Below are 56,949 nucleotides of genomic sequence, written 5' to 3' on the forward strand. Positions count from 1 at the left end.
GGGGGGCGCGGGGTGGCCGCTCCCCCCCCCCCCCCGCGGCGGGGCGGGGGGCCCCCCGGGGCCAACCCCCGGGGCGCCCCGGGGGGGGCCCCCCCCGGGGCCGCGACGGCGCGGTGACTACTGGAGCCGCCACTTCTGGTTGGCGGCGCCGGTGCAGGACCAGATCTGGGCCCGTGCCCCGTTCGCCGACGAGTTGTCCGTGACGTCCAGACACCTGTTCGCCGCCGTGTTCACCACGTCACCGGTCGAGGCGTTGTACGACCACTGCTGGGCGCCCGAACCGTTGCAGTCGTAGAGCTGGACCTTGGCGCCGTCGGAGGTCGACCCCGACGTGACGTCGAGGCACTTGCCGAGCGCGCGCACGGATCCGTCGCCCTGCACGGTCCAGGTCTGCGCGGCGGTCCCGTTGCAGTCGTAGAGCTGTACCGCGGCGCCGTTGGCGCTCGACGCGCCCGCCACGTCGAGGCACTTGCCCGCCAGCCCGACGAACGCCCCCGACCGGCTGCCCCCGCCCGACTGCGTGCCGGACCAGGTGAAGGTCGCCGACGTCTTGCCGGGCAGTGCGTACGTCGCGTGCTGGCCGCCCCAGTCGACGGTGACCGTCCTCGCCGCCGAGCCGTCGTTGTAGGCGATCAGCGCCTTCGACCCGTCCGGATTGCGCCAGGCGACGTTCGGGACGGCCGACGAGGCCGTGGAGGCGATCCGCTGCGCCCCGGGCCGGACGAACTTGGTCAGATGCCCCATCGTGTAGTACTCGATCGTGTAGTCGACCGTGCCGCTCGCCCCGTCCCCGTTGTGCACGGTGACCAGCCCGGTGCAGGTGCCGCAGCCGCCGTTGTGCGGGCCCATGTTCTGGTCCACCGCGAGCGACCACTTGGTCACCGACTTCGCCCAGTTGCGGGTGTAGTCGACGATGTCGAGCATGTCCTCGCGCTGCTGGTTCGCGATCCAGGTGCCGCCGGAGTGCTCGGTGCCGAACGCGTCGAGCTGCGGGTACTGGTTGTGCACGGACGTCTGCTTCGTGACGTCACCGCCGTAGCCGTGCCAGGCGACGCCGCCGAAGTTCGGGTGGGAGCGGACCGCCGCGTCGTCCACCGTCTGCGCCGCGTACCCGTCGTACACGTCCCAGTTCCAGTCGTGCGCCAGCACCTTCGTGGGCAGTCCGGCAGCGGCCAGCTTCGGCAGCAGCTCGCTCTTGGTGAAGTAGGCCAGCCCCGAGGCGTTCCAGCTCATCGACGGATAGCCGGAGCAGCACGTCGGCTCGTTCTGTGCGGTCACGTACGAGACCGGCACGCCCTGGTCCCGGTACGCCTGGAGGTACTTCACGAAGTACGACGCGTACGCCCCGTAGTCCTCGGCCTTCAGCCAGCCCCCGTTGAGCTGCCCGCTGTCCTTCATCCAGGCCGGCGCGGTCCACGGCGAGGCCATCACCGTCAGGGACGGGTTCAGCCGGAGGGCCTGCTTCGTCAGCGGCACGACGTCCGCGAGGTCGTGCGCGATCGAGAACCTGGACAGCGAGGCGTCCGTCTGCCCGGCCGGCACGTCGTCGTACGTGTATCCGTACCGGGCCAGGTCCGAGGCGCCCATGGGGTTGCGCAGGAACGACAGCCCGATCCCGTCCGTCGGCGAGAACAGCTTGCGCATGGTCGCGTCCCGGGTCGCCTGCGACAGCGCCCCGCTGCCGTTCATCAGCCAGGCGGCGGTGTCGGTGAAGGACGCGCCGCCGCCGGTGAAGGTCTGGTAGCGGGTGTTCTCGTCGACGGTGATGTTCTCGCCGCCGCCGCCCGCCCCGGCCTGGAAGGCGAACGGGGCCTGCGCCTGGAGGCCGCGGACCACATGCCGGCCGCCGCTGTCGTCGGTGGTGGTGAGCCAGACCGTGACCTGCTCACCGGCCGCGTGCGCCGGTACGGCCGCGGTGAAGCCGGCCGTGGTGAGCAACCCGGCGATCAGCAGCCGGATGGCCCGAGTCGATCTCCTCATGGAGCGCCGCCCTTCTGGAGGTGGGGGTGGGGAGGCGTACGAGCCGTGAGTAAATGACGGCTTCGGATGGGCGTCAAGGGGTTGGGCGTTCACAACCTGAAGGATCAACATGCCAGATCCGGCCGGGAGTTGAGTGCGTACCGGTTCCGGTGTGAACTCTTGACGGCGTCCGGTGCCCCCAGTTAACTCACGCCGTGATCTAAGTCGTGAGTTGGACTGGGTCACGAGTTGGGCCGGCCGCGTCCCGGCCGGCCGTCCGAGGACTCACGAGAGCCAAAGGGAAGGTCCATGCGAAGAACCGCCCTGATCGCCTCCGCCGCCCTGCTCACCGCCCTGCTCCCGCTGACCGCCGTCGGCGCCGCGTCCGGCGCCGCCGACCCGCCACCGGTCCCGGTCGACCGCTTCGAGGGCGAGGTCCCCTTCGCCGGCCAGCCCGCCGAGGGCATCTTCACCTGGGGCGGCGACGCAGACGACCCGCCGGCCCTCCAGCTCACCGAACGCGCCGACGCCCCCGAGGGCGCCAAGGTCCTCACCGGCACCTACGACATCAGCGGCTACGGCGGCTTCACCCACGACTTCGCCGCGACCGAACCCGCCCACGACTGGTCCGCCCACCGGGGCATCCGCTTCTGGTGGGACGGCCGCGACACCACCAGGAAGATCTCCTTCGAGATCAAGGACGGCGGCGCGAACGGCGAGGCGTCCGAGCTGTGGACGACCTCCTTCGCCGACGACTTCACCGGCTGGAAACAGATCGAGATCCCCTTCGCCGACTTCGTCTACCGTACGGACTACCAGCCCGTCGGCGGGATCGACCACGTCCTCGGCCTGACGCAGATGTGGGGTTACGCCCTCACCCTCCCGGTCGGTCTCCGGGGGCAGTTCGCCATGGACGACGTCGAGCTGTACGGCAGGGCCGACCAGTCCCTGCGGGCCTCCGTCACCACCGACGCCGCGGTCCACCCGGTACGGGAGGGCGGCACGGCCGCCGTGAAGGTCTCCGTCGCCACCACCGGCGCCGCCCCGATCGACGAGCCCGTGACCGTCGCCTACGAGAGCGCGGGCGGCACCGCCACCCCCGGCCGGGACTACACCCCGGTCCGGGGCGAGATCACCTTCCCGGCGGGCACGACGTCCGGCACCAGTCGCGTCATCAAGGTCCCGACCCTGCGCGACAGGTCCGCGGAGGCCGCCGAGACCATCCCGCTCAAGCTCACGGTGACCGGCGCCAAGGCCCCCGCCGAGACCCCGCAGGTCGTGATCGACGCCCACGGACTGCCGTACCTGGACCCGAAACTGCCCGTGCAGAAGCGGGTCGCCGACCTGCTGTCCCGGATGTCCCTGGCGGAGAAGGCCGGCCAGATGACCCAGGCCGAGCGCGGCGCGGTGGGCGACGGCGGTGACGTCGCCGCCTACGACCTCGGCTCGCTGCTCTCCGGCGGCGGCTCCACGCCGACCCCCAACACCCCCGAGGCCTGGGCGAAGATGATCGACGGCTTCCAGCTCCGGGCGCAGGCGACCCGGTTCCAGATCCCGCTGATCTACGGCGTGGACGCCGTGCACGGCCACAACAACCTCGCCGGCGCCACGGTCATGCCCCACAACATCGGCATCGGCGCCACCCGTGACCCCGCCCTCGCCGAGCGGACGGGCGCGGTGACCGCGGCCGAGGTCCGCGCCACCGGCATCCCCTGGGACTTCGCCCCCTGCCTGTGCGTGTCGCGCGACGAACGCTGGGGCCGCTCCTACGAGTCCTTCGGCGAGGACCCGGCGCTCGTCGAGTCCATGGAGACGGTGGTCCAGGGCCTCCAGGGCGCCCGCAGCGGCAAGGACCTCAAGCGCGGCGACAAGGTCCTCGCCACCGCCAAGCACTTCGTCGGCGATGGCGGCACCGGGTACGGCACGTCCACGACGGGCTCGTACACCCTCGACCAGGGCGTCACCGAGGTCACCCGGCAGGAGCTGGAGGCCGTCCACCTGGCCCCCTTCGAGACCGCGGTCGACCGGGGCGTCGGCACGGTCATGCCGTCCTACTCCTCGCTCGACATCGTCGGCGACGGCCTGGGCCCGGTGAAGATGCACGCCCGCGCCGACATGATCAACGGCGTGCTCAAGGGCCGCATGGGCTTCGACGGCTTCGTGATCAGCGACTGGAACGCCATCGACCAGCTCCCCGGCGACTACGCCGCGCACGTGCGCACCTCGGTCAACGCGGGCGTGGACATGATGATGGTGCCGTACTCGTACAAGGACTTCCGTACGGCGCTCGTCGCCGAGGTGACCGCCGGCCGGGTCGGCGAGCGGCGGATCGACGACGCCGTCTCCCGCGTCCTCACCCAGAAGTTCCGACTGGGCCTCTTCGAGAAGCCCTACGCGGACACGGGCGGCGCCTCGCGGATCGGCTCGGCCGCGCACCGGGCCGTGGCGCGGCAGGCCGCGGCCGAGTCCCAGGTCCTGCTGAAGAACGCGGACGGCGTACTGCCGCTGAAGAAGTCCCAGAAGGTGTACGTCGCCGGTTCGAACGCCGACGACCTCGGCAACCAGACCGGCGGCTGGACCCTCACCTGGCAGGGCTCGTCCGGCCCGATCACCAAGGGCACGACGATCCTCCAGGGCATGCGTGACGCGGGCGGCGACGTCACCTACTCCAAGGACGCCTCGGCGCCGACCACCGGTTACGACGTGGGCGTGGTCGTGGTCGGCGAGACCCCGTACGCCGAGGGCGTCGGCGACGTCGGCAACGGCAACGACCTGGAGCTGACCGCGGCCGACAAGGCGGCCGTGGACAAGGTGTGCGCGGCCATGAGGTGCGCGGTGCTGATCGTCTCCGGCCGCCCGCAGCTCGTCGGCGACCGGCTCGGTGTCATCGACGCCCTGGTGGCCTCCTGGCTGCCGGGCACCGAGGGCGCGGGCGTGGCGGACGTGCTGTACGGAAGGCGCCCGTTCACCGGACAGCTCCCCGTCACCTGGCCCAGGTCCGAGGCCCAGCTGCCGGTCAACGTCGGCGACACGGCGTACGACCCGCAGTTCCCGTACGGCTGGGGCCTGACGACGCTCGGCAAGGCGCCCGCGGGCGGTCTGCCGACGCTGAAGGCGCTCGGGATCGCAGCCGGCGCCGCCGAACGGGCGCACGCCGGGACGGCGGGGCGCGCGCTCGTCACGAAGGCGCGGCTGCTCGTCCAGCAGAAGGCGGGGCAGCACATCACCGCGGCGCTGGCGAAGCCCTTCGCCGACGCCGACCATCTGCTCCTGACCGGACGCTACGGCGCGGCCGTGCGGAAGCTGACGGAGGCGTACCGGGCGGCCTGACACGGGCACCGCGTCTCCCGTACGAGTGAATGTCACCTTTTGGGAGGCTTCGGGTAACTTCGAACCATGATGGACGTGGTACGGACCCGAAGCCTCCCCCGACTGGTGCCGGCCCTCCTGCTCGCCGCCCTCGCCGGGGTGTGGGCGGGTCCGGCACCCGCTTCGGGCACCCCCGGTGGCGCCGCCGCCCCCGCCGCCCCCGCCGTCCCGTCCGTCACGAGTGTCAGCGCCGTCGCGGACGCTCTGCGCGCGAGTCCGGTGTACGTCGATCCGGCGGCTGCCGACCAGCTCTCGCCGTCCGACGCGGACGCCCTGCGCGAGCAGATCAGGAAGGCCGACAAGCCCCTGTTCATCGCGGTCCTCCCGGCCGGCTACCCGACCGGGAACCTCTTCGCCGACCTGCGCACCGCCACCGGCGTCACCGGCCTGTACGCGATCCGCCTAGGCGATCGCTTCGACGCGCGCGCCGACGCCTCCGTGCTGCCCCGCACCGCGGTGCGGAACCTCGTCACCAGCGTCCGGGGCGAGAGCGACGCGAAGACCCAGCTGAGCGACTTCACCAGCCGTGCGTTGACCAACATGGGCGGTTCGGCGCCCGCGACCTGGGGCTCCTCCGGCGGGGCCGCCGGGGTGCCGACCGCCGCGCTGATCACCGCGGGCGTCGTCCTGGTGGCGGGCGGCGCGGGCGCCATCGGGCTGGCCCGCCGCAACCGCCGCCGTCGCGAGGCGGAACGGCGGGCCGCCCTCGACCGGCTGCGCGTCGTGGTGGACGAGGACATCACCGCCTTCGGCGAGGAACTGGACCGGCTGGACTTCCACCCGGCGGAGGCCGGGGCCGACGACGCCATGCGAGCGGACTACGAGCGCGCGCTGGACGCCTACGACCAGGCGAAGACGCTGATGGCGCAGGCGGCCGGACCGGAGGACGTCCGCGCGGTCACCGAGGCCGTCGAGGACGGCCGCTTCAGCCTGGCCCAGCTCGCCGCCCGCCGGACGGGCGGCGAGCTGCCCGAACGCCGGCCGCCGTGCTTCTTCGACCCCCGCCACGGCCCCTCGGTCGCCGACGCCGCCTGGACCCCCGTCGGCGGCGCCCCGCGCGAGGTGCCCGTGTGCGCGGCCGACCGGACCCGGCTGGCCGACGGCCGCGACCCGATGATCCGGCAGGTCGACACCGAGTACGGCCGCCGCCCCTACTGGGACGCGGGCCCCGCCTACGGCCCCTGGGCCGGCGGCTACTTCGGCGGCGGCATCCTGCCCGGCCTGCTGCTGGGCACCGCGCTCGGCGGGGTGATGGCCTCCCCGTCCTACGCGTCCGACTACGGCACCGGCTACGGCGACTTCGGCGCCGGCGGCTACCAGGGCGGCGACGTCTCGGGGGCGGACTTCGACCCGGGCGACTTCGGCGGCGGGTTCGGGGACGGCGGGGGAGGGGACTTCGGCGGCGGGGGCGGCGGGGACTTCGGCGGCGGCTTCTGACGTACGTACGACGGGGCACGGGCCCGGCGCCCGGGGGCGGCGGGCCCGTGCCCGTGGCGGTCCCGAGGGGGACGCGGGGCGTCGGTCAGAGCGTGGCGGCGGCCGCGGCGATGGCCGAGGCGAAGGTGGAGACCTCGGAGTAGACGCCCGGGGCGTTGGCGCGGGCGCAGCCGATGCCCCAGCTGACGATGCCGACCTGGATCCACGCGCCGGCGTTGTCCTTGCGGAACATGGGCCCGCCGGAGTCGCCCTGGCAGGTGTCGACGCCGCCCGCCGCGTAGCCGGCGCAGATCTCGTCGCTCGCGACCAGACCGCTGTAGCCGCTGTAGGTGCGGCAGGTGGCGTCGCTGACGAACGGCACGGTCGCCTTCAGCAGATAGCGCTGCTGGGCGCCGCCCTCGGTGGCCGAGCCCCAGCCCGCGATGGTGAAGGTGCCGGTGTTGTAGGCCGTGGTGGTGGCGATGGGCAGCGTGGGCAGGCTGACGGGCGAGGCGAGCTTGATGAGCGCCCAGTCCTTGCCGTTGCCGTTGTAGCCGGGAGCCCGGTAGACGTAGGTGGACTTCACCTGGACCCGGCCGGTGGTCGACTGGAGGTCCACGACACCGGCGGTGGCGGTGATGCCGGTGTTGGCTCCGGTGCGGCTCACGCAGTGCGCGGCGGTGAGCACGATCTGCGGGGTGTAGAGCGCGCCGCCGCAGCCCATGGAGAGCCGGACCATGAACGGGAACTCGCCCTGCGTGGCCCGGGTCCCGCCGACGACGGGCGCCGGGGCGGCCTGCGCGGCTGAGACGGGCTGAAGGCTGACGACCGCGAGGGCGGCCGCGCCGGCGACCGCCCATCTGCGGAGCGCCGTGAGGAGCTTCTTCACCGTGATGCCTTCCGTGGGGGTGGATGACATGTACATGCCAAACACAAGGCGCGGGGGAGCCGTAAAGGATTGCCCATGTGCTGGCATGAGCTCGTCAAAATCTGTTGCTGGATTATGCGAACGCTGTGAGCGGTCGCACAAGGGGGTGAATCAGGCCATCCGCGCAGGCGGCCCGACGGTGTGCCACCGGCCGTCCGGCGCGCCCCTCACCCGCCGGCCGTGGTCTCCGCCTCCGCCTCCGCCGGCCGTCCCATCGGCACCGCCGCGAGGCGCGGCACCTCGTCGCGCTCCTGGTCGTCCCGGGCCCGGCCCTGCCGCCCGCCGCCCGGTCCGGTCCCGCACCCGCGCCGGCTCGCCGCGCCTCCCGGCCGCGCCCCGGCGGCCGGCGGCCGGACGGCCCGTGGTGCCGCGCCCGCGACGCCCGGCCGCGCACCGCCCGAGGATGAACGGAACCCTCGCCGAACACACGGCGCGCCCGCCCTCCCCGCCGGGGGCGGGAGCAGGGCGGGCGCGCTGCGTCATGGACCGCTGTGCGGTGCGCCTCACGCGTTCCTGATCGCCGAGATGTCGAAGTTCAGCTTGATCTTGTCGGAGACCAGCACGCCACCCGTCTCCAGCGCCGCGTTCCAGGTGAGGCCCCACTCGGAGCGCAGGATCTCGGCCTTGCCCTCGAAGCCGACGCGCTCGTTGCCGAAGGGGTCCTTGGCGGAGCCGTTGAACTCCAGGTCGATGGTGAGCGGCTTGGTGACGCCGAGGATGGTCAGGTCGCCGGTGATCCGGTAGTCGTCGCCGCCGAGGGCCTGCGCCTCGGTGGAGCGGAAGGTCATCGTCGGGAACTCGTCGGCCTTGAAGAAGTCCGAGCTCTTGAGGTGGCCGTCGCGGTCGGCGGAACCGGTGTCGACGCTGGCCATGGTGATGTCGATGGTCGCCGTGGACTTGGCCGGGTCGCCGCCGTCCAGGTGCAGGGACCCGGAGAACTCGTTGAACTTGCCCTTGACGTTCGTGACCATCGCGTGGCGCGCCACGAAGCCGAACGAGGAGTGGGCCGGGTCGATCGTGTACTCACCGGTCAGCGCCGCGAGGTCGGGGGAGACCGCGCCGGGGGTCGTGGCGGCGGTCTCGGAGGTCGTGTCGTCGCTGTCCTTGCGGCCGAAGATGCCCATGACGTTGCTCCTTGGGGGACGGGGTCGCGGTTTCGTCCGAAGCCGCGGAACCGGTGCGGAGGATTCTGTTGAATCTTCAACGAGGTAACGAGGTAGACGCTAGCCCTATTCCGTACAAGTTTCAACATCATCCACTGTGTGTCTCCCAGGCTACGTTCTGTGATTGTCTGCCGCCCTCTGGCGGACGCGCGTAGAACTCGGGCACCATCTCCCTGCGCCACCTGCACAGCCGCCCCACAGGAAGCACGGCCCACAGCAGGAAAGGGTTTCCCATGGTCCCCGCGAAGACCGCGCGACCGCTCCACCTCCGGCTCCGCTCCGTCCTCACCGTCCTGGCCCTTCTCGTCGCCCCCGGTGTGGCCGTCCTCGGCACCGCCACCGACGCCTTCGCCGCCACCAAGATCAGTCACGCCACCGCGACCTCGATGTTCCGCTCGTCCGGCATCACCTGGTCGTCCTCGGGCAACTGTTCGGACCGCAACAACTCCACCTGCACGTCCTTCGAGCAGCTCAACCTCGCCACCGCCCAGGGCGCCCAGACCCTCAAGAGCGCCAGCGGTTGTGCCCTGAACATCACGGGAGGCACCGAGACCGGTCACGCCTCCGGCACCTACTCCCACTGGAACGGTTACAAGCTCGACTACGGCAAGAACACCTGCGTGACGAACTACATCAAGAACACCTTCAGTTACATCGGGCTGCGCGGCGACGGCGCTCCCCAGTACCGGTCCGGTGCCGGCAGCATCTATGCCGACGAGGGCAACCACTGGGACGTCCTCTACTACAACTGCGGCGGCTGCTGACCCGCTCCGCGTCCTCGTGAACGGCCCTCGCGGCGACCTGTCGCGAGGGCCGTTCACGCTGCGCGCCGACGGCGCGCCTCGCACCCGGCGTACCGCCGTCCGGGTCCCGGTGTCACTCCGGGGACGGCATGCGTGCCCCGTGAATATGAACCGGTCCGCGGCCGGTCGTTTGTGAGACCCCGACAAGCAGGAAGCCCCCTGGGCAGTCGGAAGGCTTGCATGGGGCCGCCGTTCTGTTCAGTGGCACCAGGAAAACGGTCCGGAGACTGTACGGAGTCGACGGCTCGCTTTCCTTGGTGGGCTTCGTATGGTCGCTACATGACCGTTTTGGAAGAGACGACGGGTGAGCCGACGGACGCGCGGGGACGTGTGGCCGAGCTGCACGAGATCCGTGTGCAGGCACTGGCGGGTCCCAGCGAGAGGGCGACCGAGGCGCAGCATGCCAAGGGCAAGCTGACGGCCCGGGAGCGGATCGAGCTGCTCCTGGACCCGGGATCCTTCCGGGAGGTCGAGCAGCTGCGCCGGCACCGGGCCACCGGGTTCGGGCTGGAGGCCAAGAAGCCGTACACGGACGGTGTGATCACCGGCTGGGGCACGGTGGAGGGCCGTACGGTCTTCGTCTACGCGCACGACTTCCGGATCTTCGGCGGCGCGCTGGGCGAGGCCCACGCGACGAAGATCCACAAGATCATGGACATGGCCATCGCGGCGGGAGCGCCGCTGGTGTCGCTGAACGACGGCGCCGGCGCCCGTATCCAGGAGGGCGTCAGCGCCCTCGCCGGCTACGGCGGCATCTTCCAGCGCAACACGAAGGCCTCCGGAGTCATCCCGCAGATCAGCGTGATGCTCGGCCCGTGCGCGGGCGGCGCGGCCTACAGCCCCGCCCTCACGGACTTCGTCTTCATGGTCCGTGAGACCTCGCAGATGTTCATCACGGGCCCGGACGTCGTCAAGGCGGTCACCGGCGAGGAGATCACCCAGAACGGGCTCGGCGGCGCCGACGTGCACGCCGAGACCAGCGGTGTCTGCCACTTCGCCTACGACGACGAGGAGACCTGCATCGCGGAGGTGCGCTACCTCCTGTCGATGCTCCCGCAGAACAACCGCGAGAACCCGCCGCGCGTCGAGTCGACGGACGCGGCGGACCGGCGCGGCGACGTCCTGCTGGACCTGGTCCCCGCGGACGGCAACCGTCCGTACGACATGGCCAAGGTCATCGAGGAGATCGTCGACGACGGCGACTACCTGGAGGTCCACGAGCGCTGGGCGCGGAACATCATCTGCGCGCTGGCCCGCCTCGACGGCCAGGTCGTCGGCATCGTCGCCAACCAGCCGCAGACCCTCGCGGGCGTGCTGGACATCGAGGCGAGTGAAAAAGCTGCGCGCTTCGTCCAGATGTGTGACGCTTTCAATATCCCGATCGTCACCTTCCTGGACGTGCCGGGATTCCTTCCCGGGGTCGACCAGGAGCACGGAGGGATCATCCGTCATGGAGCCAAGCTGCTGTACGCGTACTGCAACGCGACCGTGCCGAGGATCTCGCTGATCCTGCGCAAGGCGTACGGAGGTGCGTACATCGTCATGGACAGCCAGTCCATCGGTGCCGACCTCACCTATGCGTGGCCCACCAACGAGATCGCCGTGATGGGTGCCGAGGGCGCCGCCAACGTCATCTTCCGGCGGCAGATCGCCGAGGCCGAGGACCCCGAGGCCATGCGGGCCCGCATGGTCAAGGAGTACAAGTCCGAGCTCATGCACCCGTACTACGCCGCCGAGCGCGGCCTGGTGGACGACGTCATCGATCCGACCGAGACCCGCGAGGTCCTCATCAGGTCCCTGGCCATGCTGCACAGCAAGCACGCGGACCTGCCCTCGCGCAAGCACGGCAACCCGCCGCAGTAGCCCTCGCGGCACCGTCCCCGCGGTAACCCCCGCAGTAACCCGGCGGATCCTTCGCGGTACCCCTGCGGAAACCTCTCTCACGGAGACTGACATCCATGAACTCTGACATTCGCGTCGAGAAGGGCCATGCGGAGCCCGAGGAGGTCGCCGCCATCACGGCGATCCTGCTCGCCCGTGCCGCGGCCCGTACGTCCACGGAGACCCCGGCGCACGGCGGCGGCCACCGCAAGGCCGGCTGGCGCCGTCTGGAGCGCGAGCCCGGCTTCCGCGCCCCGCACAGCTGGCACGGCTAGGCAGCCCCCCGCACAGCGCGACAGGGCCCCTCTCGGCAGGAGAGGGGCCCTGTCGCGCGTACGGGCATCTCCAGGGCCCCCGCGGTGGCGGGCGCGAGCGGAACCGGGCGGCCCGTAAGCAGACGCGCGCAAGAGCGGGTGGGCGCAAAAGCAGGTGGGCGGTCCTTCCCCGGTTCGGGAAGGACCGCCCACCTGTCGGTATGCGCGCCGGATCAGCGCAGGCGTGCCATCAGCGCGTGCTCCACCAGCGTGATCAGTGCCGACTTGGCGTCCGCGCGGTGGCGGGCGTCCGTCGTGATGATCGGGGTGTCCGGGCCGATCTGGAGCGCCTCGCGCACCTCGTCCGGCTGGTACGGCTGGTTGCCGTCGAAGCCGTTGAGGCCGATGACGAAGGGCAGACCGCTGTTCTCGAAGTAGTCGACCGCGGGGAAGCAGTCGGCGAGACGCCGGGTGTCCACCAGCACGATCGCGCCGATCGCACCGCGCACGAGGTCGTCCCACATGAACCAGAAGCGGTCCTGGCCGGGCGTGCCGAACAGGTACAGGATCAGGTCCTGGTCCAGGGTGATACGACCGAAGTCCATGGCGACCGTCGTGGTCGTCTTGTCCCCGGTGTGGGTGAGGTCGTCGATGCCTGCCGAAGCAGACGTCATGACGGCCTCCGTGCGCAGCGGGTTGATCTCCGAGACGGCGCCGACGAACGTGGTTTTACCCACGCCGAAGCCGCCCGCCACCACGATCTTCGCGGAGGTGGTGGAGCGGGAAGGACCGCCGCTAGAGCTTGCGAAGTCCACTGAGCACCCTTTCGAGCAGTGTCACGTCTGGCTGGCCGCCGGCGTTCTCGTCGCCGCCCGGCTGGTGGATCGCGACCAGTCCCGCCTCCGCCAAGTCGGCGACGAGGATCCTGGCCACACCGAGGGGGATCGACAGCAGGGCCGAGACCTCGGCCACCGACTTGATCTCTCGGCACAGATTGCAGATCCGCTGATGCTCGGGCAACTGGCCCTGCATCTGTTGCGGAGATGCGGTGGTGTGTACCAGCGCCTCGATGGCGAGCTGGTACCGCGGCCTGGTGCGGCCGCCCGTCATGGCGTACGGGCGCACCAGGGGGTTGTTCGACGACCCGGCGGGTGCGGGCTCGGGACCGCGGCGCTGCGGCTGCACCGGCTGGATGCGGGGCGCGTTCGGCTGGTCGTACGGCGACGGGCCGGGGCCCTGCGGCGCGTACGGCTGCTGGTGGCGCCGCTGGCTTGGCGCGGAGGGGAAGTTGTACGGGTTCTGCGAACCGTCGCCCTGGCCCTGGCCGGGTCCGTACGACCAGTTGCCCGATGAGCCGCCTGGGGGTGTTGCCACTTTCTCTCCTCCTCCGACTGTGCACTGGCATCCATCACTGTGGAGCCGCGTCCCGAAACCTTACGGCCCCGGGACGCCAATACGCACGGTTCGTCTGCTAGTTGAGAAGGCTCCCTTGGAGCTCCGCACGAAGATCCGGTGTCAGAACCGTACCTGCACGGTCCACCAGAAGGGCCATCTCGTACCCAATGAGACCGATGTCCGCATCGGGGTGTGCAAGGACAGCCAGCGAGGAACCGTCGGAGACGGACATGATGAAGAGGAACCCTCGCTCCATCTCCACGACCGTCTGGTTCACGTGGCCGCCCTCGAAGATGCGCGAGGCACCCGCGGTCAGCGAGGTCAGACCCGACGCGACAGCCGCAAGCTGATCGGCACGGTCACGGGGGAACCCTTCGGACATCGCCAGAAGGAGTCCGTCGGCGGAGACCACCACCGTGTGGGACACCCCCGGGGTGTTGTCCACGAAGTTGGTGATCAACCAGTTCAGGTTCTGCGCCGCCTGGCTCATCGGGCTCACACTAACGCTCCTGGTTGTAGGTGCTGTCAGGACCGAAGCCCTGGCCGTTCGTTTCACTGCCTGCGTTGCGTCCACGTTCGACGCCTCGACGCAGGTTGCTCAGCCTGCCCCGGACGTCCTCCGGGGCGCGGGAGACCTGTGGGCCTCCCTGGGGGGTGGTCTCGGCGGCTCCCTCGACCAGGTTGGCCTTGGGTACCCGCCGCGGCAGGCCGGAGGAGGTGACCCCGCCCGCCTTGGGCTTCCGCAGCGCCGCGGCCTGCGTCCAGCGGTCGTCGTTCGCCGACCGCCAGTTGTCGCCGCCGTTGTCCGGAGCGGAAGCCTGAGGCTGCTGCTGTGCGCGTCCCGCGCCGTTCGCACCGATCGGGCCCGCACCACGGCGAGGCAACCCGGCGTCGGTCAGCGAGTTCCCGACGGAGGAGGCCGGTCCCGGACGGTCGAAGCCTACGCGGTCCGGCTGACTCGCGTCAGCGGCCTGCGAAGACCCCGCCCCCGGAGCGTACTGGTCCGGGTAGCCGTTCTGGAAACCGGTCTGCTGCCAGTCGTCCTGGTAGGACTGCTCCTCGAAGCCCGAGAAGGTCTCCGGGGCGGCGCCGTGCGCCGACTCCGGCTCCTTCTGAGCCTGCTCCCCGTAAGCGGGGTCGGGGTAGCCACCGTTCGACGCGAAGCCGTCGTTCTGCGGCTGGCCGCCGTTGGGCGCGAAGTACTGCTCGTCGTACGACTGCTGCTGCTGGCCCTCGTACGCGGCCTGCTCGTCGTAGCCGGCGGTCTGCTCCGGGTACGCGGTCGCCTCGGCGGCGTAGGCAGAGCCCTGACCGCTCTCGTAGGCGGCGTGCCGGGCGTCGAACTCGTCACCGTAGGAGGAGGCCTCGGAGTCCTGTGCGGCCTCCTCGGGCTGCGCCTGGGTCTCCAGGGCCGCCCGGCGCCCCTCGCGCATCAGCGAGCGGCCGACGGGGTCCAGGTCCCGGATGTCGTCCGGCACCTCGTAGCGGCTGTCGTCGAAGCCGAGCTCGGCCGCGGTGCGCATCGGCTGCTGCGGGCTGAACTCCTCGGCCTGGTACTGCTGCTGGAGCTGCTGCTGCTCGGGAATGATCTGCGAGACGGTGAACTCGTCGCCCTGCAGCTGCTGCTCGCCACCACCACCGTGGGTGATCGCGTCGGGCAGCATGACCAGCGAGGTCGTACCGGCCTGCTCGCCCGAGGGGCGCAGCTGGACGCGGATGCCGTGCCGGTCGGACAGCCGGCCGACCACGAACAGACCCATGCGCTGGGAGATCGCGGCGTCCACGGTCGGCGGGTTGGCCAGCTTGTGGTTGATGTCCGCGAAGTCCTCGGCGGTCAGGCCGATGCCCTTGTCGTGGATCTCGATCATGACGCGGCCGTCGGGGAGACGGGTCGCGGTGACGCGGACCTTGGTCTGCGGGGAGGAGAACGTGGTGGCGTTCTCCAGCAGCTCGGCGAGCAGGTGCACGAGGTCGGTCACGGCGCGGCCGTGGATCTCGGCCTCCGGGACGCCCGACAGCTCGATGCGCTCGTACTGCTCCACCTCGGAGGAGGCGGCGCGCAGCACGTCGACCAGCGGGACCGGCTGGTCCCAGCGACGGCCGGGCTCCTCGCCGGCGAGGACCAGGAGGTTCTCGCCGTTGCGGCGCATACGGGTCGCGAGGTGGTCCAGGCGGAAGAGGCTCTCCAGCTGGTCCGGGTCGGCCTCGTTGTTCTCCAGGTCGGTGATCAGGGTCAGCTGGCCCTCGATCAGCGACTGGTTGCGGCGCGAGAGGTTGGTGAAGATCGCGTTGATGTTGCCCCGCAGCAGGGCCTGCTCGGCGGCCAGTCGGACCGCCTCACGGTGGACCTGGTCGAAGGCGCGCGCGACCTCGCCGATCTCGTCCGTGGTGGTGATCGGGATGGGCTGGACGCGGGTGTCGACCCGGCCCGGGTCGGTGCGCGAGAGCTGGTCGACCAGCATCGGCAGACGCTGCTCGGCGATGCCGAAGGCGGCGTTGCGCAGCTGGCGCATGGAGCGGCTCATCTGGCGGGCCACCATGCCGGCCAGGATGAACGCGGCGAGCAGGGCGACCACGACGGCCGCACCGGTGATGAACGCGGAGGTCTTGGCGTCGTCGGCGATGCTGGACGCCTCGCTCACGGCCTTGTCGGCCATGTCCGACTCGATCTTGCTGTACGCCTGGTACTTGAGGGTGTTGACCGCCCACCAGTTCTCCGGGGTGATGCCGCCCTGGGCCAGTCCGTCGAGTACGGCGCGGTCCGTGCTCTGCATCGTCGACAGGGCCGCGACCATGTCGGTCGGGTCGGCCGGCGGCGGCACGTAGTCCGGGTTCGCGCCCTTGGCCTGCTCGGCCATCGCGGTACCCTGCGACTTGATCTTCGCCTTGGCCGTCTCGAGCTTGGCGGCGTCCTCCTCGGTACCACCACCGAGGTACTCCTCGACGGCGATGCCCTCGAGGTAGGCGTACGAGGACAGGGCGACGCGCTGCTTGGCGAAGTTCACGTCCTTGGGGCCGGGCTTGATCAGCAGGTGCATGCCGATCGAGCGCTCCAGGGACAGCGCGGCCTTGGTCAGCGAGATCGCGTAGACGGTACGGCCGTAGCTCGTGATGTTTCCGGTGCCCAGGCCGAGTTCGTTGGCGAACTCCATCAGCGGGTGGGCGACCTGCGTGTAGCCCTCTTCCGTCTGCACGGCGGGCAGACGCGAGGTGTAGGCGGCCGAGCGGATCGCCTGGAGCTTGGGCTCCTCGGCGCGGAACAGCTTCAGCCGACGCTGGAGACCGGCCGTCTGCGGCATGTTCTGCGCGGCCTGGTCGAAGGCGTCGGCGGCGTCGTCCGTCGACTTGCGGGCCGACGTGACGACCTTGTCGTCCTGGCCCTTGCTGGTCAGCAGGGGCTCGGCCGTGACGTCGCGCTCGTTGTAGAGAGCGTCCGCGTAGGCCAGGGACGCCCGCACCAGACGCGCGGTGTTCTGCGCGTCCTCGGCCTCCTGCCAGGTGTTGATCGAGCTCTTCACCTGGAAGCCGCCCATGACGAGGCCGACCATCACGGGGATGAGCAGAATCGCGTTCAGCCTGGTGGGCACCCGCCAGTTGCGGGGGGAGAGACGGCCGCCGCTCGCGGGGGGCGTCGCCGTCGGCTCGGGCCCTTGCACAGGGGCGGGCGTCACTCCGCGCGACGGCGGGGTGAAGTTGCCCCGCGCCGCCGGCTCGGGACTGTTCTTGCTTCGCCTCACTCGACCAACAACCTCTCGGCGGTCGGCACCTTCGTCGTGCCGCAGTGTCTCAGAGCCCAGTACGTTCTCGACTAGTGAGTACGTCTTTGACTATTGGGCAGTTCAGGCATTCCAGCATGGGGAGCAGTGCTCTTCCAAACAGTCGGAAGAGCCGGTTCGGTGTGATGTAAGCCCCAGATAAAACGGTCATAAAGAGCGAGCCCCGCCAAAAGACGGGGCCTTCGTGCGCACAGCGAGACCGGACGACCGCGACGCGTTGCCGTACCACCGGATTCCTCTGCCGAAACGTTATGAACGCCGAAGCCGACCGTGTCAAAGACCACAGTCGGCTCCGGGAACGTATACGGCAACCTTCGTACGCCGAATTCGACCGGGGAGTTACCTCAGGCGAGCCATCAGCGCGTGCTCCACCAGCGTGATCAGTGCCGACTTGGCGTCCGCGCGGTGGCGGGCGTCCGTCGTGATGATCGGGGTGTCCGGACCGATCTGGAGAGCCTCGCGGACCTCCTCCGGCTGGTACGGCTGCTGGCCGTCGAAGCCGTTGAGGGCCACGACGAACGGCAGGCCGCTGTTCTCGAAGTAGTCCACGGCGGGGAAGCAGTCGGCGAGCCGCCGCGTGTCGACCAGGACCACGGCGCCGATCGCACCGCGCACCAGGTCGTCCCACATGAACCAGAAGCGGTCCTGACCCGGCGTACCGAAGAGGTACAGGATCAGGTCCTGGTCGAGCGTGATGCGGCCGAAGTCCATGGCCACGGTGGTGGTGGTCTTGCCCCCGGTGTGGGTGAGGTCGTCGATGCCCGCGGAAGCGGACGTCATGACGGCCTCGGTACGCAGGGGGTTGATCTCGGAGACGGCGCCCACGAACGTGGTCTTTCCGACGCCGAAGCCGCCGGCCACCACGATCTTTGCGGAGGTGGTCGCCCGACCTCCGTCAGAGCTTGCGAAGTCCACTGAGCACCCTTTCGAGCAGTGTCACGTCCGGTGCGCCGGTGGTCTCGTCGCCGCCCGGCTGGTGAATGGCGACCAGTCCGGCCTCCGCGAGGTCCGCGACGAGGATCCGTGCCACACCCAGGGGCATGGCGAGCAGCGCCGAGACCTCGGCGACCGACTTCACCTCACGGCACAGATGGCAGATGCGCTGGTGCTCCGGGAGGAGCCCCATGAGCGCTGCCGGGTCGGCCGTCGTGCTGATCAGCGCTTCGATGGCGAGCTGGTAACGCGGCCGGGTCCGGCCGCCGGTCATCGCATAAGGACGAACCAGCGGCTGGTCGCCCTCGTCCCCGTACGACTCCGCGTACGGATCATGAGAGGCGTTGGGCGGGGTCATGAATCCTCCGGGCGGGACAGCAGATCGGTCAGTCTTGCCGTCTGACGGGGGCCGGTGGGGGGATTGTGGCGGCCGGACGGTGATTTGGTGAGACGGGTAGATCCGGGGCGGTCAGTGGAGCAGACTTCCCTGGAGTTCGGCGCGCAGGTCAGGCGTGAGCACCGCACCCGCGCGGTCGACCAGCAGCGCCATCTCGTAGCCGACGAGGCCGATGTCGCACTCGGGGTGCGCGAGAACGGCCAGGGACGATCCGTCGGACACGGACATGAGGAAGAGGAAGCCGCGCTCCATCTCCACGACCGTCTGCGCGACGCTGCCGCCCTCGAAGATCCGGGAGGCCCCGGCCGTCAGGGAGGTCAGACCCGACGCCACGGCGGCGAGCTGGTCGGCGCGGTCACGCGGGAAGCCTTCGGACATCGCCAGCAGAAGGCCGTCGGCGGAGACCACCACTGTGTGAGACACACCGGGGGTGTTGTCCACGAAGTTGGTGATCAACCAGTTCAGGTTCTGTGCCGCCTGGCTCATCGGACTCAACTAACGCTCCTGCTGGTGAGTGGGGTTCGGGAAGCTGCCGGTCTGGCCGCTACCGGCCTGGCGACCCTGCGCGATACCCCGACGGAGATTGGTCAGCCGGCCGCGTACGTCGTCAGGCGCACGCGAGACCTGCGGACCGGTGTGGTGCTGTTGCTGCTGAGCTGTGCCCGGGACGAGGTTCGCCTTGGGCACCCGGCGCGGCAGTCCGGAGGTGGTGACGCCGCCGGCCGCGGGCTGACGCACCCGTTCGGCCTGACGGACGATGTCGTCGTTCGGTGAGGAGCGCCAGGCGGCTGCCGCCGGACGCTGCTGAGCGGGTGCCTGCGGCGCAGCCGGGGGCTGCTGCGGCTGAGCCGGGACCTGGGCCGAGCCGTTGTGCTGCGGCTGACCCGGGTGGCCCTGCTGACCCGGGTGTCCCTGCTGCTGGCCCTGCTGACCGTGGAACCAGTTGGTCTCCAGCGTGTCGAACAGCGGGGTACGGCCGTCGCCGGGGCCGCTGGCCGGCGGCAGGGCCTCCGGCTGGGCGGGCCGCTGCGGCGCGGACGGACGCTGCTGCTGCGCACCGTAGTCCGGGCCCGCGGTCTGCGGACGCTCGTACTGGCCGGTGTTGTTCTGCATGGGCGCCTGCGCCGAGCGGCCCGGCAGCGCGTGCTGCCCGGTGGAGCCGTTGTCGTAGGCCTGCGGGGCGGCGAACTGACCCGTGGAGCTGTTGTCGTACGCCTGAGGGGCGGCGAACTGACCGGTGCCCGACGAGTGGTTCTGTCCGGCACCCGGGGCGAAGACGTCCGGACGGGCGAACTGGCCCGTGTTGTGCTGGCCGTTGGCGGTACCCGGACGGGCGAACTGACCCGTGTTGTGCTGGCCGTTGTGAGCTCCGGGGCGCGGCGCGTTGAAGTCCGGCCGGGCGAACTCGGAGGTGCTGCCCGGACCCTGGCGGTCGTCGATGCGAGGCATCTGCGCCGTCTGGGAGACGTCCGGCTCCTCGTGGCCGCGCGGAGCGTCCTGCTGGGTGCGCGGCACCGGCGGCTGCGCGTTCTCGTCGCTCCAGCTGGGCGTGCGCTGCTGGGCGTCGCCGCCCGGCAGTTCGGCGCGCGCTCCACCGCGACCCGGCAGCTGCGGCCGGCGCGAACGACGGCCCTGCGGCTCGGCGTCGGCGTTGGCACGCTGCGACGGAACGGCCCCGCGGTTGTTGCCGCCGAAGGCGTCCCGGCCCTTGTCGTCACCGAAGCCCTGCGGCGCGCCCGCGCCACCGGACTGCATGCCCTGCTGGGCGTTCGGCGCCTGGCCGAAGAGGCTGCCGCCCGCGGCGGCCGGAGCCTGCCGACCCTGCTGGGGGCCGCCCTGACCCTGCGGTCCGCGTGCCGCGCCGGGCCGGCCGTTCGCACCCGCGCCGGGAAGCGCGGCCCGCGGGCCCTGTCCGGCGGCGATACGGCCGGCGTTGCCGCCCGAGGGGCCGCCACCGAGGGCGCCACCGGGCGCACCGCCCGGAGCACCCGCGCCGAGGGCACCGCCCTGGCGTCGGGCGGCGGCCATGCCGGCCGCTGCCTGCGCCGCGGCCGGACCGCTGTTGACGGCCCCCTGACCGGGCTTGGGCTGGGGCTTCTTGCCGCCCTGGGCGACATCGACGGGCAGCATGACCAGCGCGGTCGTACCGCCGGAGTCGGACGGGCGCAGCTGGATGCGGATGCCGTGCCGCTGCGACAGACGACCGACCACGAACAGACCCATTCGGCGGGACACCGAGACGTCCACGGTGGGCGGCGCGGCGAGCCGCTCGTTGATCGCGGCGAGGTCCTCGGGGGAGAGGCCGATGCCGGTGTCGTGGATCTCGATCAGCACGCGGCCGTCGGGCAGCGCGTGACCGGTGACCTTGACCTTGGTCTGCGGGGAGGAGAACGAGGTGGCGTTCTCCAGCAGCTCCGCGAGGAGGTGCACGAGGTCGTTGACGACGCGGCCGGCCACTTCGGTGCTCGGCACCGAGGCCAGCTCGATGCGCTCGTACTGCTCCACCTCGGACGCGGCGGCGCGGAGCACGTCGACCAGCGGGACCGGGCGGGTCCAGCGTCGGCCGGGCTCTTCACCCGCGAGAACGAGAAGGTTCTCACCGTTACGGCGCATACGCGTCGCGAGGTGGTCGAGCTTGAACAGCGAGGACAGCTGGTCCGGGTCGGCCTCGCGGGACTCCAGTTCGGAGATCAGCGACAGCTGACGCTGGATAAGACCCTGGGAACGGCGCGAGAGGTTGGTGAACATCGCGTTGACGTTGCCCCGCAGCAGGGCCTGCTCGGCGGCCAGTCGGACCGCCTCGCGGTGCACGTCGTCGAAGGCCGCGGCCACCTGGCCGATCTCGTCCCGGGAGTGCACACCGACCGACTCCACGGACGTGTCGACGTCCTGCGGGTCGGACTCGGACAGCTGCTTGACCAGCTCGGGCAGACGGTCCTGGGCGACCTTGGTGGCGGTCTCCTGGAGGCGGCGCAGCGAGCGGATCATGGACCGGGCCACGACGAAGGCGCCGACCAGCGACACGCCGAGCACGAGCAGGATCAGCGCACCGGAGATGATCGCTTCGCGCTCGGAGGCGCTGCGCAGCTCGCGGGCCTGCTGCTCCATGTCCTCGAGCAGCGAGTGCTCGATCAGCTGCATGCCCTTGAGCTTGCTCGAGCTGTCGTCCAGCCAGTCCTTGTAGGACCGCTTGTCCAGCGACTTCAGACCGTTCTGCTTGCTGAGCGCGCGCTCGCCGAAGGTGTTGGTCGCGTCGATCGTGGCGTTGCCCTGCTCGATCGGCTTGAGGAGTTCCTCGGCGCCCGAGTCGCCGTAGATGGACCGGAAGCTGTTGAGCTCCGATTCCTGGCTGTCCAGGGCCGCGACACCGTACAGGCGGTCGTTGTTGGAGAGGTCACCGAATTCGAGGTTGCTCGCCGGGAGCGCGGCGGCGAGGATCGCGCGCTGCTCGGAGGCGTACTCCTTGGCGGCGGAGAAGGCCGACAGGGCGCGGGTGCGCTGGATCATGTCGGGGTTGCTGGTCGCCTCGGCCATGTCCTGCGAGAGGTCGAGCAGGTGCTGGATGACCCGGTGGTAGGCCTCGACGGTCTGCATCGAGTTGCCCTCGGACTCGTACGCCGTCGAGCGGATCTTGCTGAGGCTGTTCAGGTCTCGCTGGAGACCGACGAGGCTGTCGCGGACACCCTGGAGGTTGCCCTGCTTGCTCGCGGCGTCGATCTTGTCGCCGGCGTCGAGGAAGTTCGTCAGGGCCCGGTCGGTCTTGTCCCGGTAGCCCTTGACGGTGAAGTCGGTCGCGCCCGCCTGGTGCGCCAGCGGACCGGCCGACTGGTCGCGCTCCTCCTGGAGCGCTGTCGCCAGCTCGGTGGCCTGCTTGGTCATCTCCGTCAGCAGCTTCATGTTGTCGAGCTGCTGGATGTCGTCCATGGACTGGCTGATACGCGTGGCGCCCAGCGTGGTGGCCGCGACCACCGGCAGCGCCAGCAGCGACACCAGACGCGTGGAGATGCGCCAGTTGCGCAGCGCAATACGCGAGCCGGGGCCCGGGACGCCCTTCGGCGCCGTCACCACAGGAGCCGGGCCCGCCGATCCGGACGCGCCGGGGCGCCCGGGGCGCTCACCGCCGTCGCCGGCCGAGCCCTGGTTCTGGGCGTGCTGGGGCGAGGAACCGCGGTCGGTCCCGCCGTGCGGCTCCGGCTCCGCCGAAGCACTGCCATCCCTCTTGAATCGTCCCTGCACTACTGTCGCAACCTCTGGACCAGGCGCCCCTCCGCGCGAACGGAAGGACACGGTGTCGGCGTCATAGGGGCGCCCTGAAATACGCCCCCGTGGTGGTCGTGAGCGACCGGCGCTGGCTCCCCCTTCGTAGCCGCCACCCGGCGCGTGATAGCGCCCCCCTGTGTGCCAGCTCGATACCTGCGGCGGTCCGAGGAATTCCAGCACAGTGCAAGAGCGCCAACAAGGCCCGTAGGCCGACCTGTGACCTCCGTGACACCACGCGCACGGGCCGTCACCCGTTGTTCAATGAGTTCCGCCTTATGTCGGGCAAACCGTGGTGAATCAATGGGGAGGAACAGGTGTCCCAGTCGCCATGATCGGGAGCGGAATGGTGGCTTCAGGCGGCTAATGTCCGTTTCGGCCGAGTGGGGCGCGGGCCCGAATTGACCGGTTTGATCGTTGGTTGGTGAGCAAACTCACATGGAGATCATGGGGTCTTCACGTCTTCTGCGGGATTCCGGATGTTTAGCCTGACGTTTTACAAAGGGCAGCGTTCTGACAACCCGCGCCCGTGCGGGGGGCAGCTCGAGGCCCTCCCGGCGCCCGAAACGACAAGGTCTCGTACAAAACGTGAAGACGACGACGATGTTCCGCACCATAGCCAACCCGCGGCGTACGACGCTGGCGCACCTGGACGGCGCCGACGCGCTGCACACGCCGGACCAGCCGGAGCACTCCGTCTCTCTCCCCACGCAGACGGCCAACCCCAGGCGCACGATCCTCATGGACGCCCCGGTCGCGGCCGCCGCCGTCGCGGAGTAGTCACGCACGCCGGCCGCCGTCCACCCGGACCGGCCCCGTACGGACCCGAAGGGCGCCCACCGACTCGGTGGGCGCCCTTCTCCGTTCCCCTTGCATCCGCGCGCGGCGTGCGGGCCGTAATGCGCGAGGCGCGAGCCCCCTGCCGCGTTAGCCTGGAGCGTCAGACTCCAGCCAGCTCAGTCAAGGGGCCAAGCATCCCGTGCGCATCGCCAGGTTCTCCATCGACGGGAACGTCGCCTTCGGCGCGGTCGAGGGCGACAAGCAGGACGAGCTCGTCCTGGACATCATCAAGGGCATCCCGTTCACGGACTTCGAGCTCTCCGGTACGAAGGTGCCGCTGAGCAAGGTCAGGCTCCTGCCGCCGGTGCTCCCCAACAAGGTGGTGGCCTTCGGCCGCAACTACGCGGAGCACGCGAAGGAGCTGGGCAACGAGGTCCCGGACGCGCCGTTCGCCTTCTTCAAGCCCTCCACCTCGGTGATCGGCCCCGACGACGCGATCCAGTACCCGGCCTTCTCCCAGGAGGTGCACCACGAGGCCGAGCTGGCCGTGGTGATCGGCCGGATGTGCCGCGAGGTCCCGCGCGACCGCGTCAAGGACGTGATCTTCGGCTACACCTGCGCCAACGACGTCACCGCCCGTGACGTCCAGAAGCGCGAGAAGCAGTGGGCGCGGGCCAAGGGCTTCGACACCTCCTGCCCGCTCGGGCCCTGGGTGGAGACCGGCCTGGACCTCGCCACCGCGTCCGACCTGGGCGTCCAGCTGACGGTCAACGGCCGGCAGCGCCAGCTCGGCCGCACCAGCGAGATGATCCACTCGATCGAGGATCTGATTGTCAACATCACCGAGGCCATGACGCTGCTCCCCGGCGACGTGATCCTCACGGGCACCCCGGCAGGGGTCGGCCCCCTGGTCGTCGGCGACGAGGTCGCCGTCACCATCGAAGGCATCGGCACTCTCACCAACAAGGTTGTCAAGCGTGGCTAGCGCACCTGTCCGTGTACGTTTCTGCCCGTCGCCCACCGGTAACCCCCATGTGGGCCTGGTCCGCACCGCCCTGTTCAACTGGGCGTTCGCACGGCACCACCAGGGAACCCTGGTCTTCCGTATCGAGGACACCGACGCGGCCCGCGACTCCGAGGAGTCCTACACCCAGCTGCTGGACTCGATGCGCTGGCTGGGCTTCGACTGGGACGAGGGTCCCGAGGTCGGCGGCCCGCACGCGCCCTACCGGCAGTCGCAGCGCATGGACCTCTACAAGGACGTCGCCGACAGGCTGCTCGCCGCCGGCCACGCCTATCACTGCTACTGCTCCCAGGAGGAGCTGGACAGCCGCCGCGAGGCCGCCCGCGCCGCCGGCAAGCCGTCCGGCTACGACGGCCACTGCCGCGACCTCTCCGCCGCGCAGATCGAGGAGTACAAGGCCCAGGGCCGCGCCCCGATCGTCCGCTTCCGGATGCCGGACGAGACGATCACCTTCACGGACCTGGTCCGCGGCGAGCTCACGTTCACCCCGGAGAACGTGCCGGACTACGGCATCGTCCGGGCCAACGGCGCTCCCCTCTACACGCTCGTCAACCCGGTCGACGACGCCCTGATGGAGATCACCCACGTCCTGCGCGGCGAGGACCTGCTCTCCTCCACCCCCCGCCAGGTCGCCCTGTACAAGGCGCTGATCGAGCTGGGCGTCGCCAAGGAGATCCCGTCCTTCGGCCACCTGCCGTACGTGATGGGCGAGGGCAACAAGAAGCTCTCCAAGCGCGACCCGGAGTCGTCCCTCAACCTGTACCGGGAGCGTGGCTTCCTGCCGGAGGGCCTGCTCAACTACCTCTCCCTGCTGGGCTGGTCGCTCTCGGCCGACCAGGACGTCTTCGGCATGGACGAGATGGTCGCGGCCTTCGACGTCGCGGACGTCAACCCCAACCCGGCGCGCTTCGACCTCAAGAAGTGCGAGGCGATCAACGCCGACCACATCCGGCTGCTGGACGTGAAGGACTTCACCGAGCGCTGCGCCCCCTGGCTGAAGGCCCCGGTCGCCCCCTGGGCGCCGGAGGACTTCGACGCGGCCAAGTGGGAGGCCATCGCCCCGCACGCCCAGACCCGGCTGAAGGTCCTCTCCGAGATCACCGACAACGTCGACTTCCTGTTCCTGCCGGAGCCGGTCTTCGACGAGGCGAGCTGGACCAAGGCGATGAAGGAGGGCTCGGACGCGTTGCTGCGCACCGCCCGGGAGAAGCTCGTCGCCGCCGACTGGACGTCCGCCGAGTCCCTGAAGGAGGCCGTCCTGGCCGCCGGCGAGGCCCACGGCCTCAAGCTCGGCAAGGCGCAGGCCCCGGTCCGGGTGGCCGTCACCGGCCGCACGGTCGGCCTGCCGCTCTTCGAGTCGCTGGAGATCCTGGGCCAGGAGAAGACGCTGGCCCGTATCGACGCGGCGCTGGCGCGGCTCTCCGCGTGACCCGCGCACGGCGTCGGGCGTGATCCACGCGCGGCCCGAGGCGTGATCCACGCACGCGTGAAGGGGGCGGTCCCCGGGTTTCCGGGGGCCGCCCCCTTCGCCGTCCCGTCGGTCCGCCCCCGCGGGGGGCGACGTGACGGTACTGTCGCTGCCATGCCGGTCGTAGCAGTGGTCTGGGACGTGGACGACACCCTCTTCGATTACACGACCGCGGACCGGGAGGGCATGAGAGCGCACCTGGCCGCCGAGGGCCTGCTCGCCGGCTTCGGCACCCCGGAGCTCGCCCTGACCCGGTGGCGGGAGGTCACCGACCTCCAGTGGGCCCGCTTCTCGGCGGGGGAGACCACCTTCCAGGGACAGCGCAGGGACCGGGTCCGCGTCTTCCTGGAGGCGGCGCTCAGCGACGCCGAGGCCGACGGCTGGTTCGAGCGGTACATCGTGCACTACGAGACCGCCTGGGCCCTCTTCCCGGACGTCCTGCCGGTCCTGGACATCCTCGGTGCCGACTACCGGCACGCGGTGCTCTCCAACTCCAGCCTCACCGTGCAGGACCGCAAGCTGCGGGTGCTCGGCGTCCGCGACCGCTTCGAGACCGTCCTGTGCGCGGCGGAGCTGGGGATCTCCAAGCCGGACGCGGGCGCCTTCCACGCGGCCTGCGAGGCGCTGGAACTCGCCCCGCGGCAGGTCGCGTACGTCGGCGACCACCCGGAGATCGACGGACGGGGCGCGGCCGAGGCCGGGCTGCTGTCGGTGTGGATCGACCGTGACGGCGCGCGTACCGGCGGCGACGGGCAGGCCGGACCGCATCGGATCACCTCCCTCGCCGAACTTCCCGCGATCCTCGGCGCGGATACCCGTTTTGGAGCCCCGTCCACCTTCAGGTAATGTTCTTCCTGCGCCGCCGGAGAGCGGGCCGAAAGGCCCGGAAACCCGGGGGAGCGAACTAGAGCAAGATCCCTTCAGGGGATTGCGTTCCAGTGGCCTATGGTGTAATTGGCAGCACGACTGATTCTGGTTCAGTTAGTCTTGGTTCGAGTCCAGGTAGGCCAGCTCGCAGAGCTCATCTGCAAAGCCCCCGTTGTGTAGCGGCCTAGCACGCTGCCCTCTCAAGGCAGTAGCGCCGGTTCGAATCCGGTCGGGGGTACAGATCCTTCCCGCGAGGACAGTTCGGGTAGCTCCCGCTGACCTCGACGCAGGATCGCTAGGGCCCCCGTTGTGTAGCGGCCTAGCACGCCGCCCTCTCAAGGCGGTAGCGCCGGTTCGAATCCGGTCGGGGGTACGCAGTTGGTCTAAACCACATTGGTCTATGGTGTAATTGGCAGCACGACTGATTCTGGTTCAGTTAGTCTTGGTTCGAGTCCAGGTAGACCAGCTCGGATCTGCGGAAACGTTAGATCCTCGCCCCCGTTGTGTAGCGGCCTAGCACGCCGCCCTCTCAAGGCGGTAGCGCCGGTTCGAATCCGGTCGGGGGTACGAGCCCGATGGGCCCCCACTTCGGTGGGGGCCCATCGGCGTTTCCGGGTCCGGCCCGGAGAACCCGGCCCTGTGTGGGCCAGGCCTGTGCGGGACCCGCCCTACTCGAAGCCGTACCGCCGCGCCGACTCCTCCTCCTGGGCCAGCCGGTGCAGGGCCCGCAGGGCGGGCTCGAAGAGGATCGCGGCCGCGACCGCCGTCTCCACCTTCTCCGCCTCCGAGGACCGGGTCTCCACGAAGTCCAGGTCGTGCACCGCCGCCCGGTGCATCAACCGGGCGTACGGCAGCATCAGTTCGGCGTCCCAGGCGTACCCCAGCCGGCGCAGCGCGGCCACGGCCGCCACCAGCGAACGGTGCGCGGGGGAGATGCTGCTGAGGGCCCGGGCGTTGGACCAGCCGAGCCGCTCCATCACCTGGTCCACCTCCTGGTGGGCCGCGCGCACCTCCTCGTCGCCGCCGTCCGGTTCGGGCACCTGGGGCAGCGCCCAGAGTGCCGCGCCCAGCCGGATCGTGCGCCCCAGGGACTCGTCGTCCACATGTGCGAGGACCTCCCGCGCGGTCGCCACCGGCACCCGGCCCACCTGGATCAACGCCCGCACCAGCCGCAGTCGGCGCAGATGGTCCTCGTCGTACTCGGCCGTGGTCGTGTTGACCTGGCGGCCCGGCGCCAACAGGCCTTCGCGCAGGTAGTACTTGATCGTCGCGGTGGACACACCGCTGCGCTCGCTCAGTTCGGCCAGCCGCATCTCTTGCGCCCCTTCTCGGATACCGGCACTATCCAAACACGGGCACTCGGATAGTGCCGCTCACCGACGGGCACGAGGGGGAGGCGTCATGTTCGGCAAACCCGTCACCGCGGGCCGTACGACCGCCGGCGCGGAGGGCGACGTGGTCGTCCTGCTGATCGGCATGCGGATCAACCGCTTCTGGGCCGTGCACCACTGGGTCCCGGTGCTCCTGGCCATGCCGAGGATGCTGCGCGAGTTGCAGAAGGACCCGGGGCGCGGGCTCCTGGGGCACGTGCTGATGACGGCCTCCCCGCGGACGTACTACGTGGTCCAGTACTGGGAGTCCAAGGAGAAGCTCTACGCGTACGCCTCGTCGCCCGACATGTTCCACCACCGGGCGTGGGCGATCGTCAATCGCAAGGAGAAGGCGGGCAAGGTGCGACAGCACGTGGGGCTGTGGCACGAGACCTATGTCGTGCCCGAGGGGTCCTACGAGTCGATCTACGCGGACATGCCGGCCTTCGGACTCGCGGCCGCGCACGGGCAGCTGCCGCTGGAGAGGCGGGGGCGCCGGGCGAAGGACCGCTTCGCCCACCGGTCGACGTCCGCGTCGGAGGTCGCCGTGGCGACGACGGCTGCGGAAGCCGGGGCGAGGGCGCAGGCGTCCGAGGGCGCCTGAGGCTGCCGGCCCGGGTGGTGCCGGCAGCCCGGGCGGCACAGGTGGTGCCGAATCTGTCGGTAGTACGGGTAGTGCGGGTAGTACGGGTGGTGCGGATGGCGCGGGCGAAGGGCCTGCCGCGGCGTTGAGGCCGGCCCTTTTCCCGCGGACGGGCGACGGGTCGGTCAGCCGGTGCGGCGCAGGGCCTCGGAGAGCCGGCCCGCCGCGTCGATGACCGCCTGGGCGTGCATCCGCCCCGGATGACGCGACAGCCGCTCGATGGGACCGGACACGGACACGGCGGCCACCACGCGGTTGGACGGGCCGCGCACGGGCGCGGAGACGGACGCGACGCCCGGCTCGCGCTCGCCGATGGACTGGGCCCAGCCCCGGCGGCGGACGCCGGAGAGCGCCGTGGCCGTGAAGCGGGCGCCCTGGAGGCCGCGGTGCAGCCGCTCCGGTTCCTCCCAGGCCATGAGGATCTGCGCCGAGGAACCGGCCTTCATGGTGAGGGTGGAACCGACCGGGACCGTGTCCCGCAGGCCGGACAGGCGTTCCGCGGCGGCGACGCAGATGCGCATGTCGCCCTGCCGGCGGTAGAGCTGCGCGCTCTCGCCCGTGATGTCGCGCAGGTGGGTGAGCACCGGGCCGGCGGTCGCGAGGAGGCGGTCCTCGCCGGCGGCCGCGGCCAGCTCGGCAAGCCGCGGTCCGAGGATGAACCGGCCTTGCATGTCGCGTGCCACCATGCGGTGGTGTTCCAGGGCCACGGCCAGTCGATGGGCCGTGGGTCGTGCCAGTCCGGTGGCCGCCACCAAACCCGCGAGGGTGGCCGGACCGGACTCCAGGGCGCTCAGGACAAGGGCTGCCTTGTCCAGAACGCCGACGCCGCTACTGTTGTCCATGAAACGATACTCGCGTCTCACTCTGTGAAACGCAAGTTCATTTTTCGATGGAACGCGCCACTCTGGAAGTCACAGCGGCCCGCACATCAACGGGCCCGGCGGCGGACGCCCGGACACAGGGGCGCGGGCACCGCCACCTCAAGATCTCTAGTTGGGCCGGAGCACGCTTGACCGGCCGGAGGGAAAGCGATGGGTAGGACACTCGCGGAGAAGGTCTGGGACGACCACGTCGTCCGGCGCGCCGAGGGCGAGCCCGACCTCCTCTTCATCGATCTGCACCTGCTGCACGAGGTGACCAGCCCGCAGGCCTTCGACGGCCTCCGTCAGGCGGGTCGGCCGGTGCGGCGCCTCGATCTCACCATCGCCACCGAGGATCACAACACCCCGACCCTCGACATCGACAAGCCCATCGCCGACCCGGTCTCGCGCGCGCAGCTGGAGACCCTGCGCAAGAACTGCGCCGAGTTCGGCGTGCGACTGCACCCGCTGGGCGACGTCGAGCAGGGCGTGGTGCACGTCGTCGGCCCGCAGCTGGGTCTGACCCAGCCCGGCATGACGGTGGTCTGCGGCGACTCCCACACCTCCACGCACGGCGCCTTCGGCGGCCTGGCGTTCGGCATCGGCACCTCCCAGGTGGAGCACGTGCTGGCCACCCAGACGCTGCCGCTGGCCCGCCCGAAGACCATGGCCATCACCGTCGACGGCGAGCTGCCCGACGGCGTCACCGCCAAGGACCTCATCCTGGCGATCATCGCCAAGATCGGTACCGGCGGCGGCCAGGGCTACATCCTGGAGTACCGCGGCTCCGCCATCGAGAAGCTCTCGATGGAGGCCCGGATGACCATCTGCAACATGTCGATCGAGGCCGGCGCCCGCGCGGGCATGATCGCCCCCGACGAGACCACGTTCGCCTACCTCAAGGGCCGTGCCCACGCCCCCGAGGGCGAGGACTGGGACGCGGCGGTCGCGTACTGGAAGACCCTGAAGACGGACGAGGACGCAGTCTTCGACGCCGAGGTCCACATCGACGCCGCCTCGCTCTCGCCGTTCGTCACCTGGGGCACCAACCCCGGTCAGGGCGCGCCGCTTTCCGCCGACGTCCCCGACCCGGCTTCGTACGAAGACGCCTCGGAGCGTCTGGCCGCCGAAAAGGCCCTGGAATACATGGGGTTGGAGGCGGGGCAGGCGCTGCGCTCCATCAAGGTGGACACCGTCTTCGTAGGCTCCTGCACCAACGGCCGCATCGAGGACCTGCGGGCCGCCGCCGCGATCGTCGAGGGCCGCAAAGTCGCCGACGGCGTACGGATGCTGATCGTCCCCGGCTCCGCGCGGGTCGGCCTCCAGGCCGTCGCCGAGGGTCTGGACGTCGTCTTCAAGGAGGCCGGCGCCGAATGGCGGCACGCGGGCTGCTCGATGTGCCTGGGCATGAACCCCGACCAGCTGGCCCCCGGTGAGCGCTCCGCGTCCACCTCCAACCGCAACTTCGAGGGCCGGCAGGGCAAGGGCGGTCGTACGCACCTGGTGTCGCCGCAGGTCGCGGCCGCGACGGCGGTCCTGGGCCACCTGGCGTCCCCCGCCGACCTGTCCGACGCCGACACCCGTACGCCCGCTGGAGTCTGAGAGCCATGGAAGCATTCACCACGCACACCGGCCGGGCCGTCCCGCTGCGCCGCAGCAACGTCGACACCGACCAGATCATCCCTGCTCACTGGCTCAAGAAGGTGACCCGGGACGGCTTCGAGGACGGGCTGTTCGAGGCCTGGCGCAAGGACGCCTCCTTCGTCCTCAACCAGCCCGAGCGCCAGGGCGCCACCGTGCTGGTCGCGGGCCCGGACTTCGGCACCGGCTCCTCCCGCGAGCACGCCGTCTGGGCGTTGCAGAACTACGGCTTCAAGGCCGTGATCTCCTCCCGCTTCGCCGACATCTTCCGCGGCAACTCGCTCAAGAACGGCCTGCTCACGGTGGTGCTGGAGCAGAAGACCGTGGACGCGCTCCAGGAACTCACCGAGCGTGACCCGCAGGCCGAGATCACGGTCGACCTGGAGGCCCGCGAGGTGCGCGCCGAGGGCGTCACCGCCTCCTTCGAGCTGGACGAGAACTCCCGCTGGCGGCTGCTGAACGGGCTGGACGACATCTCCATCACCCTCCAGAACGAGGCCGACATCGCCGCGTACGAGAGCAAGCGCCCCTCGTACAAGCCGCGCACGCTCCAGGTCTGACCCGCGGGCCCGAGGCCCGACCCGCGGACCCGGGCAGGTCGAGTTTCGGCCACCGCGACACCCCGCCTGTACCCCCGATCGCCACGATTGGGGGTACAGCCATGTCTGCACCCGAACGGCCCTGAAGCGGCCCGTCGGACCCCTCAACTTGCCACGTTACGCAGGTGGTTGGCGGGGTACCCGCCAGTTGTGACCGGAACCGCCGCCGGTGTCCGGGAAGCCGTTCACGGCGGCAGTTGCCCCCTGCGCAGGCGACAACTCGCCCCAGATGGCACAATCTGTGCATGGAACGTGACGGTCAACTCGAGCTCTATGCGGCCGTCGCGGACCAACTCAAGGAAGCGCACGCAAGGGTGCGCTCGCTGCAAGTCCCGGAGGGCGTACGGATGGCGCTGACCCGGAAGCTGCTGGTCATTACGGCTGCGGCCAAGCACGATCTCGCCAACGCGACAAGGCGTCTGGAGCGGTTCATGGAGGACCTCGACGAGGGCCGATTCCCCGAAGAGGAACGCTGAACGCGTCCGGGACGGCCGACTTCGTTGCGGCACAAGGGTGATTAGCCCGTTTCGTGTTTGATTTGCGGTATATATCTGCCTAACGTGCGAAAAGGCTTGAACACTTTCGTTCTGGCAATGTCTCCGAAGGGGAAGACGTGAACAAGGCGCAGCTCGTAGAAGCGATTGCCGACAAGATGGGCGGTCGCCAGCAGGCCGCCGACGCGGTCGATGCGGTCCTGGACGCCATCGTCCGCGCGGTCGTCGGCGGGGACCGGGTTTCGGTCACCGGATTCGGTTCGTTCGAGAAGGTCGACCGTCCGGCCCGCTACGCACGCAACCCCCAGACCGGAGAGCGGGTTCGGGTCAAGAAGACGTCCGTGCCGCGGTTCCGCGCGGGCCAGGGCTTCAAGGACCTGGTGAGCGGCTCGAAGAAGCTGCCCCGCGGCGGCGAGGTCGCCGTCAAGAAGGCGCCCAAGGGCAGCCTGACCGGCGCTGCTTCCGCGACGGTCAAGAAGGCCGCCGCGAAGAAGGCCACCACGAAGGCCGCCGCCGCGAAGAAGACCACGGCGCGCAAGACGACCGCCAAGAAGACGACGGCCACCGTGAAGAAGACCGCCGCGAAGAAGACGACCGCCGCGCAGACCCCCGCGGCCGCCAAGAAGACCACCGCGGCGAAGACCGCCACCGCCAAGAAGGCGACGGCGAAGAAGGCTCCGGCGAAGAAGGCCGCCACCAAGGCCGCCCCCGCCAAGAAGTCCACCGCTCGCAAGACCACCGCCAAGAAGGCCGCCGTCCGCAAGTAGGGCAGGTGCAGGGCACTCACGCGCCGGGCCGGACTCCCACACGGAAGTCCGGCCCGCGGCGTTTCCACGGGCCTCCGCGGACCCGTTCAGAAGGTGTGCAGCGTCACCAGGGTGATCCGCCGGGCTTCCCCTTCGCCCTCGGTCTCCACCCGTACCCGCTGCCCCGGGCGCAACAGCCGCAGCCCGCCCGCGTCGAAGGCGGCGGCGTCGAAGGGGACGGGCGTGCCGTCGTCCAGCAGCACCTGCCCGCTGCGGGTCCCGGCGTCGTACGTGTATGCGGTCGCCTGCATGACGGCAGCCTACTGCCCGGGGATCAGCAGTCGCGCGGCGACGGCGGCCGTCCGGGGACCCACCCCCAGCGCCAGCGCCGCCCGCAGGTCCGCGCCGGTGTCCACGTCCTGCCGTACGGAGTCCACCGCGTCGAGAAGCAGTTCGCGCGCGCCGGATTCGTGGTGCCGGGCCCGTGAACGCGGACCGAATGCGGGCAGCAATTCCCGGCCCGGGGCCGCGGCCAGCAGCGTGGTGCCGATCGCCGCCGCGTCCGCGAGAAAAGCGCGCGGGAATTCAGCGGCCGTGTCCAGAACCCGGGCCAATTCAAACGGGCGCAGAGCCGGCAGATCGGCATTCAGCGCGGCCACCGGACAGGCGGGGGAGGCGGCTCGTACGACGGCCGCCGCGTGCGCCAGGGCGGCGTTCAGACCGCCCCCCGGCTCGTCGGAGACGATGCGGGCCCCCAGCGTCGCCAGCTCCCGTCCGGCCAGCTCGTCGTCCGTGACTACCGCCACATCGCCGACGGCCGGGCTGGCCAGCGCGGCCGCCACGGTGTCCTGCGCGAACGCGAGCGCGAGGCTCGGGCGCAGCCCGTCGGCGGCGGTGTCCGACAGCCTGCTCTTGGCCTGCGCCAAAGACTTCAGGGGGATGACCAAGGTCCACTGCACCGGCGTTGTGCCCCTCTCTTGTCGCCGTCATTGTCACCCGGTCCATCCGGCCGCCGGGGTGGCGGGGCGTACGGTGTTCTCGACAGACCGGCGGCCCGGGGTGACACTTGTGCGGCCCCCAGCCCTGGGAGGAAGCTCTAGAGGAAGGTGTCCGCGTGCCCCGCCGCAGAATCGGCTTCTGGTATCGCTTCGCCGCGGTGCTCGTCAAACCGCCGTTGACGGCGCTGATCAAGCGGGACTGGCGCGGAATGGAGCACATTCCGGCCGACGGTGGATTTATCACCGCGGTGAACCACAATTCACATGTCGATCCCTTCGCATACGCGCATTATCAGTACAACACCGGTCGGGTTCCGCGATTCCTGGCGAAGAGCGGCCTTTTCCGGAAGGGATTCGTCGGAGCCGCGATGCGCGGCACCGGACAGATCCCCGTCTACCGGGAGAGCACCGACGCGCTGAGCGCCTTCCGTGCCGCGATCGACGCCGTGGAACGCGGCGAGTGCGTCGCCTTCTACCCCGAGGGCACCCTCACCCGCGACCCGGACGGCTGGCCCATGACCGCCAAGACCGGTGCCGCCCGCGTCGCCCTCCAGACCAGGTGCCCGGTGATCCCGATCGCCCAGTGGGGCGCCAACGAGCTGCTGCCGCCGTACGCGAAGAAGCCCAACGTCCTTCCGCGCAAGACCCACCACGTCCTCGCGGGCCCGCCCGTGGACCTCTCCCGCTTCTACGGCGAGGAGATGACCCCGGAACTCCTGAAGGAGGCGACCGAGGTCATCATGGCCGCCATCACCCGCCTGCTGGAGGAGATCCGCGGCGAGAAGGCGCCCGAGAGGCCGTACGACCCGCGCCGGGAGCGGATCGAGCAGCGTCGCCGCACCGAGGCGCAGACGCAGACGCAGCTCCAGGCCCGCGGCCGGGTGCGGACGCAGGAGCAGGCCAGGCAGGAAGAAGAGGGGCACAGCAAGTGAGCATGCCGGTCAAGGCGGCGGTCTTCAGCGCCGGTTCGTGGGGTACCGCCTTCGGCGCCGTGCTCGCCGACGCGGGCTGCGAGGTGACCCTGTGGGGGCGCCGCGCGGAGGTCGTGGACGCGATCAACTCCACCAGGACCAATCCCGACTACTTCCCGGGCATCGAACTCCCCGCGAACCTGCGGGCCACCACCGACCCGGCCGAGGCCGCCGCCGGCGCCGACTACACGGTCCTGTCGATCCCGTCGCAGACCCTGCGCGCCAACCTCGCCGAGTGGGCGCCGCTGCTCGCCCCCCGCACGGTCCTCGTCTCCCTCATGAAGGGCGTCGAGCTCGGCACCACGATGCGGATGAGCGAGGTGATCGAGGACGTCGCCAAGGTCGAGCGCGAGCGGGTCGCCGTGGTCACCGGCCCCAACCTGGCCCGGGAGATCGCCGCCCGGATGCCGGCCGCCGCTGTGGTCGCCTGCACCGACGAGGCCGTCGCCCAGCGCCTCCAGACCGCCTGCCACACGCCCTACTTCCGCCCGTACACCAACACGGACGTCGTGGGCTGCGAGCTCGGCGGCGCGGTCAAGAACGTGATCGGCCTGGCCGTCGGCATCGCGGACGGCATGGGCCTCGGCGACAACGCCAAGGGCTCGCTGATCACCCGCGGCCTCGCCGAGACCACCCGGCTGGGTCTGGCCATGGGTGCCGACCCGCTGACCTTCTCCGGGCTCGCGGGCCTGGGCGACCTGGTGGCGACCTGCTCCTCGCCGCTGTCGCGCAACCACACCTTCGGCACCAACCTCGGCCGGGGCATGACCCTCCAGGAGACCATCGCGGTCACCCGGCAGACCGCCGAGGGCGTCAAGTCCTGCGAGTCCGTGCTGGATCTGGCCCGCAGGCACGGAGTCGACATGCCCATCACCGAGACCGTGGTCGGCATCGTGCACGAGGGCAAGCCGCCCGTGGTCGCGCTCAAGGAGCTGATGTCGCGCAGCGCGAAGGCCGAACGACGCTGAGCGAACCCGCCCCGTCGTCGCTGTCTCCGCGCACTGCCACCGGGTACTCTCAACCCGATATGAGCACCGAGAACCTCCCCCAGAGCCCCGAGCAGCCGTCCCGCAAGCCGCGTGTGGCCGTCGTGTTCGGCGGCCGCAGCTCCGAACACGGGATCTCCGTGGTCACCGCCGGCGCCGTGCTGCGGGCGATCGACCGGACCAAGTACGAGGTCCTGCCGATCGGCATCACCCAGGACGGCCGTTGGGCCCTGACCGCCGACGCACCGGACCGCATGGCGATCACCGAGCGCCGTACGCCCAGCGTCGACGAGCTCGCCGAGTCGAGCGAGGGCGGCGTGGTGCTCCCCGTCGACCCCGCCAACCGCGAGGTCGTCTACACCGAGCCCGGTTCGGTGCCCAAGGCGCTCGGCGAGGTCGACGTCGTCTTCCCGGTGCTGCACGGCCCGTACGGCGAGGACGGCACCCTCCAGGGCCTGCTGGAGCTCTCCGGTGTCCCGTACGTCGGCGCGGGTGTGCTCGCCTCGGCCGTCGGCCAGGACAAGGAGTACATGAAGCGGGTGTTCACCTCGTTCGGGCTGAAGGTGGGCCCCTACGTGGTGATCCGGCCGCGCGAGTGGCGGCAGGACGAGCCGGGCGCCCGCAGGAAGATCGCCGAGTTCGCCGGCGAGCACGGCTGGCCGCTGTTCGTGAAGCCCGCCCGCGCGGGCTCGTCGATCGGCATCACCAAGGTCGACGACCCCTCCGGGCTCGACGAGGCGATCGCCGAGGCCCAGCGGCACGACCCGAAGATCATCGTCGAGGCGGCGCTGCGCGGCCGCGAGATCGAGTGCGGCGTCCTGGAGTTCGAGGACGGCCCCCGGGCCTCCGTCCCGGCCGAGATCCCGCCGCCGGACACGCACGCGTACTACGACTTCGAGGCGAAGTACATCGACTCGACGCCGGGCCTGGTCCCGGCCCCGCTGACCGCCGAGGAGACCGCCGAGGTGCAGAAGCTCGCGGTCGACGCCTTCGAGGCGGCGTCCTGCGAGGGCCTGGTGCGGGCGGACTTCTTCCTCACGGAGGACGGCGAGTTCGTCATCAACGAGATCAACACCATGCCGGGCTTCACCCCGATCTCGATGTACCCGCAGATGTGGCAGGCGAGCGGCATCGGCTACGCGGAGCTGGTGGACCGTCTCGTCCAGGCGGCCCTGCGCCGCTCCACCGGCCTGAGGTGACCAGACCCTAGGGCGTGTTTCGAAAGTAGCGTCGTCCGCCCGAAGGGCGGGCCCGGCGGCGTCTGGTGCGTGCGATCGCAAGGCGGAGGGTCGCCCCGATATCGGATGTATCGGGGTGATCCCGACAACGCGGCGAGCGCGCGTGCCAGGCGTCGCCGGGCAGACGGGACTTTCGAAACACGCCCTAGCCGCCCCCGGCCTCGCGCACGACCGAGACCGGGGGCCTGTTCATGGCGCGGGCCGTGTTCCGGGCCGGATCGCGCGGCGCTCAGTCGGCGATGCCCTCCGGGATCGCCTTCTTGACGGCGGGCGCCAGATCCACCAGCGGCGCCAGCCCGTCCCCGGTGAGCTTCTCGGGAATCTCCACCTCGACATACGCCTTGCGCAGGGTCGTGGTGAACCGGAAGGCTCCGTCGTCCTGCTTCTCCAGCAGCCAGCCGACGCCGTTCACCTCGACCCCGTCGGCCTCCGGATCGGCCATCTTCACGGGTCGTTCGACACCGCAGCGCAGTATGATCGCCGGGTTCCCCCAGCCCGCGGTCAGCGCGGAGGCGGGCTCGGGATCACGCCGGTCGAGACCGTCCGCCTTCGACGGCAGCACCTGGTCCAGGTTCCGGCACAACGCAACGGTCTTCGCGTCGGCGCCGGGAACCGCCGCCGACGCGCTGCCGTCCGTCGACGAGCAGCCCGCGACGGCGGCAAGAAGGGCGAGCGCGGGCGGCCCGAGGACAATGCGGTGCCGGTGACGGGAGGAGTTCACCGGCCAAGGGTAGACGGGGGCTACAGATGGACCACCGGGCAGGTCAGGGTTCGGGTGATGCCGTCCACCTGCTGGACTTTGGCGACCACCATGCGACCGAGGTCGTCCACGGTGTCGGCCTGTGCGCGCACGATCACGTCATACGGTCCTGTCACGTCCTCGGCCTGGATCACCCCAGGAATCTTGTTGATCGTCTCGGCGACGGTCGACGCTTTGCCGACCTCCGTCTGGATCAGGATGTACGCCTGTACCACGGAACCTCCAGGGCGGCCACGAGGATCATGTGGGGAAAAGGAACGCCACGGTATCGCGTCGCCGCTCGCCGCGGGGAGACCTGCGGGGGCCGAGGCTCGCGCGCCGGGGTACACGCACGCACGAAGTTGACGGTCACCTCGACCGTATCGAGGACACTGGAGACGCGCGACCGGGCTTGGACAGGGCCGGAAGGGGAGCAAGGGCAATGAAGGGCACTGTCGGTGAGCTAGGGGAGTTCGGGCTCATCAGGGAGCTCACCTCCCGTCTCACCACCACACCGGCGGTCCGGGTCGGCCCCGGCGACGACGCCGCGGTGGTCGCCGCCCCCGACCGCAGGGTCGTGGCGAGCACCGACATCCTGCTGGAGGGACGGCACTTCCGCCGCGACTGGTCCACGGCCTACGACGTGGGCCGCAAGGCCGCCGCGCAGAACCTCGCCGACATCGCCGCCATGGGCGCGGTGCCGACGGCGCTGCTGCTCGGACTGGTCGTCCCCGCGGAACTCCCCGTCGCCTGGCCGACCGAGCTGATGGACGGGCTGCGTGACGAGTGCCAGGTCGCGGGTGCCTCCGTGGTCGGCGGCGACGTCGTACGCGGCGACACGATCATGGTGTCGATCACCGCGCTCGGCGATCTGCGCAACCAGGAGCCGGTGACGCGCGCGGGCGCGCAGCCCGGCGACCTCGTCGCGGTCACCGGCTGGCTCGGCTGGTCAGCCGCCGGGTACGCGGTGCTCTCCCGCGGCTTCCGCTCGCCGCGTGCCTTCGTCGAGGCGCACCGGCGCCCCGAACCCCCGTACCACGCGGGGCCGGCCGCCGCCGGGCTGGGCGCGACCGCCATGTGCGACGTGAGCGACGGACTCATCGCCGACCTCGGTCACATCGCCGAGGCCAGCAAGGTGCGTATCGACATCCGCTCCGGCGCCATCGACATCCCGACCCAGATGAACGACATCGGGCAGGCCGTCGGCGTCGACCCGATGCAGTGGGTGCTGACCGGGGGAGAGGACCACGCGATCGTGGCGACCTTCCCGCCGGACACCAAGCTGCCCGCCCGCTGGAAGGTCATCGGCGAGGTGCTCAACCCGTCGGCGCTGCCCCAGGTGACGGTCGACGGGGCGTCGTGGACCAGCAAGGGCGGCTGGGACCACTTCGGGGACATCGAGTCATGAGCGCGCCACCGAGGGTGCTCACGGTCGCGGGCTCCGACTCCGGCGGCGGGGCGGGGATCCAGGCCGACCTGAAGACCATGCTCGCGCTCGGCGTGCACGGGATGAGCGTGATCACCGCGGTCACCGCGCAGAACTCCCTGGGCGTGCAGGGCGCCTGGGAGCTTCCGGCGCAGGCGGTACGCGCGCAGTTCCGCAGCGTCGTCGACGACATCGGCGTCCAGGCGGTGAAGACCGGGATGCTGGCCGGCGCCGAACTCGTGGAAACGGTCGCCGGGTTGCTGGCCGGCACGGACGCGCCGGTGGTCGTCGACCCGGTGGGCGTCTCCAAGCACGGCGACCCGCTGCTGGCGGCCGACGCCCTGGACTCCGTACGTACGAAGCTGCTGCCGGTCGCGACGGTCGCCACCCCTAACCTCGACGAGGTGGCGCAACTCACCGGTGTCCGGGTCGGGTCGGAGCGGCAGATGCGTACGGCTGCGGAGGCCGTCCTGGCGTACGGGCCGCGCTGGGTGGTGATCAAGGGCGGTCATCTCGCAGACGACGGGGAGGCGGTCGACCTGCTCACCGACGGCGCCGAGGAGCACTGGCTGCGCGCCGCCCGCCACGACAACCGGCACACGCACGGCACCGGGTGCACCCTCGCGTCCGCGATCGCGGCACAGCTGGCGAAGGGGCGGTCCGTGCCGGAGGCGGTGACGGATGCCAAGGAGTACGTCACCGGGGCGATCGCGGGCGGGTTCGCGCTCGGCGCGGGTCTCGGCCCGGTCGACCACCGGTGGAACCTCACGACCCGGACCGCCGGACCACCGCGAGCCTGATGGCGGGGGCACGGGCCGGACGTGGGATCGGGCGGGGTTTCGGGCAGGGGTCCGGTGGACGGGCCCGGCGCATGAGCTCGATGCATGGCCGGACATGGCAAAAAGCCGACCTACCCGAGGGCAGACCGGCTTTTCACGGCGAACCAGCAGTGGCCGCGCATGATGGGGTTCCCCCCGTCCCGGACCAAGCCGAGATATGGGGGATGAGCGTCAGCGCGAGACCTTGCCGGCCTTGATGCACGAGGTGCAAGCGTTCACGCGCTTCGGCGTCCCGCCGACCACGGTACGCACGCGCTGGATGTTGGGGTTCCAGCGGCGCGGCGTACGGCGGTGCGAGTGCGAGATGTTGTTGCCGAAGCCCGGCCCCTTGCCGCAGACGTCGCAGTTGGCAGCCACGGGTCACTCCAAAGACTTCAGATGCACTTACGGATGATCCCGGCGTGCCGGGATCAGGATCGAGGATCTGAGTGGCGGTGCCGGGAGGAGAGCCCGATGGGATCGGGCAACCGGAGCAGCATACAACGACTGCGCCAGTACAACGAAACTACCATGGCTGCCCGAGGGTCCGCCCCTGGCCCTCTTCCGGCGGACACCGGTCCTGGGTCTACGCTGCGTCCCAGTCCAGCAGCTCAAGGAGGCGCAGGTGCCGCAGGTGCCGCAGACATTCTTCGATGCTCTCGCGGTGCGTACCTGGTGCGGTCTCGCGTTGCAGGCGCTCGGACGCGCGCGCGAGGAGATCGACGCGATCAATGTCTACCCCGTCGCGGACGGGGACACCGGCACCAACCTGTATCTGACCGTGGAGTCGGCCGTCGCGGCGGTCGAGGCGGTGTTCATGGGACACGAGACGGCGTCCGTGGGGCCCGGGGCCGGCTCCGGGGACGACGGCGCGGCCCGCGTTCCCCCCGCCCCCGGACCTCCGCCTTCGCCGTCCCTGGCGGAGGCCGCGCGCGCGATGGCGCACGGGGCCCTGATCGGGGCGCGCGGCAACTCCGGGACGATCGTCGCGCAGCTGCTGCGCGGCATGGCGCAGGTCTTCGCCGCGGACGGTGAGGTCGCTCGCACGGACGCGCGAGGGCTGCGGCTGGCCCTGCGGCACGCGGCCGACTCCGCCCGGCATGCCGTGGCCCACCCGGTCGAGGGCACGGTGCTGTCGGTCGCCTCCGCCGCCGCGGACGCGGCCGAGGGGGCCGAGGACGACTGCGGGACGGTCGCGCGGGCGGCCTACGAGGGGGCGCGGGCGGCGCTGGCCGCGACCCCGGGCCAGCTGGCCGTCCTGGAGCGGGCCGGAGTGGTCGACGCCGGTGGGCGCGGGCTGGTCGCGGTGCTCGGGGCACTGGTCGAGACGCTGACGGGCGAGGCCCCGGCGGCCGCCCCGGCCGGCCGTGCTCCCGCCGACGCCGGTGCTGCCACCCCTGCCGTCACCGCCGCCGAGGACGCCGAGGGCGACGAGAGCGGCGACGACGCGTCGTGCGCGGACCGGCCCGAGGCCGCGGAGGACGGTGGCCCCGCCTTCGAGGTGATCTACCTGCTGGAGGCCGACGACGTGGCCGTCGCACGGCTGCGGGACCGGCTCGACGCCCTCGGGGACTCGCTCGTCGTGGTCGGCGGCGACGGACTGTGGAACGTCCACGTGCACGTCGACGACGCGGGTGCCGCCGTGGAGGCGGGTGTCGAGGCCGGGCGGCCGCACCGGATCCGGATCACCCACTTCGGCGTCGGCGACGCGCACACCCGGGCCGCCGGGCGGCCGCCCCGGGAGCGGGTCCAGCGCGCGGTGGTGGCCGTCGTGCCCGGCGAGGGCCTGGCCGGGCTGTACGCCGAGTCGGGGGCCACCACCGTGCTCGCCCGCCCGGGGGAACCGCCCGCGAGCGGCGAACTGGTCGAGGCCGTGCGCCGCGCCCACGCGCGCGAGGTCGTCCTGTTGCCCAACGACGCCGACCTGCGCCACACCGCGGCCGCGGCGGCGGAGCAGGCCCGGGCCGAGGGCATCCGGGTGGCGTTGATCCCGACCCGCTCGGCGGTCCAGGGCATCGCCGCGCTCGCCGTGCACGAGGCCGACCGCCGCTTCGACGAGGACGTCGTCGCCATGACCTCGGCGGCCGGCGCCACCCGTTACGCCGAGCTGACCGTCGCCGAACGCCAGTCCTGGACCATGGCCGGCATCTGCCAGGCGGGTGACGTCCTCGGTCTCGTCGAGGGCGACGTGGCCGTGATCGGATCGGACGTCGCGGAGACCGCCGGGACCGTGCTGGACCGGATGCTCCAGGCGGGTGGCGAACTCGTCACCATCGTCCTCGGCGACGAGGCACCGGAGGCCGTCGCCGAACACCTCCGGACACGGGTACGGGAGTCCTACCTGGCCGTCGACACGGTCGTCTATCGAGGCGGCCGCCAGGGATCACTCCTGCTCATCGGCGTGGAGTAGCCGACAGACGGGAAGCCCGATCCGTCGACTGCCGGTCCTGCCGGGTGGTGGGGCAGCCGACCGCCGGGGCCGCCGACTACCGGGGCCGCCGACTACCGGGGCAGCCGACCGCCGGGGCAGCCGACCGCCGGGGCGGCCGAGCCGCCGGCCGCCGGGATCGTCGAGCCGCGGGACTGCCGGGCGCCGGGACGACCGAGCGGCCTGGCGCCGGGTCGGCCGAGCGGCCTGGCGCCGGGTCGGCCGAGCGGCCGACCGTCGGGATCGACGAGCGGCGCGGCAGCCGGGCCCCGGGCGACCGTGCGCAGAGCAGCAGAGCAGCAGAGCAGCAGAGCAGCAGAGCAGCCGAGCAGCCGAGTGCCGAGTGCCGAGTGCCGAGACTGCCGGGCGTCGGGATCGCCGACCGCCAGGCCCGCCGACCGCAAGGGCGGTCGGGTCGCCAGACCGGCCGCGACACCGACCCACCGCCTCCCCGGCGCCCCCGCCGCCCCGGCCTACTTCGTCGCCTGCTCCTCCAGGCCCTGGAGGAGTTGTTCCGCCTCCGCGCAGCGGGCCCGTGCCGTGTCGTCCTCACCGGCGGGGCCGTCGGGGGCTTCGGTCCGGCCGTCGGCGGCGTCGCGGGCGTAGGCGTCCAGCACCGCACGCGCGCGTGCGGACGCGTCCGCCGGGCGGCCGAGGTCGGCCTCCAACCAGCCCGCGGCGAGCTGGGCCGCGGTGCGGCTGTGCAGGGCCCGGGGGCCCAGCGAACCGAACACGACGACGGCCTCCGCCATCTGGGACAGCGCCTCCTCGAACACGCCGTGGATGGACTCGTCCCCGGCGTCCTCCACCACCGAGCGGGCCAGCAGATCGCCGAACTGCCGGTGGGTGTGGCCGAGCTCGGTGACCAGCCGCTCCCGTGCCTCCTCGTCGTCCGCCGCCTGCAGAGCCGTCTCGCACGCGTGCAGCGCGTCCGTCATCAGCGCCCGCGCCCGGTCCGCCCCCGCCTCGTCCGCCCCCGCCCCGTCCGCCCCCGCGTCGGCGCGCAGCGCGAGCCACGCGCGGGCGCGCAGGGCGCGTACCAGACCGTGCACGTTGCCGAGGGCCTGCCACAGATCGCCCGCGCGCGCGTACGCCCGGTCCGCCTCGGCGGGCAGTCCCGCGTGCCCCAGGTTCTCGGCCGCGAGATGGGCGAGCGTGGCGTGATCGTGCTGTTCGGGCCAGTGCCGAGCGATCTCGGCGGCCTGGAGCCGGCGTTCGGCCGCGGCCCGGTGCTCGCCGAGCTCGCTCAGACAGTCGCCGAGCCACCACTGCGTCTGGACGATGGCGCCGTCACCGTGCGTCTCGGCGCTCAGGTCGGGCAGCGCGGACTCCAGCACCTCGGCGGCCTCGGCCCACCGCTCCTGCCGCAGCAGGAAGCCGCCGAGCAGATGCCGGGCCCAGGCGCCCAACGCCGGACCCTGACCCGCCTCGTCGGCCCAGTGCGCCGCCTCCAGGGCGTGCTCGGCCGCCTCCTCGGCCTGCCCCCGGCCGCCGACGACCTCGGCGAGCTGAAGGTGCAGCTGCGCCCGCCCGACCGCCTCCAGGTGCGGCCCGCCGTGCTCCAGGGCGGCCCGCAGCGCGCGCTCCGTCTCCTCGAGGTCGCCCAGCTGGTGGGCCAGAGCGGCCAGCCGGGCCTCGTACTCCACCGCGAACCACGGCAGTCCGGCCGCGACGAACTCCGCCGCGGCCCGCGCGAACAGCTCCGCGCCCGTGCCGGCGTCCCCGGTGAGCGCCGCCAGCTCGGCGAGTATCGCCCGCGACTCGGCGGCCCGCGAGGCGAGCCGCACGTCGTCCTGCGTGCGTCCGCCGACGAGCGCCAGCACCTCCCGCGCGGCCGACTCGGCCGCGGCCAGGACCTCCTCCGACGGCGGGCCGTCGCCCGCGTGCACCCGCTGCATCAGGATGCGCGCCCGGCCCATCAGCACGGACGCCGTCTGCCGTACGCCCGTGCCGTCCTGCGCGTAGAGCGCGAGCACCTCGTCGTACGGCCCCTCGACCGCGGCGACCGCCTCGTCCGGCTCGCCGGTCAGGGCGCGTACGTACGCCGCACGCGCGCGTGCCGCCAGCGCCTCCCCGGGGTCGCCCGCCTCCGCGTACAGCACGGCGGCGCGTTCGAACAGCTCGGCGCCCTCGGGGCCCGCGTCCATCGCCTCGTGGTCGGCGATCTCCGCACGGTCGCGCGCGTCCAGTTCGACGCCCTCGGCGGCCCGGGAGACCGCGGCCCACGCCTCCACGGCGTTCGGCTGCAACGTCTCCGACAGCCGCCGCGCCTCGGCCAGCAGCGCGCCGAGGTCCGATGCCACCGGCTGGACGGCCGCCGACCGGACGGCCGCCGGGGCGACCACCGGCGCGCCGGCCGCCGTCGGCCGGGCGCCGCGCACCCCCAGCGGCAGCCGCTCCACCAACGGGTGCCGTGCCATCCGGGCGCGGGCCCGGTCGCTGACGTACGACGTGCCGTTGCGCGCGTCGAAGCGCCCGGCCAGCGCGAGGGCCTCCTCGCGCGCGTGCCCGGCCAGCGCGGCCGCCGTCCAGGTCCGGCCCACCGGCCCCGGCACCGGCTGGTCCCCGAGCCCGAGCAGGGTGAGGCGGTCCATGAGCAGGGCCACCACGGCCATGAACTCCAGCCGGCTGCGCGGCTGCCCGCCGTCCGTGAAGTACGCCGGGCGCTCCGCCAGCAGTTCCAGACCGCGCGCCTCGTTGCCGGTCAGCGCGCAGAACTCCACATGGTCCGCGTACGCGTCCCGCATGCTCTCCATGGGCCGTACGAGCCGGAAGCCGCGCAGATGGTTGGCGCGCGCCTCGTCGAGGCGGCCCAGGCGCAGCAGCGGCAGCAGCGAGGAGGCCAGGACGGTGTGCGGCTCGTGGGCGCAGGAGAACTCGCCGTCCAGGACAGGACCCCACAGCCGGACCGCCTCGGCGTCCCGGCCCCGCTCCGACTCCCACCAGCCCTGACCGTGCAGCTCGCACGCGTGGCAGTCGGCCATCCGGTCCCGGTCGGCGGCCAGCCAGGCCGCGTGCGCCCGCTCGGCCCGGTCGAGATCACCGACATGCGCGGCCACGCTGAACTCCGCGCTGCGCACCGCCCGTTCGGAGTGCCCGGCCAGCCGGTAACGGCGCTCCATCTCGCCGAGCCACTTCTCGACGGAGGCGAGCGGGACGTGCGGCTGGTCCAGCATGCCCGCCGACATCCACTTGAAGACCCAGTGCAGCGAATGGGTCTCGTACTCGTCGAAGTCCTCGGGCCGTTCGTCCCACATGCGCAGCAGCCGCGCGAACGGGACGAACATCTTGTCCTTCTCGGAGCTGTAGTTGTAGACCTTCAGCTGGTGTCCGAGCGCCTCGATCACCGCGAGCGGGATGTTCAGCCGCTCCGCCTCGGCGAGCAGCTCCTCCGCGCGCGCGTTGCGGGCCGGACCCTCCGGCTGCTCGCCGTTCTCCGCCATCGCCCGGCGCAGCGAGTCGAAGTCCGTCGTCCCGCTCATCGTCGGCCCTCCTCGCCATGGGTGGCCCACTCCAGCAGGCCGATGAACGCCCGGTTCAGCAACGCCGAGTCGGCGGGCCGCAGCGGGCGCTGCGCCATCAGCAGCGCCTGTCCGTACAGGGACTCCGTGGCGGTCCCGATCAGCTCGGCGTCCCGCAGCGAACCGATGCGCCGGACCAGCGGGTTGAGATGGTTGAGCACCAGCCTCGCCCGGGGGGCGCTGCCGCGCAGCGAACCGAGGATGCCCGCCCACAGGTCGTCGGCCTGCTCCTCGGCCTCCGCCCGCGCCTGCTCGTGCCGGGCCGCCCGGTCGTCCAGGTGCAGCGCGGGCACGGACAGCGGCTGGAAGGCGCGCAGCACGACATCGCAGCCCAGCGGGTCCAGCTTCGCCCGCGCGGCCGCCAGGAAGCCCGCGAGCGCCAGTTCCTCGGCCGGGTCGACGGCGTCCAGGTGGGCCGTCACGGTGTCCGCGTCCAGCTCGGCGACCACCGTGCCCGGCCGGACCGACGGCAGCGCCTCGACGAGTTCGCTGTCGTACGTGTAACCGCCGTTGATCACGCCCACGCCCTGTGCGGAGGCGATCGGCGCGACCTGGCGGTACTCCTCGACGGTCCGGGTGAAGTGGACCACCGGGTGCCGCCGCGCGAACTCCTCCAGCGACAGCCGTCCGTCGGTCGTCTCGAACGGCAGCCACGGCAGCATCGTGCGCAGCATCTCGGCGTCGTGCCGGGCCAGCGCCTTCACACCCAGGTGGTGCACGGACAGGAAGGCCGCAAGCCGCTCCGGATCACCGGCCGCCAGCCCGGTCAGCCACGCCCGGATCCGCTCGCCGAGCGCCTCGCGCACCGCGGCCAGCGTCTCGTCCTCGTACAGCGACTCGCGCGACGCCGTGGGCCGCAGACTGTCCGTGTCCAGCACACAGCGCACGAAGAAGGCCCAGTCGGGCAGCAGCTGCTCGCCCCGCTCGGTCAGCAGCATGCCCTTGAGGTGGACGCGATGACCGGCCCGCTGCGCCGGACTGACCGCCGACGGCAGCACGTACGCCACCCCGCGGATCCCGGCCAGCGGCACGTCCAGGTCGACCGAGTCCAGCGGGGTGAACCCGAACAGCCCGTGACAGTGCCGGGCCAGGGCCACCCGCCGGGCGGCCGGGGACGGGTACGGCCGGTCCCACGGTGCCGGCAGATCGGTGACCGCCTCGTCGCCCACCCGCACGTCGTACGGCAGCAGCGACCCGAAGTCCCGGGCCAGCGACAGGACGCGCGCCTCGGTGAGCCACTCCCCGGCCCCGGCCCGGGCCACCAGGTGCACGGTGGTGCCCGGCTCGGGGCGGGCCTCGTCCGGCAGCGTGCGCACGGTGTACGAGCCGTCGTCGGCCGCCGTCCACTCCACGGGCGGGGCGTGCGGGGTACGGGCGCTGCGGCTGACCACCCGGATCCGCTCGGCGACCACGAAACAGGCCAGCAGGCCGATGCCGAACTGGCCGAGGAAGTCGGAGCGGGCCTCCTGGAGACCGTCGGCCCGCTTGGAGCTGCGGCCGATGGTGGCCAGCAGGTTGTGCACATCGGCTTCGGTGAGCCCGATCCCGGAGTCCTCGACGCGCAGGGCGCCGCCCTCGGCGAACAGCCGTACCCGGGCGGGGGCGTCGGGCTGCTCGGCCCGCCGGGCGGTGATCGCGTCCACCGCGTTCTGGAGCAGTTCGCGCAGGTAGACCTTGGGACTGGAGTAGAGGTGGTGGGAGAGCAGGTCGACCAGACCACGCAGGTCGACCTGGAACGTATGAGGTGACTGGGATGCCTGGGATGACTGTGAGGTCTGGGAGTCCATCGTCGCAGCGCCGCGGGCTGGGGGAGTCTCCATGGCGCGGGGTCGGGCGGTCCCGGTGGGGCAGTGACCGCGGGGGATGGCCGGAGCGCGTCATCCTAGAGCCCGAACAGCCCGCCTGACCAGGGAATTCCCGACACGTCTACGGCAATGTCAGTGCGGTGGTGTGCAATGGATCTCGTGCCCGCACTGCAAGAACCCCTGAAAAAGGTGCTCGGCCCCGCCACCGCGAAGGTGATGGCCGAGCACCTCGGCCTGCACACCGTCGGCGACCTGCTGCACCACTACCCGCGCAGATACGAGGAGCGCGGCCAGCTCACCCGGCTCGCCGACCTCCCCATGGACGAGCACGTCACCGTGGTCGCCCAGGTCGCCGACGCCCGGCTGCTCACGTTCGCCTCCGCCAAGGCCCCCCGCGGGAAGGGCCAGCGGCTGGAGGTGACCATCACGGACGGCAGCGGGCGACTCCAACTGGTCTTCTTCGGCAGTGGAGTTCACAAGCCCCACAAGGAACTGCTGCCGGGCACCCGGGCGATGTTCGCGGGCAAGGTCTCCGTCTTCAACCACCGCCTCCAACTGAACCACCCGGCCTACGAACTGCTGCGCGGTGACGGCGACGGCGCCGAGGAGACGGTCGAGACCTGGGCCGGCGCCCTCATCCCGCTCTACCCCGCCACCGCCAAGCTGGAGTCCTGGAAGATCGGCAAGGCCGTCCAGACCGTCCTGCCCAGCGCCCAGGAGGCCGTCGACCCGCTCCCCGGCTCCCTGCGCGAGGGCCGCGGTCTGGTCTCCCTCCCCGAGGCCCTGCTGAAGATCCACCGCCCGCACACCAAGGCGGACATCGCCGACGCCCGCGCCCGGCTGAAGTGGGACGAGGCCTTCGTCCTCCAGGTGGCCCTGGCCCGCCGCAGGCACGCCGACGCCCAGCTCCCCGCCGTCCCCCGCAGACCCGCCGACGACGGCCTGCTCACCGCCTTCGACGACCGTCTCCCCTTCACCCTCACCGACGGCCAGCGCAAGGTCTCCAAGGAGATCTTCGACGACCTCGCCACGGACCACCCGATGCACCGGCTGTTGCAGGGTGAGGTGGGTTCAGGGAAGACCTTGGTCGCCCTGCGCGCCATGCTCGCCGTGGTCGACGCCGGCGGGCAGGCCGCGATGCTCGCGCCCACCGAGGTGCTCGCCCAGCAGCACCACCGCTCGATCACCGAGATGATGGGCGAGCTCGCCGAGGGCGGCATGCTCGGCGGCGCCGAGCGGGCCACCAAGGTGGTGCTGCTCACCGGGTCCATGGGAGCGGCCGGGCGACGGCAGGCGCTGCTCGACCTGGTCACCGGCGAGGCCGGGATCGTGATCGGCACCCATGCGCTGATCGAGGACAAGGTCCAGTTCCACGACCTCGGACTGGTCGTCGTGGACGAGCAGCACCGGTTCGGCGTCGAGCAGCGCGACGCCCTGCGCGGCCGCGGCAAACAGCCGCCGCACCTGCTCGTCATGACCGCCACGCCCATCCCGCGGACCGTCGCGATGACCGTCTTCGGCGATCTGGAGACCTCCGTCCTGGACCAGCTCCCGGCCGGACGCTCGCCCATCGCCAGCCATGTCGTCCCGGCCGCCGAGAAGCCCCACTTCCTGGCCCGCGCCTGGGAGCGGGTGCGCGAGGAGGTGGGCAACGGCCACCAGGCGTACGTCGTCTGCCCGCGCATCGGCGACGAGGAGGACGACCCCAGGGCCGCCAAGAGGAAGAAGTCCCCCGAGGACGAGGCGGAGAAGCGGCCCCCGCTCGCCGTCCTCGACGTGGCCGCGCAGCTCGCCCGCGGGCCCCTCCAGGGGCTCACGGTGGAGGTGCTGCACGGTCGGATGGCCCCGGACGACAAGGACGCCGTCATGCGTCGCTTCGCCGCCGGCGACACGGACGTCCTGGTCGCCACGACCGTGATCGAGGTCGGCGTGAACGTGCCGAACGCCACCGCCATGGTGATCATGGACGCCGACCGGTTCGGCGTCTCGCAGCTGCACCAGCTGCGCGGCCGCGTCGGCCGTGGCTCGGCCCCGGGGCTCTGTCTGCTGGTCAGCGAGATGCCGGAGGCGAGCCCGGCCCGCCAGCGGCTGAACGCGGTGGCCTCCACCCTGGACGGCTTCGAGCTCTCCCGTATCGACCTCGAACAGCGCCGCGAGGGCGACGTCCTCGGCCAGGCCCAGTCCGGCGTCCGCTCCAGCCTGCGGGTGCTCGCCGTCATCGAGGACGAGGAGGTCATCGCCGAGGCCCGCGAGGAGGCGGCCGTGGTCGTCGCCGCCGACCCCGACCTGGAGCAGCTGCCCGGACTGCGCACGGCCCTGGACGCCCTGCTGGACGAGGAACGGGAGCAGTACCTGGAGAAGGGCTGAACCGTCCGCGGACCGCGCCCCGCGCGGGTGCCTGACAGACTGGACCCGTACGCACCCCCGTGGACAAGGACCCCAGATGACCCGCGTGATCGCCGGTGCCGCCGGCGGACGCCGCCTCGCCGTCCCGCCGGGCACCGGCACCCGTCCCACCTCCGACCGCGCGCGCGAGGGCCTGCTGTCCACCTGGGAGTCCCTGCTCGGCGGCCCGCTGGACGGCGAGCGGGTCCTCGACCTCTACGCCGGCTCGGGCGCCGTCGGCCTGGAGGCCCTCTCCCGGGGTGCGGGCCACACCCTGCTCGTCGAGGCCGACGCCCGCGCGGCCCGTACGGTCCGCGAGAACGTGAAGAGCCTCGGGCTGCCCGGCGCCGAGGTCAGATCGGGCAAAGCGGAGCAGATCGTCAAGTCGCCGCCGCCGGGGGAGCCGTACGACATCGTCTTCCTGGACCCCCCGTACGCCGTCTCGGACGACGATCTACGCGAGATCCTGCTCACACTCCGCGCGGAAGGCTGGCTCGCGCCGCAAGCCCTCGTCACCGTGGAGCGCAGCACCCGAGGCGGGGAATTCCGGTGGCCGGACGGCTTCGAAGCGCTCCGGGCCCGTCGCTACGGCGAAGGCACGTTTTGGTACGGTCGCGCCGCCTCTACGTGCGAAGACGCACGATGACCGGACCGGAGAGCGAGGGAACCCAGTTGCGCCGCGCCGTCTGTCCCGGGTCGTTCGACCCCATCACCAACGGACACCTAGACATCATTGGCCGCGCCTCCCGTCTGTACGACGAGGTCTACGTCGCGGTCATGATCAACAAGTCCAAGAAGGGCCTGTTCGAGATCGACGAGCGGATCGACCTGATCCGCGAGGTCACCGCCGACTACGCCAACGTCCGGGTCGAGGCCTTCCACGGCCTCCTCGTCGACTTCTGCAAGCAGCGCGACATCCCCGCGATCGTCAAGGGTCTGCGCGCCGTCAGCGACTTCGACTACGAGCTGCAGATGGCCCAGATGAACATCGGGCTCTCGGGCGTCGAGACCCTCTTCGTGCCCACCAACCCCACCTACAGCTTCCTGTCGTCCTCCCTGGTCAAGGAGGTCGCGACCTGGGGCGGCGACGTCTCGCACCTGGTCCCGCCCGTGGTCTTCGAGGCGCTCACGCAGCGTCTGGGACAGGGCTGACCCCGGCTCCCGGGCGCGCGCGGAACCCCCGCCGGGACTGACGGCCCGTCACCCGGTGTCGGCCGCGCGTCCCATGGACGTACAGTCGTCCCGTCCGTCTCCAACACAGCTGTAGAGAGTGGCGAGCACCCGATGGACGTGCAGAAGAAGCTCGAAGAGGTCGTCTCGACGGTCTCCAGCGCCCGCTCGATGCCGATGTCGGCCTCGTGCGTGGTCAACCGTGCCGAGCTGCTCTCCCTGCTCGAGGAGTTGCGAGAGGCGCTGCCCGGCTCCCTGGCGCAGGCGCAGGAGCTGATCGGCGACCGCGAGCACATGGTGGAGCAGGCCCGTCAGGAGGCCGAGCGGATCATCTCGACGGCGCACGCCGAGCGCGGTTCGCTGATCTCCGACACCGAGATCGCCCGCCGCTCCCAGGCCGAGGCCGACCGGATCCTCGCCGAGGCGCACAAGGAGGCCGAGGAGGTCCGCGTCGAGGCCGACGACTACGTCGACTCCAAGCTCGCCAACTTCGAGGTCGTCCTCACCAAGACGCTCGGCTCCGTCGGCCGCGGCCGCGAGAAGCTGCTCGGCACCGGACCGGGCCTGGACGAGCAGGGCTACGAGGACGAGGACGCCCCCGAGCGCAGCCACGACCCGGAGACCCTGCGCCGCGACGCCGACGCGTACGTCGACGCCAAGCTCGGCGCCTTCGAGGCCGTCCTCGCCAAGACCCTGGACGCCGTCGGCAAGGGCCGCGCCAAGCTGCACGGCCGGATCGCCACCGACGACCTCGGCGCGCTCGCCGACGACACCACGACCTTCCAGCACTCCAGCGACGCCGACTACCTCGCCGACCTGGCCGCCCTCGCGGACGCCCCGGCCGAGCCGCGCCAGCGGCCCGCCGCGCAGCAGCCCGTCCAGCCGCAGTACGACCAGCAGGCCGCCCAGCCGGCGTACGACTACCAGCAGCAGCCGGACCCCTACGGCGGCTACCAGCAGCAGGCGTACGGCCAGCAGGACGCGTACGGCTACCAGCAGGCGGACCCCTACGCCGCCGGCTCCGGCTACGCCCAGGACGGCGGCTTCCAGGGCTACGACGCCCAGCAGGCCGGGTACGACCCGCACCAGGCCCACCAGGCCCACCAGGCCCACCAGGGGTACGCGCTCGACGAGGCCAGCCTCTTCGACACCAGCATGATCACTCCTGACCAGTTGCGGGCCTACGAGCAGGAGCGCGGCCTGTAGGACCGGACGGCGACCGCCCCGGTGGGCGGGTCGCGGAGGCGGATTGGGCCGAGAGCGAAAGGTCCAGTATCCTGGCTCTTCGGTCGCGTGTACGTCCGCGATCCGCGCTGCCCGGCGACACCGAAGGGCCGCGTCCCTCCGAGCTGAGAAGATCGAAAGCAGGAATGGCTCCTAACGCCCGCCTCGACCACCGCAACCCGCTCGTGTTCGACACACACGAGCTGGGGCGGCGTCCTGGCGCGCTGCAGCGCCTGACCCGCACGATCGACGCCCCCCGTGATCTCGGGATCGCGGAGGTCATCGGAGTGCCGGAAGGCGCCCCGGTGGAGCTCGAACTCCGACTCGAGTCGGTCATGGAAGGGGTGCTTGTCACAGGCACCGCCCGTGCACAGGCCGAGGGGGAGTGCGTAAGGTGTCTGGAGCCGCTCGGGCTGGAGCTCGAAGCGGACTTCCAGGAGATGTTCTCGTACCCTGACGCCGACGACCGTGGCCGCCCCAAGGCGGAACCGGCCGACGACGCCGAGGAAGACGAGGACAGGCTCTTCATCGAGGACGGCTTGTTCGACCTCGAACCCGTGCTGCGTGATGCGGTGGTGCTCGCACTGCCGATGCAGCCGGTGTGCCAGGAAGACTGTCCAGGACTGTGCACCGAGTGCGGTGCGCGCCTTGCGGACGACCCGGAACACCACCATGACGCCGTCGACATCCGATGGGCGGCATTGCAGGGACTCGCCGGTTCACTCGGAGACGGCGAGAAGGACGAGATGAGCGGCGCCGAAGCGGGCGTCGACGAGAAGCAGGAGAAGTAGCCGTGGCTGTTCCGAAGCGGAAGATGTCGCGCAGCAACACGCGCCACCGCCGGTCGCAGTGGAAGGCTGCGGTCCCCACCCTGGTTGCGTGCGAGCGCTGCCACGAGCCCAAGCAGCAGCACATCGCGTGCCCGTCTTGCGGCACCTACAACAAGCGCCAGGTCCTCGAGGTCTGAGCGGCTGGTGAGAGGTCTGATGTCTGACGCCAAGAAGCACTCCCTCCGTGCAAGCGGAGGCGGTCCGGCGGACACAGCGGCCTCGTCCCACACGCTGTTGGAAGGGCGGCTCGGGTACCAGCTCGAGTCCGCCCTTCTGGTGCGTGCGCTGACCCACCGCTCGTACGCGTACGAGAACGGCGGTCTGCCGACGAACGAGCGACTGGAGTTCCTCGGGGACTCCGTGCTCGGTCTCGTCGTCACCGACACGCTGTACAACACCCACCCCGACCTGCCCGAAGGCCAGCTGGCCAAGCTGCGGGCCGCGGTGGTCAACTCGCGCGCACTGGCGGAGGTCGGCCGTGGTCTCGACCTGGGTTCCTTCATCCGGCTCGGCCGTGGTGAAGAGGGCACGGGCGGCCGGGACAAGGCGTCCATCCTCGCCGACACCCTGGAAGCGGTGATCGGCGCGGTCTATCTCGACCAGGGCCTCGACGCGGCCTCCGAACTGGTGCACCGCCTGTTCGACCCGCTGATCGAGAAGTCCTCGAACCTCGGTGCCGGCCTGGACTGGAAGACCAGTCTCCAGGAGCTCACCGCGACCGAAGGACTCGGCGTGCCCGAGTACCTGGTCACGGAGACCGGCCCCGACCACGAGAAGACCTTCACTGCTGCCGCCCGCGTCGGAGGCGTCTCGTACGGCACCGGCACCGGCCGCAGCAAGAAGGAGGCGGAGCAGCAGGCCGCCGAGTCCGCCTGGCGGTCCATCCGGGCCGCGGCGGACGAGCGAGCCAAGCAGGCAGCCGCGGAAGCCACCGCGGTCGTCGAAGCCGGCCCCGAGTCGGCGTCCGCCTGACCGAACAGCGCGATCGAGCGCCCGTCCCCGCCGGGGCGGGCGCTCGGTTCATCCACCGGTTGTCACGGGGGGTCCCATGCCCGAGTTGCCCGAGGTCGAGGTCGTACGGCGCGGCCTGGAGCGGTGGGTCGCCCACCGCACGGTCGCCGACGCCGAGGTGCTGCACCCCCGTGCGGTCCGCCGCCACCTCGCCGGCGCCGACGACTTCACCCACCGTCTCAAGGGCCACCGGATCGGTGTGCCCAGCCGCCGCGGCAAATACCTCTGGCTGCCGCTGGAGGACACCGACCAGTCCGTGCTGGCCCACCTCGGCATGAGCGGCCAGCTCCTGGTCCAGCCGCACGAGGTGCCGGACGAGAAGCACCTGCGCGTCCGGGTCCGCTTCACCGACGTCCAGGGCACCGAACTCCGCTTCGTCGACCAGCGCACCTTCGGCGGTCTGTCGCTGCACGACACCACCCCCGACGGGCTGCCCGACGTCATCGCGCACATCGCCCGTGACCCCCTCGATCCACTGTTCGACGACGAGGCCTTCCACCAGGCCCTGCGCCGCAAGCGCACCACCATCAAACGGGCCCTGCTCGACCAGTCGCTGATCAGCGGCGTCGGCAACATCTACGCCGACGAGGCGCTGTGGCGCGCCCGCGTCCACTACGAGCGTCCCACCGCGGGCTTCACCCGCCCGCGCACCGCCGAACTCCTGGGCCACGTCCGGGACGTGATGAACTCCGCGCTCGCGGTCGGCGGCACCAGCTTCGACAGCCTGTACGTCAACGTCAACGGGGAGTCGGGCTACTTCGACCGGTCGCTGGACGCGTACGGCCGCGAGGGCCTGCCCTGCCGGCGGTGCGGCACGCCGATGCGCCGCCGCCCCTGGATGAACCGCTCCAGCTACTTCTGCCCGACCTGTCAGCGGGCGCCGCGCGTCTCGTCGTAGCGCTCCCGCGCCGCCAGTACGTCGTCCATGCCGCCCTCCAGGACCCGGATGAGCGCCAGCAGCCGCTGGGCGACCTGATGGCCCAGCGGCGTCAGTTCGTAGTCCACCCGCGGCGGGTTGGTCGGCTGTGCCTCGCGCAGCACCAGGCCGTCGCGCTCCAGCGCGTGCAGCGTCTGGGAGAGCATCTTCTCGCTCACGCCGTCCACCCGGCGGCGCAGCTCGTTGAACCGCAGCGAGCCCTCGCTCAGCGCGCCGAGCGTGAGCCCGCCCCAGCGTCCCGTGACATGCTCCAGCGTCCCGCGCGAGGGGCACGCCTTGGCGAACACGTCGTACGGGAGGTGCCGGTCCTCCGCGCTCTCCTGCGTGCTGGTCATACCTGAAGCTTACGCGGGCTCAGCGCTGACCAACAGATTGCACTAACCACCGGTTAGTGCGAGCGCTGTGGCCCGCGGGTGCCTCAGTAGCCGAAGAAGTGAAGGGCCGCCTTTCTGACCTGCACGCCCCCCAGCTGTCGGCCGCATGACCTGGGCGTTAGCGGTCGGCCGCTGTCGTCGTCTGTCACCACTGGCCACCCTCAGACGACCCAGCAACGGCCCGAGAGCCTTCGGTGTCGTGCCCTGCGATGATCACCCGGTGAGCTATCCCGCAACGGACGAGCTGTCGTCAGCAGAGCGCGCATTCATGATCAACGCGACGGAGATCGATATCCTGCCCGGCGTTCGGGGAGACCTGGACGAACCGTTGGCATCCGCCGACCCCACTGAGCTTGCCGCAATCCTTCTGCCGCTCATCGACAGAGGCTGGATTGAAGTCTGCCGGCTCATTGCCTGGACCGCTCCCGATGGCGAGCCGGGGCTACAGCCCGGCCCTTCCATCCCGCGATACGACCTTCCTGCCTTGCTGGCAGACGCTGACAACTGGGAGTACCTGGACGACGGCGAGTGGTTGGGTCGCCTCACGCTTGTCCTCACGGAAACGGGACAGTTGATTCCCCGGTGACCTTGGCGACACCCGCTTTAGGAGCGAGGTGGGGCGTTTGTCGGCGTGAGCTGCGGAGACATGGCTTGGAGCAAGGTCTGGTGCTTGCACCGTTGTTGCCGTCGAGTCCCCGTGAGTCCCCGCCCGTTCTGGTACGAGAGTGGCACGGGTGGGTGGTGGTGAGGCAGCCGACCCTTGTCGCACCCCGGGTCGCGGCCTTTACCGTGCGGACGGCCTCACCGACCGCCCAGGCTACGACCTTCTGATCCGTAGCTCTAGAGAGATCGGTCAACGGTGGCCATACAGGTCGCCTCACGGTCTCCGGCGGGCACTGCTGGACGGGAAGGGGTGCTGTACTTCGCTGCTGTACGCGAGCGACCAGCTTCAGTTTGAAAGCTCTGAGGCTCGCTGCTGCACGTCGTACGGGGCCTCTCGATTCCAGACCCGTCGCCACTCCCGGGCAAGAAGTGCGCCGACCGCGAGAAACAGGACCGATCCCG

General features: G+C 71.2%; 50 protein-coding genes and 5 tRNA genes. 34 read left to right on the forward strand and 21 right to left on the reverse strand.

Annotation, left to right across the window (positions count from 1 at the left end):
- Positions 1-117: 117 nt before the first annotated feature.
- Positions 118-1,980 carry a ricin-type beta-trefoil lectin domain protein gene (locus ACZ60B_RS26200; RefSeq protein WP_469390972.1) on the reverse strand — a complete coding sequence of 621 codons (1,863 nt, stop codon included), beginning with the start codon at positions 1,978-1,980 and terminating at the stop codon, positions 118-120.
- Positions 1,981-2,268: 288 nt separating this feature from the next.
- Here ACZ60B_RS26200 and ACZ60B_RS26205 point away from each other — a divergent pair, with 288 nt between their 5' ends.
- Together ACZ60B_RS26205 and ACZ60B_RS26210 are read left to right on the forward strand one after the other, a co-directional pair.
- Positions 2,269-5,289 (forward strand): glycoside hydrolase family 3 protein, encoded by a 3,021-nt coding sequence (locus tag ACZ60B_RS26205; protein WP_469390974.1) that lies wholly within the window; start codon positions 2,269-2,271, stop codon positions 5,287-5,289.
- 66 nt (positions 5,290-5,355) lie between these two features.
- Positions 5,356-6,765: a hypothetical protein gene (locus tag ACZ60B_RS26210; RefSeq protein ID WP_469390976.1), complete on the forward strand. Its 1,410-nt coding sequence runs from the start codon at positions 5,356-5,358 to the stop codon at positions 6,763-6,765.
- An 85-nt stretch (positions 6,766-6,850) separates the two neighbouring features.
- Here ACZ60B_RS26210 and ACZ60B_RS26215 read toward each other — a convergent pair whose 3' ends face one another.
- A complete protein-coding gene (locus tag ACZ60B_RS26215; RefSeq protein ID WP_469391108.1) occupies positions 6,851-7,633 on the reverse strand; it encodes a serine protease in 783 nt (260 codons plus the stop codon).
- A 542-nt stretch (positions 7,634-8,175) separates the two neighbouring features.
- Entirely contained in the window at positions 8,176-8,796 is a 621-nt protein-coding gene (locus ACZ60B_RS26220; RefSeq protein ID WP_469390978.1) for a YceI family protein, read from the reverse strand.
- Positions 8,797-9,068: 272 nt separating this feature from the next.
- Here ACZ60B_RS26220 and ACZ60B_RS26225 point away from each other — a divergent pair, with 272 nt between their 5' ends.
- From ACZ60B_RS26225 to ACZ60B_RS26235, 3 genes are all read left to right on the forward strand, one after another.
- The gene (locus tag ACZ60B_RS26225; protein ID WP_469390980.1) at positions 9,069-9,599 is read left to right on the forward strand and encodes a hypothetical protein; all 531 of its coding nucleotides are present in this window, start codon (positions 9,069-9,071) and stop codon (positions 9,597-9,599) included.
- Positions 9,600-9,968: 369 nt separating this feature from the next.
- Complete coding sequence (locus ACZ60B_RS26230) at positions 9,969-11,501, forward strand: acyl-CoA carboxylase subunit beta (protein WP_469391110.1); 1,533 nt, start codon at positions 9,969-9,971, stop codon at positions 11,499-11,501.
- 95 nt (positions 11,502-11,596) lie between these two features.
- Positions 11,597-11,794, forward strand: a complete 198-nt coding sequence (locus tag ACZ60B_RS26235) for an acyl-CoA carboxylase subunit epsilon (RefSeq protein ID WP_351622647.1) — start codon at positions 11,597-11,599, stop codon at positions 11,792-11,794.
- Positions 11,795-12,006: 212 nt separating this feature from the next.
- Here ACZ60B_RS26235 and ACZ60B_RS26240 read toward each other — a convergent pair whose 3' ends face one another.
- The 8 genes from ACZ60B_RS26240 to ACZ60B_RS26275 form a co-directional block, all read right to left on the reverse strand.
- Positions 12,007-12,588: an ATP/GTP-binding protein gene (locus ACZ60B_RS26240; RefSeq protein ID WP_162468656.1), complete on the reverse strand. Its 582-nt coding sequence runs from the start codon at positions 12,586-12,588 to the stop codon at positions 12,007-12,009.
- Entirely contained in the window at positions 12,569-13,147 is a 579-nt protein-coding gene (locus ACZ60B_RS26245) for a DUF742 domain-containing protein (protein ID WP_450661845.1), read from the reverse strand. The genes ACZ60B_RS26240 and ACZ60B_RS26245 overlap by 20 nt, the downstream gene beginning before the upstream one ends.
- Positions 13,148-13,244: 97 nt before the next feature.
- Positions 13,245-13,658: a roadblock/LC7 domain-containing protein gene (locus ACZ60B_RS26250; protein ID WP_152888434.1), complete on the reverse strand. Its 414-nt coding sequence runs from the start codon at positions 13,656-13,658 to the stop codon at positions 13,245-13,247.
- Positions 13,659-13,668: 10 nt separating this feature from the next.
- Positions 13,669-16,905, reverse strand: a complete 3,237-nt coding sequence (locus ACZ60B_RS26255; RefSeq protein WP_469390983.1) for a nitrate- and nitrite sensing domain-containing protein — start codon at positions 16,903-16,905, stop codon at positions 13,669-13,671.
- 378 nt (positions 16,906-17,283) lie between these two features.
- Complete coding sequence (locus tag ACZ60B_RS26260) at positions 17,284-17,859, reverse strand: ATP/GTP-binding protein (protein WP_162468659.1); 576 nt, start codon at positions 17,857-17,859, stop codon at positions 17,284-17,286.
- A complete protein-coding gene (locus ACZ60B_RS26265) occupies positions 17,840-18,235 on the reverse strand; it encodes a DUF742 domain-containing protein (RefSeq protein ID WP_152888400.1) in 396 nt (131 codons plus the stop codon). The genes ACZ60B_RS26260 and ACZ60B_RS26265 overlap by 20 nt, the downstream gene beginning before the upstream one ends.
- Positions 18,236-18,346: 111 nt before the next feature.
- Positions 18,347-18,760, reverse strand: a complete 414-nt coding sequence (locus ACZ60B_RS26270; protein ID WP_003993189.1) for a roadblock/LC7 domain-containing protein — start codon at positions 18,758-18,760, stop codon at positions 18,347-18,349.
- 9 nt (positions 18,761-18,769) lie between these two features.
- The gene (locus ACZ60B_RS26275) at positions 18,770-22,510 is read right to left on the reverse strand and encodes a sensor histidine kinase (protein ID WP_469390986.1); all 3,741 of its coding nucleotides are present in this window, start codon (positions 22,508-22,510) and stop codon (positions 18,770-18,772) included.
- 609 nt (positions 22,511-23,119) lie between these two features.
- Here ACZ60B_RS26275 and ACZ60B_RS26280 point away from each other — a divergent pair.
- The 9 genes from ACZ60B_RS26280 (at position 23,120) to ACZ60B_RS26320 (ending at position 27,237) form a co-directional block, all read left to right on the forward strand.
- A complete protein-coding gene (locus ACZ60B_RS26280; protein WP_469390988.1) occupies positions 23,120-23,311 on the forward strand; it encodes a hypothetical protein in 192 nt (63 codons plus the stop codon).
- A 199-nt stretch (positions 23,312-23,510) separates the two neighbouring features.
- A complete protein-coding gene (locus ACZ60B_RS26285; protein WP_469390990.1) occupies positions 23,511-24,296 on the forward strand; it encodes a fumarylacetoacetate hydrolase family protein in 786 nt (261 codons plus the stop codon).
- The gene (gltX, locus tag ACZ60B_RS26290; protein WP_469390994.1) at positions 24,280-25,764 is read left to right on the forward strand and encodes a glutamate--tRNA ligase; all 1,485 of its coding nucleotides are present in this window, start codon (positions 24,280-24,282) and stop codon (positions 25,762-25,764) included. Before ACZ60B_RS26285 ends, gltX begins: the two co-directional genes overlap by 17 nt.
- Before the next feature lie 153 nt (positions 25,765-25,917).
- Positions 25,918-26,649: an HAD family hydrolase gene (locus tag ACZ60B_RS26295; RefSeq protein ID WP_469390997.1), complete on the forward strand. Its 732-nt coding sequence runs from the start codon at positions 25,918-25,920 to the stop codon at positions 26,647-26,649.
- Positions 26,650-26,742: 93 nt separating this feature from the next.
- Positions 26,743-26,814: transfer RNA gene (locus ACZ60B_RS26300), tRNA-Gln, on the forward strand.
- A 21-nt stretch (positions 26,815-26,835) separates the two neighbouring features.
- A tRNA-Glu gene (locus tag ACZ60B_RS26305) sits at positions 26,836-26,908 on the forward strand.
- A gap of 62 nt (positions 26,909-26,970) precedes the next feature.
- Positions 26,971-27,043, forward strand: a tRNA-Glu gene (locus tag ACZ60B_RS26310).
- 21 nt (positions 27,044-27,064) lie between these two features.
- A tRNA-Gln gene (locus ACZ60B_RS26315) sits at positions 27,065-27,136 on the forward strand.
- A gap of 28 nt (positions 27,137-27,164) precedes the next feature.
- Positions 27,165-27,237 (forward strand) — tRNA-Glu (locus ACZ60B_RS26320).
- 101 nt (positions 27,238-27,338) lie between these two features.
- Here ACZ60B_RS26320 and ACZ60B_RS26325 read toward each other — a convergent pair.
- Positions 27,339-27,983 carry a MerR family transcriptional regulator gene (locus ACZ60B_RS26325; RefSeq protein WP_469390999.1) on the reverse strand — a complete coding sequence of 215 codons (645 nt, stop codon included), beginning with the start codon at positions 27,981-27,983 and terminating at the stop codon, positions 27,339-27,341.
- Between the two features lie 88 nt (positions 27,984-28,071).
- On the opposite strand from ACZ60B_RS26325, the gene ACZ60B_RS26330 reads away from it, so the two are divergent.
- Positions 28,072-28,644: a DUF4188 domain-containing protein gene (locus ACZ60B_RS26330; RefSeq protein ID WP_469391001.1), complete on the forward strand. Its 573-nt coding sequence runs from the start codon at positions 28,072-28,074 to the stop codon at positions 28,642-28,644.
- A gap of 164 nt (positions 28,645-28,808) precedes the next feature.
- Here ACZ60B_RS26330 and ndgR read toward each other — a convergent pair whose 3' ends face one another.
- The gene (gene ndgR / locus ACZ60B_RS26335) at positions 28,809-29,525 is read right to left on the reverse strand and encodes an IclR family transcriptional regulator NdgR (protein ID WP_081219617.1); all 717 of its coding nucleotides are present in this window, start codon (positions 29,523-29,525) and stop codon (positions 28,809-28,811) included.
- A gap of 189 nt (positions 29,526-29,714) precedes the next feature.
- On the opposite strand from ndgR, the gene leuC reads away from it, so the two are divergent.
- The 4 genes from leuC to ACZ60B_RS26355 all read left to right on the forward strand — a co-directional run bounded on the left by leuC (position 29,715) and on the right by ACZ60B_RS26355 (position 33,044).
- Complete coding sequence (gene leuC, locus ACZ60B_RS26340; RefSeq protein ID WP_469391003.1) at positions 29,715-31,145, forward strand: 3-isopropylmalate dehydratase large subunit; 1,431 nt, start codon at positions 29,715-29,717, stop codon at positions 31,143-31,145.
- Positions 31,146-31,150: 5 nt separating this feature from the next.
- A complete protein-coding gene (gene leuD, locus ACZ60B_RS26345) occupies positions 31,151-31,744 on the forward strand; it encodes a 3-isopropylmalate dehydratase small subunit (protein WP_450661855.1) in 594 nt (197 codons plus the stop codon).
- Positions 31,745-32,028: 284 nt separating this feature from the next.
- Positions 32,029-32,259, forward strand: a complete 231-nt coding sequence (locus tag ACZ60B_RS26350) for an SCO5555 family protein (RefSeq protein WP_351606908.1) — start codon at positions 32,029-32,031, stop codon at positions 32,257-32,259.
- Positions 32,260-32,396: 137 nt separating this feature from the next.
- Positions 32,397-33,044, forward strand: coding sequence for an HU family DNA-binding protein (locus tag ACZ60B_RS26355; RefSeq protein WP_469391006.1), 648 nt, complete (start codon positions 32,397-32,399; stop codon positions 33,042-33,044).
- A gap of 86 nt (positions 33,045-33,130) precedes the next feature.
- Here the strand turns inward: ACZ60B_RS26355 and ACZ60B_RS26360 are convergent, their stop codons facing one another.
- On the reverse strand, positions 33,131-33,334 hold the full coding sequence (locus ACZ60B_RS26360) for a hypothetical protein (RefSeq protein WP_152888417.1): 204 nt from the start codon (positions 33,332-33,334) through the stop codon (positions 33,131-33,133).
- A gap of 9 nt (positions 33,335-33,343) precedes the next feature.
- On the reverse strand, positions 33,344-33,982 hold the full coding sequence (cofC, locus tag ACZ60B_RS26365) for a 2-phospho-L-lactate guanylyltransferase (protein ID WP_469391008.1): 639 nt from the start codon (positions 33,980-33,982) through the stop codon (positions 33,344-33,346).
- Between the two features lie 155 nt (positions 33,983-34,137).
- On the opposite strand from cofC, the gene ACZ60B_RS26370 reads away from it, so the two are divergent.
- Genes ACZ60B_RS26370 through ACZ60B_RS26380 form a run of 3 tightly spaced genes read left to right on the forward strand, consistent with a single transcriptional unit; the run spans position 34,138 to position 37,177 of the window.
- Positions 34,138-34,953, forward strand: a complete 816-nt coding sequence (locus ACZ60B_RS26370; protein ID WP_469391010.1) for a lysophospholipid acyltransferase family protein — start codon at positions 34,138-34,140, stop codon at positions 34,951-34,953.
- Positions 34,950-35,960, forward strand: coding sequence for an NAD(P)H-dependent glycerol-3-phosphate dehydrogenase (locus ACZ60B_RS26375; protein ID WP_469391012.1), 1,011 nt, complete (start codon positions 34,950-34,952; stop codon positions 35,958-35,960). Before ACZ60B_RS26370 ends, ACZ60B_RS26375 begins: the two co-directional genes overlap by 4 nt.
- Before the next feature lie 59 nt (positions 35,961-36,019).
- Positions 36,020-37,177 carry a D-alanine--D-alanine ligase family protein gene (locus ACZ60B_RS26380; RefSeq protein ID WP_469391014.1) on the forward strand — a complete coding sequence of 386 codons (1,158 nt, stop codon included), beginning with the start codon at positions 36,020-36,022 and terminating at the stop codon, positions 37,175-37,177.
- Between the two features lie 268 nt (positions 37,178-37,445).
- On the opposite strand, the gene ACZ60B_RS26385 is transcribed toward ACZ60B_RS26380, so the two are convergent.
- Entirely contained in the window at positions 37,446-37,937 is a 492-nt protein-coding gene (locus tag ACZ60B_RS26385) for a DUF3515 domain-containing protein (RefSeq protein ID WP_469391018.1), read from the reverse strand.
- Between the two features lie 20 nt (positions 37,938-37,957).
- A complete protein-coding gene (locus tag ACZ60B_RS26390; RefSeq protein ID WP_030040983.1) occupies positions 37,958-38,191 on the reverse strand; it encodes an Lrp/AsnC family transcriptional regulator in 234 nt (77 codons plus the stop codon).
- A gap of 206 nt (positions 38,192-38,397) precedes the next feature.
- On the opposite strand from ACZ60B_RS26390, the gene ACZ60B_RS26395 reads away from it, so the two are divergent.
- On the forward strand, positions 38,398-39,363 hold the full coding sequence (locus tag ACZ60B_RS26395; protein WP_469391020.1) for a thiamine-phosphate kinase: 966 nt from the start codon (positions 38,398-38,400) through the stop codon (positions 39,361-39,363).
- Positions 39,360-40,181, forward strand: a complete 822-nt coding sequence (gene thiD / locus ACZ60B_RS26400; protein WP_469391022.1) for a bifunctional hydroxymethylpyrimidine kinase/phosphomethylpyrimidine kinase — start codon at positions 39,360-39,362, stop codon at positions 40,179-40,181. Before ACZ60B_RS26395 ends, thiD begins: the two co-directional genes overlap by 4 nt.
- Positions 40,182-40,391: 210 nt before the next feature.
- On the opposite strand, the gene rpmB is transcribed toward thiD, so the two are convergent.
- Positions 40,392-40,577 carry a 50S ribosomal protein L28 gene (gene rpmB / locus ACZ60B_RS26405; RefSeq protein WP_004924906.1) on the reverse strand — a complete coding sequence of 62 codons (186 nt, stop codon included), beginning with the start codon at positions 40,575-40,577 and terminating at the stop codon, positions 40,392-40,394.
- 247 nt (positions 40,578-40,824) lie between these two features.
- Between rpmB and ACZ60B_RS26410 the strand changes: the two genes are divergently transcribed.
- Positions 40,825-42,609, forward strand: coding sequence for a DAK2 domain-containing protein (locus ACZ60B_RS26410; protein ID WP_469391025.1), 1,785 nt, complete (start codon positions 40,825-40,827; stop codon positions 42,607-42,609).
- Between the two features lie 491 nt (positions 42,610-43,100).
- Here the strand turns inward: ACZ60B_RS26410 and ACZ60B_RS26415 are convergent, their stop codons facing one another.
- Both ACZ60B_RS26415 and ACZ60B_RS26420 read right to left on the reverse strand, forming a co-directional pair.
- Positions 43,101-46,109: a tetratricopeptide repeat protein gene (locus ACZ60B_RS26415; protein ID WP_469391027.1), complete on the reverse strand. Its 3,009-nt coding sequence runs from the start codon at positions 46,107-46,109 to the stop codon at positions 43,101-43,103.
- Positions 46,106-47,935, reverse strand: a complete 1,830-nt coding sequence (locus ACZ60B_RS26420; protein ID WP_469391029.1) for an HSP90 family protein — start codon at positions 47,933-47,935, stop codon at positions 46,106-46,108. Before ACZ60B_RS26420 ends, ACZ60B_RS26415 begins: the two co-directional genes overlap by 4 nt.
- A gap of 168 nt (positions 47,936-48,103) precedes the next feature.
- Here ACZ60B_RS26420 and recG point away from each other — a divergent pair, with 168 nt between their 5' ends.
- From recG to mutM, 8 genes are all read left to right on the forward strand, one after another.
- On the forward strand, positions 48,104-50,320 hold the full coding sequence (gene recG, locus ACZ60B_RS26425) for an ATP-dependent DNA helicase RecG (RefSeq protein WP_469391031.1): 2,217 nt from the start codon (positions 48,104-48,106) through the stop codon (positions 50,318-50,320).
- Positions 50,321-50,396: 76 nt separating this feature from the next.
- A complete protein-coding gene (rsmD, locus tag ACZ60B_RS26430) occupies positions 50,397-50,984 on the forward strand; it encodes a 16S rRNA (guanine(966)-N(2))-methyltransferase RsmD (protein ID WP_469391033.1) in 588 nt (195 codons plus the stop codon).
- A 26-nt stretch (positions 50,985-51,010) separates the two neighbouring features.
- Complete coding sequence (gene coaD / locus ACZ60B_RS26435) at positions 51,011-51,490, forward strand: pantetheine-phosphate adenylyltransferase (protein ID WP_469391113.1); 480 nt, start codon at positions 51,011-51,013, stop codon at positions 51,488-51,490.
- A gap of 132 nt (positions 51,491-51,622) precedes the next feature.
- Positions 51,623-52,714 carry an ATP synthase F0 subunit B gene (locus ACZ60B_RS26440; protein ID WP_469391035.1) on the forward strand — a complete coding sequence of 364 codons (1,092 nt, stop codon included), beginning with the start codon at positions 51,623-51,625 and terminating at the stop codon, positions 52,712-52,714.
- A gap of 164 nt (positions 52,715-52,878) precedes the next feature.
- The gene (locus tag ACZ60B_RS26445) at positions 52,879-53,523 is read left to right on the forward strand and encodes a YceD family protein (protein ID WP_469391037.1); all 645 of its coding nucleotides are present in this window, start codon (positions 52,879-52,881) and stop codon (positions 53,521-53,523) included.
- Between the two features lie 2 nt (positions 53,524-53,525).
- Positions 53,526-53,699: a 50S ribosomal protein L32 gene (gene rpmF, locus ACZ60B_RS26450; RefSeq protein WP_003951102.1), complete on the forward strand. Its 174-nt coding sequence runs from the start codon at positions 53,526-53,528 to the stop codon at positions 53,697-53,699.
- A 7-nt stretch (positions 53,700-53,706) separates the two neighbouring features.
- Positions 53,707-54,534, forward strand: coding sequence for a ribonuclease III (gene rnc, locus ACZ60B_RS26455; protein WP_469391039.1), 828 nt, complete (start codon positions 53,707-53,709; stop codon positions 54,532-54,534).
- Positions 54,535-54,610: 76 nt separating this feature from the next.
- Positions 54,611-55,471 (forward strand): bifunctional DNA-formamidopyrimidine glycosylase/DNA-(apurinic or apyrimidinic site) lyase, encoded by an 861-nt coding sequence (gene mutM, locus ACZ60B_RS26460; RefSeq protein WP_469391041.1) that lies wholly within the window; start codon positions 54,611-54,613, stop codon positions 55,469-55,471.
- Here the strand turns inward: mutM and ACZ60B_RS26465 are convergent.
- Positions 55,444-55,845, reverse strand: coding sequence for a winged helix-turn-helix transcriptional regulator (locus ACZ60B_RS26465; RefSeq protein ID WP_469391043.1), 402 nt, complete (start codon positions 55,843-55,845; stop codon positions 55,444-55,446). The genes mutM and ACZ60B_RS26465 overlap by 28 nt on opposite strands.
- 259 nt (positions 55,846-56,104) lie before the next feature.
- Between ACZ60B_RS26465 and ACZ60B_RS26470 the strand changes: the two genes are divergently transcribed.
- Positions 56,105-56,470, forward strand: coding sequence for a hypothetical protein (locus ACZ60B_RS26470; protein ID WP_351623170.1), 366 nt, complete (start codon positions 56,105-56,107; stop codon positions 56,468-56,470).
- Positions 56,471-56,949: the final 479 nt, after the last annotated feature.

This window comes from Streptomyces sp. NPDC104096, assembly GCF_055584385.1.

What these genes read in the sequence shown, in the direction of transcription:
- ACZ60B_RS26360 (WP_152888417.1), bottom strand. Translation starts at nt 33,334, where the DNA reads ATGCAGGCGACCGCATACACGTACGACGCCGGGACCCGCAGCGGGCAG.
- recG (WP_469391031.1), top strand. Translation starts at nt 48,104, where the DNA reads ATGGATCTCGTGCCCGCACTGCAAGAACCCCTGAAAAAGGTGCTCGGC.
- ACZ60B_RS26395 (WP_469391020.1), top strand. Translation starts at nt 38,398, where the DNA reads ATGAAGGGCACTGTCGGTGAGCTAGGGGAGTTCGGGCTCATCAGGGAG.
- ACZ60B_RS26250 (WP_152888434.1), bottom strand. Translation starts at nt 13,658, where the DNA reads ATGAGCCAGGCGGCGCAGAACCTGAACTGGTTGATCACCAACTTCGTG.
- ACZ60B_RS26235 (WP_351622647.1), top strand. Translation starts at nt 11,597, where the DNA reads ATGAACTCTGACATTCGCGTCGAGAAGGGCCATGCGGAGCCCGAGGAG.
- leuC (WP_469391003.1), top strand. Translation starts at nt 29,715, where the DNA reads ATGGGTAGGACACTCGCGGAGAAGGTCTGGGACGACCACGTCGTCCGG.
- mutM (WP_469391041.1), top strand. Translation starts at nt 54,611, where the DNA reads ATGCCCGAGTTGCCCGAGGTCGAGGTCGTACGGCGCGGCCTGGAGCGG.
- ACZ60B_RS26350 (WP_351606908.1), top strand. Translation starts at nt 32,029, where the DNA reads ATGGAACGTGACGGTCAACTCGAGCTCTATGCGGCCGTCGCGGACCAA.
- ACZ60B_RS26225 (WP_469390980.1), top strand. Translation starts at nt 9,069, where the DNA reads ATGGTCCCCGCGAAGACCGCGCGACCGCTCCACCTCCGGCTCCGCTCC.
- thiD (WP_469391022.1), top strand. Translation starts at nt 39,360, where the DNA reads ATGAGCGCGCCACCGAGGGTGCTCACGGTCGCGGGCTCCGACTCCGGC.
- leuD (WP_450661855.1), top strand. Translation starts at nt 31,151, where the DNA reads ATGGAAGCATTCACCACGCACACCGGCCGGGCCGTCCCGCTGCGCCGC.
- ACZ60B_RS26330 (WP_469391001.1), top strand. Translation starts at nt 28,072, where the DNA reads ATGTTCGGCAAACCCGTCACCGCGGGCCGTACGACCGCCGGCGCGGAG.
- ACZ60B_RS26205 (WP_469390974.1), top strand. Translation starts at nt 2,269, where the DNA reads ATGCGAAGAACCGCCCTGATCGCCTCCGCCGCCCTGCTCACCGCCCTG.
- ACZ60B_RS26295 (WP_469390997.1), top strand. Translation starts at nt 25,918, where the DNA reads ATGCCGGTCGTAGCAGTGGTCTGGGACGTGGACGACACCCTCTTCGAT.
- ACZ60B_RS26380 (WP_469391014.1), top strand. Translation starts at nt 36,020, where the DNA reads ATGAGCACCGAGAACCTCCCCCAGAGCCCCGAGCAGCCGTCCCGCAAG.
- ACZ60B_RS26200 (WP_469390972.1), bottom strand. Translation starts at nt 1,980, where the DNA reads ATGAGGAGATCGACTCGGGCCATCCGGCTGCTGATCGCCGGGTTGCTC.
- ACZ60B_RS26270 (WP_003993189.1), bottom strand. Translation starts at nt 18,760, where the DNA reads ATGAGCCAGGCGGCACAGAACCTGAACTGGTTGATCACCAACTTCGTG.
- ACZ60B_RS26220 (WP_469390978.1), bottom strand. Translation starts at nt 8,796, where the DNA reads ATGGGCATCTTCGGCCGCAAGGACAGCGACGACACGACCTCCGAGACC.
- ACZ60B_RS26265 (WP_152888400.1), bottom strand. Translation starts at nt 18,235, where the DNA reads ATGACCCCGCCCAACGCCTCTCATGATCCGTACGCGGAGTCGTACGGG.
- ACZ60B_RS26415 (WP_469391027.1), bottom strand. Translation starts at nt 46,109, where the DNA reads ATGAGCGGGACGACGGACTTCGACTCGCTGCGCCGGGCGATGGCGGAG.
- ACZ60B_RS26445 (WP_469391037.1), top strand. Translation starts at nt 52,879, where the DNA reads ATGGCTCCTAACGCCCGCCTCGACCACCGCAACCCGCTCGTGTTCGAC.
- rsmD (WP_469391033.1), top strand. Translation starts at nt 50,397, where the DNA reads ATGACCCGCGTGATCGCCGGTGCCGCCGGCGGACGCCGCCTCGCCGTC.
- ACZ60B_RS26420 (WP_469391029.1), bottom strand. Translation starts at nt 47,935, where the DNA reads ATGGACTCCCAGACCTCACAGTCATCCCAGGCATCCCAGTCACCTCAT.
- ACZ60B_RS26210 (WP_469390976.1), top strand. Translation starts at nt 5,356, where the DNA reads ATGATGGACGTGGTACGGACCCGAAGCCTCCCCCGACTGGTGCCGGCC.
- ACZ60B_RS26325 (WP_469390999.1), bottom strand. Translation starts at nt 27,983, where the DNA reads ATGCGGCTGGCCGAACTGAGCGAGCGCAGCGGTGTGTCCACCGCGACG.
- ACZ60B_RS26440 (WP_469391035.1), top strand. Translation starts at nt 51,623, where the DNA reads ATGGACGTGCAGAAGAAGCTCGAAGAGGTCGTCTCGACGGTCTCCAGC.
- ndgR (WP_081219617.1), bottom strand. Translation starts at nt 29,525, where the DNA reads ATGGACAACAGTAGCGGCGTCGGCGTTCTGGACAAGGCAGCCCTTGTC.
- ACZ60B_RS26465 (WP_469391043.1), bottom strand. Translation starts at nt 55,845, where the DNA reads ATGACCAGCACGCAGGAGAGCGCGGAGGACCGGCACCTCCCGTACGAC.